The organism is Halapricum hydrolyticum, assembly GCF_025517535.1.
In the GTDB taxonomy this organism is placed as follows: domain Archaea; phylum Halobacteriota; class Halobacteria; order Halobacteriales; family Haloarculaceae; genus Halapricum; species Halapricum hydrolyticum.
The window spans coordinates 501,807-556,734 of record NZ_JAOPKC010000001.1; the positions used below are offsets into that span (position 1 = coordinate 501,807).

The window sequence follows — 54,928 nt, forward strand, 5'->3', positions numbered from 1 at the left end:
GGCGGCCCCTCCAGCGCCGTCCAGAGGGCCTCCGGATGGCCGAACGGCGTCTCCCCGATACGTTCGAACGCCTGCTCGTATACCATCTGCATGTCCTGTGTGCGCCGACAGAGCGTCCCATCGAGATCGAAAAGAACGGTGTCAATATCTGTCATGGTGGGGGCTTGGCGCTGCTGAAAGAAAAGCCGACGCCCGATATCAGATCGAGAATATACCTGTCGGCCTCAGCAGGGGCGACAGCCATCTCAATACACAGCGCGGTGTGGCCTCCTCCCCGTCGTGAACAGAGAGCGAGCGGACCTCCCTCAGGCAGTCGGGCGCAACCCAACGACGACGGGGCTTCCCGAACCAACCGGAAAGGCGAGATTCTCTCGCTGTATGAAGATAGAAAGCTTTTCACAGCTATGAGAACCGCCCTGATCAGGCCGGCAGATGATTGGCGTGGTGAATACAGCGGAGACGTCTTGCACGCCGAACCGTTTTTGCATAATCCCTATACCCGTCCGCCGAGTGGCGAAACCATGGCCGAACTGATCACAACACAGGGCACCCTACGCTCCGACGACCTAGGGCTGATTCTGCCCCACGAGCACGTCTTCGTAGACCTCGGGCCGATCGAGGAAGAGAACTGGCGGGACGCAAAGGCGGCCGACGTGATCGAGCTAATGGGCCCCGAGGTCGAGGCGGCGATGTCCGCCGGCGTCACGTGCCTGGTGGAGTGCACGCCGACGGGCGTGGGTCGGCGTGCTGACATCGACGTCGCCGTCTCGGAGGCGACCGGCCTCCCGCTCGTCCTCCCGACAGGGATTTACCGGGAGCCCCACATCCCGGACTGGGCCCGCGACGCGAGCGAGACCGAGATTCGCGAGTGGATGGTGGAAGAACTGACAGAGGGAATCGAGAACACCGGAGTCCGTGCGGCCTGGATCAAACTCGCGTCGAGCGACGACGGCGTGACCGAGATAGAAGAGAAAATCCTCCGCGCCGCAGCGGCGGCGGGCGCGGAAACCGGCGCGCTCATCGGCAGCCACACCACCGCGGGACGGATCGCCCACGACCAACTCGACGTGATCGAGGACGTCGGTTACGATCCCAGTCGGTTCGTCTGGATTCACACACAGGCAGAGGACGATCCCTCGCTACACCGGGAGGTCGCCGAGCGAGGCGCGTGGATCGAATACGACGCTATCGGTGGCGAGAAGTCAGACGCGTACTACCTGGATCGCATCGAGTCAGCGCTGGATGCAGGACTCGGCGATCACGTTCTCCTCAGCATGGATCGCGGATGGTACGACCCCTCAGCGCCGGGCGGGGGCGAACCAGATCCTTACACGTACCTCCCGGAGACCTTTCTGCCGAAGCTCAGTGACGTCGTGGGCGAGGACGAAACGCGACGACTGACACACGTCAACCCCTTCCAGGCGTTCGCACGCCGGCGAACCCGATAGATCGTCCCCACCCGCTGGCGAGTCAGTTGCCGTCAAACGACTCTGCCCCCGAGTGTGATCTGGGAAGGTCCCGCAACTCCGGATGTCCGCGTCAACTGCTCTGCTCGACTCGCGCCGTCGTCGGGTTCTGCCCGACTGCGTGAGGCTGCGGTCCCGCTCCGTTGGCGGCACGAGGGGTGTCACCGGGGAGTCTCGGGCGCAAGCAGCGATTCGATCCGTTCGAGATCCGCGTCCCCGAAGTCGTCGTGGTCGGAAAGCGACATGAGCGGCGCGGCGAGGACGCTCGCGGTAATCGCCGACGCCGTCTCGGCGAGCACCTGCCGTCGATCGTCGGTCAGGCTATCCATCGCCTCCAGGCGCGAGAGGGCACGCTCTAGTTCCTGCTGTTCGATCTCGCGGCCGCGTCGCCGGATCGCCCGCGCGAGCCGTTCCGGATCGCGAGTCTGTGCCGACGAACCGCGTTCTCTCTCTGAGATGGGCGACCGTTCAAACGCGCCCGTCTGCTCGGTCTCCGGATCGTCGGGTTCGGGGTCGCCGTGTTCTGAATACATCGGTCGTTCACCTCACTGTCGGTCCCGGACGAACACTCGCGTGACGTGGCCGCCACAGCCACACCGGTCGACGTACGTCACGTCGATCCCCCCGATCGCCTCCCGAAGCGCCTCGTAGAGGTATCCGTCCGGGTGACCGTGCTCTCCGTGAGTGACGAGGTTGACGTGTGTTCCCTCGGCCGTGTGGCGGACGGCCTCGATCGCCTGCTCGACGAGGAGTTCGCGGTCGGCGGCGTGTTCGGGCTGTTCGAGATTCGCGGACCACGACCCCGTATGGAGGCGATCCGTGATCGGTTCGGCGTCGGTGCTGGACATATCCAATACTGCATTCTGCTTCCCGAAGCGTACTCTCCCGAACGTGTTCGCCCATTCGCTCGACACCGGCGCGGGTGGGGCCGCTAGGACAGTTCCTCTTCGAGGTAGTTCAGTTGCGCTTCGAGTTCCTTGCGGCGCTGGCGCTGTACGACCGTCGCGTCGAGGATAGATCCGCCGGGTGCGTCGAGCGCGAACTCGGTTTCGGCGGTCACCTCGGTCTCCCCGTCCTGTTCGGAGAGTGCGTACGTCGTCGTCATGGACTCGAAGTTCCCCTCGGTCTGCTCGTAGGCCAGGGCCGCCTCGTCGTCCTCGTACACCTCAAGCGTCAGTGAGATCCGCAACAACCCCAGCGCTTTCGAGATCTCCAGTCGATCGCCTTCGACGTCGACCTCGTCGAATCCCGACGCTCGCATGAACGGCTCGAGATCCGCGAGCACGTCTTCGATCTCTTCGGGCGGTGCCTCGATCGTGCGTGTGACGGTGACGGACTCCATAGCTGTGATTGGACGCTGACAGCGTTTCAAGCTGCGGTTACTGTTTCGGGAGTTTCGCGACGAACGTCCGCTCGTCGCGCTGTTCGACCTCGTAACCCTCCGCGTCGAAGGTCTCGACTTCAGCCCGGAATTCGTAGAACAGCGGTTTCGGCTCGTGGTCGTTGAGGATCGTCAGTACGTCACCGCTGTCGAGCGACTCGAAGGCGTTGTGGATCTTCGGATGGCGCTGTGGCGGCGGAACGTCCCTGAGATCGAGCTCGGTTTCGGCCATGGTCGGTACTCTCTTCGCCAGCAGCGAGTGTCTTCGCGCGAACGTGTTCGGGGACGACGTATCGTCCCGTCCCGTTTCGAACCGGTGGGGACTAGTGTCCCGAACACGTTCGATCGGGTAATGCCACGGGCGAAGCTCACGCTGACAGTGCCACGGGAGGTGTGGCTGGGCGAACTCACCCGACTGTATCCGGACGCGACGTTCAGAGTGCTCGCGGCCCTGAGCGACGACGTCGACGCCGGCGTCGGGCTCGCGGAGGTGATCGCCGAGGACACCGCTGCAGTCCTCTCGAAGATGGCGAGCTACGAGGACGTGACCGACATCGACCGCCTGCAGGAGGAGGACGGCAAGGTACTGATCCGGTTTCGGACGACGATGCCGCTGTTGCTCTTTCCGGCCCGTGATTCGGGGATCCCGCTGGAGATGCCCTTCGAGATCGGCGACGGCGAGGCCGTCTGGGAACTGACGGCTCCGCAGGATCGGCTGTCGGCACTCGGCGAGCAGCTGGACCAGTTCGACATCAGCTACACTGTCGATTACATCCGCCAGCACGTCGCCGAAGAACCGCTGTTGACCGATCGCCAGCGTCGCCTCGTCGTCGAGGCCGTCGACGCCGGGTACTACGACACACCCCGGGAGAGTTCGCTGACCGAGCTGGCCGACCGTCTAGACATCGCGAAATCGACCGCGAGCGAGACCCTCCATCGCGCCGAAGAGCAGATCGTCAAGGAGTACGTCACCCAGCTGGAATCCGAATAGCGGACCCCTTACTTTCCTTCCGTGGCCGACTCCGGACGCGGGACGGTCACGTCTGTCAGTTGCGATTCAATCTCCTCGCGTCGCCGTTCGAACTCGCCGGGGAGGACGAGTCGCTCGCCGAGCGAGTCGAGCGGTTCGTCGCTGGTGTAGCCCGGATCGCTGGTCGCCAGCTCGAAGAGCACGCCGCCGAATTCCCGGAAATACACCGACCGAAACCAGTGGCGGTCGATCTGCCGGGTCGGGTTCAGTCCCGCTTCCCGGACGGCCGCCCGCATCGCCATCTGGTCGTCGTCGGTCGGCGTCTGGAACGCGACGTGATGGACTGTCCCGTGGCCCTGTCGCCCCCGATCGGTCGACCGGACGAGATCCACGTACGTCCCGACGGGTCCGGACCCAGCGAAGCGCCGTCGCTCTCTTTCGGGACCGCCACTTTCAGACGTGACCGGTCCAAGTTCGTCCATCCCCATCGTCCGGAGGAGTTCGGCCGTCGGATCGGGATCGGACAGCCACAGCGTTACCGAGTGAAAGCCCCGAATCGCCGCGTCCTCGGGGACGAAGGCCGTCCACGGGACGGTCGGATCGTCTTCGGGAATCGGGACGGCGACCAGTTCGAGCGCCAGCCCGTCGGGATCGCGAAACGGCAGTACGGTTTCGGCGTGGCGGGCTCCGTCGTTCGCCCTTGCTGTGCTGTCTTCCGGCCTCTCGACGACGCGCTCGAACCGGTCGTCGTAGTCGACGCCGTACTCCTCGAAGCGCGCCTCCCAGTAGTCGAGGCTGCCCTCGGGGACCCGAAACGCCGTTCGAGCGGCCTGTCCGGCACCGGCCTGACCCTGGGGGAGATCGCGCCACGGGAAAAACGTCATGCTCGTGCCGGGCGTGCCCTCGGCGTCGGCGAAGAAGAAGTGGTACGTGCCGGGGTCGTCCTGGTTGATCGACCGCTTGACCAGCCGCAGGCCGAGCGTCTCGACCCAGAAGTCGAGGTTCCCCTGGGGATCGCTGGCGATGCAGGTGACGTGATGGATGCCGGGCGTCGGAGTCGGATCGGTCATCAGCGAGCGTAGGGGTCGGACGAACTTGAATTCGTGCTGACGTGCGTGTCACCGGGGGGTATATTGTAGGAATGGCGGACTGACCCGGTGTCGGGGCGTCGATCACGCCGGGACTATCGTGGTGAGACGGCCTCGCCGTCGGCACTGGAGCGGTAGATCGCCTCCACGAGTCGCTGGATTGTCAGTGCCTGTTTGACCGTGTTTCGCTCCGGCGGCTCGCCGGTCGCGACGGCCTCGAAGAACGCCTGCTGCTCGGCCGCGTGCCCGTCGTAGTCGGCAGTCTCGACAGTCGTCGTGCGGTGGTGATCGACGCCGTGACCGACCGACTCGTACAGCGTCAGTTCGCCGTTCATATCGAGGTACGCCCCGCCGTCGGTCCCGCGGAGTCGGAAGGCCTTCTCGTCGGTGCGGTTGGCGGCCCACGCAACATCCAGCGAGATTGTCGCGTCGTCGGCGGTTCGTAGCTGCGCCGTGACCGAGTCCTCGACGCTGACGGTACCGTCCTCGCCGCCCCAGCCCTCGACGTCGACGTAGTCCTCGCGCTGTCCGAACGTCGATCGCGCGACGCCGCTGACTTCCTCGATATCGGGGAACGAAAGCACCGAGAGCACGAGATCGAGAGCGTGGACGCCGATGTCGATCAGCGCACCGCCGCCGGCGACGTCAGCGTCGGTGAACCACGTCCCCTTGCCGGGAACGCCCCGGCGACGGACGTAGGTCGCGTCGACGTGCTGGATCGACCCGAAGAAGTCGTCGGCGCGGTAGGCCGCCAGCGCTTCGGCACGCGGGTCGAACCGGTTGTGAAAGCCGACCATGCAGATTTCGTCGGCCTCCTGTGCTGCGGTCGCGATCCGCTCGGCGCTCTCGAGCGTGTGTGCGAGTGGCTTCTCGACGAGTACCGAACGACCGGCCCGTAACGCACCGACGGCATACTCCTCGTGGTAGGCGTTCGGCGTCGTCACGATGACCGCATCGACCGCGTCGTAGAAGCTGGTCCGGTCGGTGTAGGTGTCGATTCCGTATTCGGCCTCGAAACGCTGGCGCGCGGACGGGTCGACGTCCAGCCCGGCGACCAGTTCGGCGTCGTTTTCGCGGACGAGTTCGGCGTGATAGGCCCCGATACCGCCGAGGCCGACGATCCCGACGCGTGGTGTGGTACTGCTATTCACCATGTCCTAACCGGACGAACGGACAGCGTCAAAGGTGTGTTGGTCTGCCACCCGCAGTCGATGACAGCTACTCGTAGGTGACGCCTTCGAGGACGATCTTGGTCGCCTCGTAGTCCTCGATGACGGAACCCCAGCCGCCGACGTCGACGGTCCCGTCGTCGGTCTCGATAGTGATCGTGGCCTGTCCGCCCAGATAGAGGAACGGCGCGTCCGTCCCCGCGGCTTCCAGACTCGGGTACGAGACGTCGACGATCTTGCCGTCGAAGGACACCGTCGAACCGGACTCGACTTCGAGACCCTCGACGCTGACAGAGAGCGTCGCGCCGTCCTCCAGCAGCGGCCAGACGTCCCGGATGCACTGACGGATGTTGACGTACGTCCGCGGGAGCGAGTCGTCGGTGTCCTCGACCAGCGGCTCCGTCGACTCCCAGAGTCCAGCCATGAAGAACCAGTGGAAGACGTACGCGTGGGTCCGGTCCTCGACGATGATTCCGTAGCGGTTCGCCGAGAGGACGTGTGGGGCGAAGCAAGTCGAGGTCCGGTCGACGAGCGCGATAAACGGCATCGGAATCGCCCGGTATCGGACCTGTGTCGCGACGCTATCCAGTTCTTCTTTCGGAGGGAGCGATTCGCCTTCTTCCAGGTACAGTGCGAGCCTGATGTGGACGCCGTTCTCGTGGGCCGCTTTGAGCGCCGGACGGAGGCGCTCGTACTGCTCGCGATCGGCGGCGACCTGGACCTGGTTTACTGCCTCCCTGATCTTCGTCTCAGCTTTGTCCAGAACCGTGTCCATCCGCTTGACGAAACTCACGGTATGGGAGTCCATCGTCGGCGCTTCCCAGCGATCTTCGATCTCGTCGGCGGCCTGCTCGAACCGATCCGCACGCTCGCGGAGGTCTTCGAGCACCGAATCCGGACTGTAGGCCCTGGCGTGGAGGCTGTCCTGCTCGTAGGTCTCGATGTAGCCGTGTTTTTCCAGATCCCGGAGGACGTCGTAGATCCGTGGATCCGGGACGTCACTCTTTTCGGCGATGTCGGTGGCCGACGCGGAGCCGAGTTCGAGGATGGTCACGTACGCGTCGGCCTGGTACGGCGAGAGGCCGGCGTCTTCGAGTACCGTCGTCAGCGTGGACGTATCCATTGTTGTCATCGATCCAGTGTCCGTCGTCATCGATCCTTCCCTGGCTGTGGCCACTGCGGGAACTTCGGCTCGGCGATCCGCTCTACTTCCTCGTCGGTCAGCTCGATATCGACGGCGGCGACGTTCTCTTCGAGGTGATCGAGCCGTCGGGGGCCGATTATCGGTGCGGTGACGACGTCCTGTTCGAGCAGCCACGCGAGGCTGACCTGCGCCGGCGTCGCGTCTTTCTGTTCGGCGATGTCCCGAATCTCGTCCAGGACGTCCCAGTTCTCCTCGGTGAAGCGATTCTGGGTGTACTCGTCGGTCGCAGCCCGCAAGTCTTCGCCCGGCTCATCGTCGCGTTCGTACTTGCCGGTGAGGAATCCGCCGGCCAGCGGCGACCACGGAATCACGCCGATGTCTTCCTCGGCACAGATCGGCAGCAGGTTCGCCTCCTCGTGGCGATCGACGGCGTTGTACTCCGGCTGCATCGAGACGAACCGTTCGTAGCCCTCGATGTCGGCGGTGTACAGCGCTTTCGAGAACTGCCAGCCCGCCATCGTCGAGGCCCCGATGTACCGAACCAGGCCTTCGTCGACGAGATACGTCAATGCAGACAGCGTCTCTTCGACGGGCGTTTCCTCGTCCCAGCGGTGGATCTGATAGAGATCGATGTAGTCGACGCCCAGCCGATCCAGACTGGCGTGGGCCTGATCGATGACGTGCTTGCGCGAGAGTCCCTGTCCGTTGGGGCCGTCGTGCATCTCCCCGAAGACCTTCGTCGCGATCACCAGCTCGTCCCGGCGATGGCTGGCGATGGCTTCGCCGACGATTTCCTCGCTTTCACCTGTCGAATAGACGTTCGCGGTGTCCAGAAAGTTGATCCCGAGGTCGATCGCTCTGTCGATGATCTCGAAGCTCTGCTCGCGATCGTCGATCATCCACTCGGCCTCACTGCCGAAGTTCATACAGCCGAGGGCGAGTTGGGACACCTCCAGACCGGTCGATCCGAGCGTCGTGTATGGTACCACGTCACTGTCCATGATCGTATATTTTAATCGACGTTGTAAAAATCTGCTGTGTGTCTGCTAGCTTGAACAATCCGTCGAGAGCTACACGGTGACACGACGACCTTCACGGGGTCTCGATCGAGAAGGGGATCGAAGCGAGACCGTCGCCACTACAGTTGGGTGGGGGTTTCGAAAGGGTGTGGTGGGGGTGGGGGGTGGGGGTGGCCCGTGAGGGCACCCAGGAGAGAGAACGTCGTCACGACGGGGTACCCACGGGCTACCAGGAGTTACAACTCTGATTGTAAAAATCGTTTCGATATCGAGCGGAAGGTGCGAATCCGATATCGGGCGTGTGACTACGGCTGGCGGGTCCAGACGACGGCCTGGCCGTTGTCGAGTGCGACTTCCTGCAGGTCGGGATCGACACCCGGGGCGACCAGGGCGGGCTCCCAGCCCGAACCGGGAATCGCATCGTCGAGCGCCGTCGGTCCGACGGTCGTTTCGGGCCCTTCCATGTTCCCGACGAACAGGATCTGTTCGTCGCCATCGGGCGACCCCCGGAAGCCGTAGTAGACGACGGTCCCGTCGACCGGGTGGACGTAGTCGAACACCTCGTCGCCGTCGACGTCGATGTCCTCCAACAGCCACGGCCGCTCCTGGCGGAACTGCCGGACGCGGTGCATGAACGCAGCACGATCGTCGTCGAGCGTGTCTAGCCAGTGTGAGAGGTTCGCGAACTCGTTGACGTCAGCCATCCAGGCCTCGCCGAAGCGTTCGAGGTCCGCTGCAGTCACTGCCTTCCCCGAAAGTGGGGATCCGAGCGCCTCGATGGTCGCCGCCATGTCCTCCAGCTCCCAGTCGGTGGCCTCGCCGACGTCGTGGAGGACGTGGACGAACTGGTCCAGGTCGTCGCGGTCGTTGACCCCCATCGCCTTCAGACGCCCGAAGAACCGGTCGTCGTCGTACAACTCGGCGGGGACGTGCCAATCGAGGAAGTTGTCCTCTTCGGCGACGACTTTGACGTTCCACTCGTCGTCGGTATCACGCATGAACGACCAGGGCGCGTGGGCGTTCGCATTGAGGAAGTCCATCGGCACGCCCGGCAACAGACAGTGCAACAGCATGTTCGTCGAGGGCTGGTCGTAGGCCTCGTCGATGATCTCGGGGCCGTCCTCACCCAGATAGGGGTTGATCGGATCCTCTTCCCAGCCCTTCGGGAGCGGCTGCTGGGTCCCCCGGCGCAGCGTGTCGTGGTTCGCGACGCCGGTGATCCAGTTGCTGCCGAAGTCCGCGACCTCGAAGACGCGCCACCACTTGCTCGCCCAAAAGGTCAGCAGGGCGGGCTTGTTGTGCGCGAAGGTGATCGGCGACCACTGGAAGCTGTGGGGGTGCTGTTTGATGAGTTCCCGATAGGTCGAAGCCAGTTCCCAGTCCCCGCGGGGCCAGGGCCGACCGTCCTCGTAGATCATCCAGGGTCGGTACTCGGTCCCGGCGACCTCCTGTGTGACCTCGTCCATCTCCGCGAGGAACTCGTCGTCGTGGAACAACTCGTCCGGGCCGGGGTCGTAGTACTTGAAGTCCTGTGCGCCGTCGACGCGGATGCCGTCGGCGCCGAAATCCATCTTCCGGCGCTGCAGATCCAGCACGATTGCCCGGACGACCGGATGCAGGTAGTCCAGTTCGAGCCCGTACATTCCCGGCCCCTCGATGAACGTCTCGTCGAGCAGTTCGTCTGCCCGACCTTCGGCGTGGCCGAGCGCGATGTCGAAGACGATCCGGATCGGCTCGGGCAGGTTGTGACACGCGGCGATGAAATCGACCAGTTCGTGTGGCCGGCCGGTCTCCAGGATCGCGGGGTTCGGGGCCGAGAACGCCCGGATGACGATGTCGTAGCCCCAGTTGATCAGGTCGGGCTGTTCGGCGACGAACTCGACCGTCTCGCCTCCTTCGAGCGCGACGCGATCGCCCTCGACCGACCAGAAGTCGTGGTTCTCGCGGTGCTCGGTGATCGGCTCGACCGGCATCAGCTGGATCGCGTCGTAGCCCAGGTGGATCCGTTCGCCCGCCGTCAGGTCCTCGTCGCTCCGGAGCTTCTCGCCGATCCGTTCGTATCGCCGTGCGAGCCCGCCGAGCGAGCCGCTTTCAGTCGCCGTGCCGGGATGGACTTCGACCATGCTCGTCGCCGGGTCGACTCGCGGGAGCCCGTCGTCTTCGGTCGTGGGGATCGGTTCCTCGTCGGTGCCGAACTGTTCGAAGTATTCCCGATCGTCACGCTCGGCGTCGAGCGTGTCGAGATCGATCAGTTCCGCGGGCCCGAACACGCCGAACGGCACCGAGTACGCCATCGGATCCTGTACGGTGTGCCACTCGCCGTCCTGGCGGTAGACGAGCTGGTAGAGCGATCCGAACTGCTCGCGCGTCCCCGGAGTCATGCCCTCGACGACGGCCCAGTGATACTCGCCCTCCCGGTAGATCGGCAACCGATCGCGGCGGACCTCGATCCGCTGTTGATCGACGCCGTCTTCGAACACCTGCACGTCCTCTGTCGGCGTCAGTACCTCCAGATACACGTCCTCGTGGGGCACGCCCGCCTCGACGATCTCCGGCGTCCAGAACCCGACCTCGGTGACGCCGTCCTCGTAGTGTGCGCCCAGCCGGGCGACGATCTCTTTGGCTGCCTCGAAGTCGTCTTCGTGACGGTCGCGACAGTCTCGGTGCCACTCGCAGAGGGCCTCTGTGGCGTCTTCGAGCAAGGTGACTTCGGTGGTCATGCTGGTACAACTCTTGTTGTACCCGACGTCGGCCACCAGCATAAAAACCGGGGGCGATCTTCCGCTCGTGAGAGGTCACGTCACCACACCCGTTGTAAAGAATTTTGTTCCGGGGGCGACAATAACGTAGTATGAACACGAGCGAGCGGGAGTTGCCGATCGAGGCGTGGCCTCCGGACGACCCCGTCGAGACGCTCCAGTCGTTTCTGGCGGATCGGTACGGAGATCGCCCGGATACGGTTCAGGAGCGAATCGAACGCCAGTTACCCGCGCTCTGGCGGGCCTACACCGAGGTTTACGGTGACGATCGCGAGTCCGTCACGTGGCTGCTCGGGGCGGTCGAGGCGGCGGTCGAGGCGTTCGACGAGCGGCCCGACCGATTGCGTTCGCTGGATCGATCGCGCGCCGATGTCGACGACTGGTTTCAGGACCCCGAGGAGGTCGGCTACATGTGCTATGTCGATTTGTTCGCAGGCGATCTCGAGGGCGTCCGCGAGAAGATCCCCTATCTGAAAGAGCTCGGCGTGACCTATCTCCACCTCATGCCGCTGCTGGAGCCGCGGGAGGGGCGCAACGACGGCGGCTACGCCGTGAAAGACTACCGGTCGGTCGACCCCGACCTGGGCACGATGGAGGACCTGCGTGAACTGGCCGCCGACCTGCAAGACGAGGGGATCAAACTCGCGCTGGACTTCGTGATGAATCACACCGCTCGCGAACACGAGTGGGCACAGGCCGCGATGGACGGCGACGAGCGGTTCGAGGACTTCTATCTGACCTTCGAGGACCGCGAACTTCCCGACCAGTACGAGCAGACGCTCCCGGAGGTGTTCCCGGACTTCGCGCCGGGGAACTTCACCTACGTCGACGATCTGGAGCAGTGGGTCTGGACGAGTTTCTACGACTTCCAGTGGGACCTCGATTACACGAATCCCGACGTGTTCGTCCAGATGTTCCGCGAGATGGCGTTTCTCGCGAACGTCGGGACCGACGTGCTCCGGCTGGACGCCGTCCCGTTCCTCTGGAAGGAACTCGGGACCGATTGCCGGAACCTGGAGGAGGCTCACTGGATCCTGCGGGCCTACCGGGCGCTGATGCGGATCGCCGCGCCGGGCGTGCTATTCAAAGCCGAGGCCATCGTCGCCCCAGAGGAAACGATCAAATACCTCGGCACGGGCGGCTACGAGGGCGAGGAGTGTGACATCGCCTACAACGCGCCGCTGATGGCTCACCTCTGGCACGCGCTGGCCAGCGAGAACACCCGGTTGCTCGAGCAGGCTCTCGAAGAGCTCCCGCCGACGCCCGAGGGGGCCTCCTGGCTCAACTACGTCCGGTGTCACGACGACATCGGCTGGGGCCTGGACGACGAGGACGTCCGCGCGGTCGGCCAGGACCCGACCAGCACGCGCAAGTTCTGTTCGGACTTCTACGCGGGCGATCACCCCGACAGCTACGCCGAGGGGTATCGCTTCCAGGAGGAACCGACCGGCGTCGCCCGGACATCCGGGACAGCGGCGGCGTTGACTGGCCTCCAGAAAGCCCGCGTCGAGGGCGACCCTGAAGACGTCGACGCGGCGATCCAGCGGTACCTGCTCATGCACCAGGCCGCATTCGTCATGCAGGGAATGCCGCTGCTCTATAGCGGCGACGAGGTCGCCCAGCTGAACGACTTCTCGTATCTGAACAACCCGATCAAGGCAGAAGACAACCGCTGGGTGCACCGCTCGCCGATGAACTGGGACGCCGCCGAGCGCCGCACCCTGGAGGGGTCGGTCGAACAGCGCGTCTTCGAGGGAATCAAGCGGCTCTCGGCGGTCCGAGAAGGTCGGCAAGCGTTGCACCACCGTGGCGAAGAGATCGTTCACGACGTGCCGAACGATTCGGTGTTCGTCGTCGAGCGCGCACACGACGGCGAGCACCTGCTCGCGGTCTCGAACTTCTCGGGGGAGTCGAGGGCGGTCGCCTTCGAGGACCTCCCCGAGCCCTGGGACGCCGGGAGCTACCACGAGATTATCCGCGAGGAGACCGCCGTCTACCCCGATGGCCGGATCCTCCTGGAACCGTACGGCTATCGGTGGCTCGAACCGACCGACGCTGCGCCCGGCGAGGCGGTGTCGACGCACGTCGAGATCGATGTCGAGACCGAGTACGGCGAGGAGGTGTTCCTGACCGGCGATCAGGAGGCACTTGGCAACTGGGACGTCGAGTCGGCCGTCCCGCTATCCGGCGAGGACTATCCGACCTGGGAGGGTGAGTTCGACCTCCCCGAGGGGACCTACGTCGAGTTCGAGTGGCTGAAAAAACGCGACGGCGAACCGATCGAGTGGTCCGGGGACCGTTACTTCACGAAAGCCGGCTGGGACACCGCCTGGCTGCTGGAGTGAACCGGTCCACAGCGACGATTTCGAGTCGTCGGTCGCGGACGTGACTGTTCTCAGGGCTGTCCGAGCGGGACGCGCTCACCCTCGCTGTCGCCACGGACCCAGATGTAGTCGTAGCCGTCCAGATAGAACGTCATCGGGCCGTCTTCCTCGAAGTCGTAGTGGCCGGGGCCGAGCAGGTCGGCCGTCGCGCCCCACGGCAGACCGGGGTCGATGGTCACCTCGCGGTACTCCCCGGAGAGGTTGTGCGCCGTGATCAGCACGGTGTCTTCGTACTCGGCCCGGAACACCCAGACGTCGTCGGCTTCGACCGGGACCTGTCCGAACTCGCCCTTCCAGAGTTCCGAACAGAGCGAGCGCGTGTGTGCGAGGGCGGCGACCCGGTTGTACAGCGAATAGGGTTCGCCGAGCTGGTCGGCGACGTTGATCTCCCGGTAGCTGAACTCGCCCTCGTCGATGACAGGGAGGATGAGATCATCGGCGTCGGCCGTCGAGAAGCCGGCGTTGCGGTCGTCGGACCACTGCATCGGCGTCCGGACCGGGTCGCGCTCCTCCAGCGAGAGGTCCTCGCCCATCCCGATCTCGTCGCCGGCCAGGATGACAGGCGACCCCGGCAAGGAGAACATGAGGCTGTGGGCCATCGCGATGCGATCGGGGTTGTTCTCGAAGATGCCGGCGGTCCGGCGCGCGTGGCCGCGCTCGAAGATCCAGGCGTCCTCGTCGTCGGGGTTGAACAGCTCCTTGGCGTGCCAGAAGGCGTCGTCGGGCAGCTTCAGCAGGTTCAGCTCGTCGAAGTTCCGCAGGAAGTTCGCCCACTGGCCGTTCTCGAAGACGTCGTAGGGCAGGATGTCGAACAACCGTTCCAGCGGCCAGGTGTCCTCGATCCCGAGCGCGTACACCAGATGTGCGTTGCCGACGAAGTTGAGCTGGAGGTCGAACTCGTCGCTGTCGCCGAAGTAATCGCCCAGCAGTTCCGGCTGGTCGTCGGCCTCCGCCAGCAAGACCGCGTCTGCTTTCTTCTCGCGGACGGTCTGGTTGAGCCGCCGGAAGAAGGCATGCGGATCGTCGAGTTCGTGGCCGTCTTCGCCCTTCCGGAAGGTCATCGGCGCAACGGCGTCGACCCGGAAGCCGTCGACGCCCTGTTCGAGCCAGAACTCCAGAATGTCCTCGACCTCGGACTGGAGTTGTGGATTGGCGATATCCAGATCGGGCTGGTAGTGATAGAACTGGTGGAAGTAGTGAGCGTCGGCCACCTCGTCGTAGCTCCAGACGCCGTCCTCGTGCTCGGGGAAGATGTTGACCGTCGAGTAGGCCGACTCGGGGTCGTCGGTCCAGCAGTAAAACTCGCGGTATTTCGAGTCGGGGTCCTCGCGGGCGCGCTGGAACCACTCGTGCTGGTCGGAGGTGTGGTTGAAGATCATGTCGATCAGCACGCGGATGTCCCGATCGTGGGCTTCTTCGACGACCGCCCGGAAGTCTTCTAGAGTCCCCAGCCGGTCGTCGACGTCGTAGTGGTCGGCCACGTCGTAGCCGTTATCACGCATCGGGCTCGGATAGAACGGCAACAACCAGATGGCGTCGACACCCAGCCGGTCGAGGTAGTCCAGCCGCTGGCGCAACCCCTCGAAATCGCCCCAGCCGTCACCATCGGCGTCGTAAAATCGCTTGACGTCAAGTTCGTACAGTACAGCGTCCCGGAACCACTCAGGTTGGTCTATCATCGTTCGTCCCTTGGCTAGTAGTTTACAATACCTGTTGTTAAATATTACGGGGCGTGAGGGGAGCGAGACGAGACCACAGGTGGTTTTATCCTCGGCGGCCGAACGGGCGAACGAATGAAGTCTACCGACGAACTCATCGACAGTGCGGGCGAGCTTGCAGACCGTGGCCTCTCGAAGGGGGAAATCGCCGACGAGCTGAACGTTTCCCGGGAGACGGCCAGCTGGCTCGTCGAACAGAGCGGCGAAGGGTCCGTCGAATCCACCGAAGCGGCCAGCCCGACGGACGTCCACGTCGACTGGAGCGCGATCGGCCGGGACAGCAAGCGCCTGACGCACGTCGGGATCGCGATGGCGGATCTGCTGGCTGACGAAGGCGACGAGGTCGATCTGACCGTCGGAATCGGCAAGTCCGGCGGCCCGCTGGCGACGGTCATCAGCCGGGAACTGGACACCGATCTCAGCGTGTACCTGCCCAGCAAGTACCAGTGGAACGACGAGGGCGAGAGCGGGTCAGGTTCGTTCTCGCGGAACTTCGCGTCGATCCGCGATCGGCAGTGTTACGTCGTCGACGACAACATCGACACCGGCCAGACGATGACCGAGACGATCCAGCACATCCGCGATCGTGGCGGCGACGTCGACGCGGCGGTCGTCCTCACCGACAAGCACGGTGAAGACGAGATCCTCGGTGTTCCGGTGTACTCGATGGTCGAGATCGTCCAGATGCAGGACTAGCGAGAGGGGCTCAGAGCCGGTAGATCCGCGCCTCGTACGGCCGGAGCGCGCTATCGAGGCGCGCCTCGGCGTCCTCGTAGTTCCCGATCAACAGCGTCGGGTTCTCGATCGACAGCGACGGCGGCGACCGCTCGCCGTCGCTCCAGTTCAACACGACCAGCAACTGGTCGTCTTCGAGCGTTCGGGTGAACGCGTACAGCGGATCCGGCGTTTCGACGAGGTCGTACTCGCCGTAGACGAGCGTCTGTTCGTCGTGACGCAGGTCGACCAGCTCGCGATAGTACTGCCAGACCGACCGGTCGGCCGAACGAGACGCCTCGACGTTGATCTCGGTGTAGTTATTGTTGACCTTGATCCAGGGGTCGCCGTCTGTGAACCCGGCGTTGTCCTCGCCCGACCACTGCATCGGCGTGCGCGCATTGTCGCGCGAGCGGTAGTTCACCACGTCACGGATCTCCTCGTAGCTGTCGATCTCGCCCTCTTCGAGCATGATCTCGACGGGGCGGCGCGTATCAACGTCGCGGGTCTCCTCCAGCGATTCGAAGTCGGCGTTGGTCATGCCGATCTCCTGACCCTGGTAGACGTACGGCGTGCCCCGAAGGCCGAACAGGAGCGTTCCGAGCATCGTCGCCGACTCGTAGCGATACTGCTCGTCGTCGCCGAACCGGGAGACGACCCGCGGCTGGTCGTGATTCTCCCAGTAGAGACCGTCCCAGCTGGTCTCGTCGAGTCCGGTCTGCCACTCGGTGAAGATCTCCTCGAAGTCCGACACCGACCACTCGCCGACGTCCCACCGTCCCTCCGGACCGAAGTCGATGAACGTGTGATCGAAGTGAAAGACCATGTTGAGGCCGTCGCCGTCGGCGCCGAGATATGCGTTCGCGGTCTCGACGTCGAGGTCGACCATCTCGCCGACGGTCATCACGTCGTAGTGAGCGAACGTCTCCTCGTAGAGGCCGCGCAGGTACTCGTGAATACGGGGGCCGTCGACGAAGTGCTCGTGTCCGGTCGGATATCCCGCGACTTCGCCGTCAGGGTACCCCTCCGGCTTCGAGAGGAGGTTAATCACGTCCATCCGGAACCCGTCGATCCCCCTCTCGAGCCACCAGTTGACCACGTCGTAGATCGCTTCCCGGACGTCGGGATTGCGCCAGTTCAGGTCGGGCTGTTTCTCGTCGAAGAGATGCAGATACCACGCCTCGCGGGTCTCGTCGTAGCTCCAGGCCGGGCCGCCGAAGTACGACTCCCAGTTGTTCGGGGGCTTGTCGGGGTCGCCCTCGACCCAGTGATAGTAGTCCGCGTAGCCGTCTTCCTCGCGGCGTGATTTCTGGAACCACTCGTGTTCGTCGGAGGTGTGGTTGACGACGAGATCCATCACGAGTTTGATGTCGCGGGCGTGCAGCGCTTCGAGCAGCCGCTCCCAGTCGGCCATCGCCCCCATCTCGTCCATGATCGACCGATAGTCGCGGATGTCGTAGCCGTTGTCCGCGTTCGGCGAATCGTAGACCGGGCAGAGCCAGACGACGTCGATCCCCAGTTCGTCGAGATAGTCGACTTTCTCGATAATTCCGGGAATGTCGCCGACGCCGTCGCCGTCGCTGTCGTTGAAACTGCGCGGATAGATCTGGTAGACGACCGCCTCCTTCCACCAGGCGCGCTCGATTCCGGCTGTGTCGTCGACTTCGCTGTCCATAGTTGTCTGTGGTTATTTACAACATTTGTAGTTTACCACATCGTCCGAGACAAGTTCTCGCAAACAATCGAAGGACTATCATCAATGTTAGGAAACGTATATGGGTCGCGTTAAGTTAGAGAATGAGGCGTTCGATCTCTGAGTGTCCATGCCAGATTTCGAACGCCTCAGCGATGCTATCACGTGGATAGATTTGTCGTTTGTGGAGCGCCGACGGACTCCTCGTTCCGATCCTCACCAGGGACCTCCGGCGCGATTACGAGGCGATGAACCGCGCCCTGGCTGAGCGTGTCGAGGGAGAGTCAGTCGTCGAGGTCACACCGTAGGACGGCACGCCCTCGAGGGGCATCCCCCGGAGACTCATTCTAGCCGATACACTCGCGCCTCGTAGGGTCGCAGCGCGAGCGACCCCAGGTCCGTTCCGGGGTCGTCGTAGTTGCAGGCCAGCACCGACTCGACGGAGCCGGCTTCGGAGAGGTCGACCCGGGAGGTGCGGCCGGCCCAGTTGAGCGCGACCAGGAGCGTCTCGTCGTCGAGCGACCGCGCGAACGCCCACACGCGCGGGTGGTCCTCAGCCAGCAGGTCGTAGACGCCGTAGACCAGCGGGTCCTCGCTGTGGCGCAACTCGATCAACTCCTGGTAGTACGCCAGCACCGACTCGGCACGGTCGCGCTGGTCGGCGACGTTGATGTCTTCGCTGTTTGGATTGATCGGGATCCAGGGTTCCCCGTCGGTGAACCCGGCCATGTCGTCGTCGGACCACTGTACCGGCGTGCGAGCGTTGTCCCGCGAGCGATAGCGGACGACGTCTTGCACGTCCGAAAAGCCCTCGGCGCGGCCCTCCTCGAAGGCCATCTCGACGCGGTTCGTGGCGTCGGCGTCGCGCATCTCCTCGCGCGAGGACCACGGGTAGTTGGTCATGCCGATCTCGTCGCCCTGGAAGCAGAACGGCGTCGCCGGGAAGGTCAACAGGAGCGTTCCGAGCATCGTCGCCGACTCGTAACGGTAGCGGTCGTCGTTGCCGAACCGCGAGGCGATCCGTGGCGTGTCGTGGGTCCCCAGGTAGACGGTGTTCCAGGCGTCGGTCACTTCTAGCTGGTGGACCCACTTCGTCAGCGCCTCCCGGATCTCCGAGACTTCCCAGTCGACGACGTCCCACCACCCGTCCTCGCCGTAATCGAGCAGCGTATGGTCGTAGTGATAGACCATGTTCAGTCCGTCACCGGAGGGGCCACAGTACCGCTTGGCCGCTCGCGGCGTGATGTCCATCCCCTCGCCGACGGTCATGACGTCGTATTCGGAGAGTACCTCGTCGTAGAGGTCGCCGATGTACTCGTGGATGCGGGGACCGTCCGAGAAGTGTTCCATGCCGACCCAGCCGCCCTCGGAGTCGCCGTCAGGATACCCTTCGGGCTTGGACATGACGTTGAACACGTCGAAGCGGAACCCGTCGATCCCCTTCTCGAGCCAGAACTCGACGACGTCGTACATCGACTGGCGCACCTCGGGATTGCGCCAGTTCAGGTCGGGCTGTTTCTCGTGAAAGAGGTGCAGATACCACGCCTCGCGGACCTCGTCGTAGGCCCAGGCCGAGCCGCCGAACCCGGAGGTCCAGTTGTTCGGGGGCTCGTCGGGGTCGCCCTCGACCCAGTGATAGAAATCCTCGTAGCCGTCTTCCTCGCGGCGTGATTTCTGGAACCACTCGTGTTCGTCCGAGGTGTGATTCAGGACCATATCGAGGATCAACCGGATGTCCCGGTCGTGCAACTCCTCGAGCAGCCGTTCGAAGTCGTCCATGTCGCCGAACTCGTCGAGGATCGAGCGGTAATCGCGAACGTCGTATCCGTTGTCCGCGTGCGGAGAGTCGTAGGGCGGCGTCAGCCAGACGACGTCGATCCCCAGCTCGTCGAGATAGTCAGCCTTCTCGATAATTCCGGGGATATCGCCGATCCCGTCGCCGTCGCTGTCGTTGAAACTCTGCGGGTAGATCTCGTAGACGACCGCCTCCTTCCACCAGGCCTGTTCTCCATCACCGATCGTTCCAGCACGTGACGCGCACATGTCAGATGCGACTCGCCGGCGGATTATAGTGGTTGCTGTACCGAACTGCCTGCGGCCGCGCGACGACTGCCGAAGCGGCGACAAATGTGTGACAATCACTACCGTTTTCCACGTACAGCCCAAAGCACGCACGACAGTATCGATGACAGCAGACGATCTCAAGCGTCGGTTCTGGGAGTGGCTCGCGGCCGTCCATTCGGACGCTCGGGTGGCAGCGCTGCTTCGGGCACTCTCGATCGTCGGCATCTACGGGGGAATCACTGCGTTCGTCCTCGGCGTCAACCCGATCCTCACGCCACACGTCCTGGAAGCTGTCAAATACAGTGGGAACACGGTCGGTCTCATCGGCATGATCGGACTGCTCGTTCACGTCGCGAGTCTGGGCTATTATCTCGCGACGAAGCCGAAACACCTCGAAAACGGTCTGATACGGTATTGATCGACGGAACTCGGGACGGTTGGCGATCCGGAATGGACTTACAACCATCACTCCAACGGCCGACCGATGCGAGAGACACTCCGCCGACGTATCCCGTTCGTCACTGGCCTGTTGACGGTTGTCTCGCTGGTGGTCGTCGTCGCGGCCGTCAGACAGCTCGTTCCAGAGACGCTGTTGCCGGCGCTTCCAGAGGGACTGCTCCATACGATCCCGCACGTCAACGCCCTCATCAGCGCGCTGGCGATCGGGACGATCACCTACGGCTGGCGGTCGATTCGCGCCGGGCGCGTGCGAGCGCACCGACGAGCGATGCTCGCCAGTTTCGTGCTCTTTGTCTCCTTTCTCGGACTGTATCTCCTCCGGGTCGCGATCGAAGGGCCGACCACGTTCGACGGACCGGAGACGCTGAAACTGTGGGTCTACTACCCGGTGCTCGGGGTTCACATGCTGCTGGCGATCGTCTGTCTGCCGCTGGTATACTACGTTCTCCTGCTCGCGGTCACACACGCCCCGTCCGAACTCGGCGACACGCCACATCCGCGTGTCGGGCGCGTCGCAGCGAGTCTGTGGCTGCTCTCGTTCGCGCTCGGGATCGTCGTCTACCTGCTTTTGTACGTCCTTCCGGTCTAACGGTGTCGCCGCCGAGAGGACACGAAATTACTGAAGTTATATCACTGGGTAGGCCCTGCCATTATACGGAGGATCCAATACAGATGGCATCCGCACACATCGCGGGGGTCGGCATGACCGAATTCGGGGAGTTCCCCGAGCGAACCGGTCGCGACCTCTTTGGCGAAGCGGGGGACACCGCTATCGACGACGCCGGGATCGACCGCGAGGAGATCGACGCGCTGTACGTCGGCAATTTCATGGGCGAACTCTCGGAGAACCAGGGGCACATGGGCCCGTTGATGGCCAAGGCCGTCGGGATCGACGCGCCCGCCACACGGGTCGAAAGCGCCTGTGCCTCCGGCGGGATGGCCGTCCGGCAGGCGGTCAAGGACGTCCGCAACGGTGAGGCGGACGTGGTACTGGTCGGCGGCGTCGAGCGCATGCACAACATGGGAACGACCGGTGCGACCGGCGGCCTGTCGGTGGCGGCGGACGATCTCTGGGAGATCCGCCAGGGGATTACCTTCCCCGGCGCGTACGCGCTGATGGCCCAGCGGTACTTCGCCGTCCACGGCGGCGACCGCGAGGACCTGGCTCACGTCGCCGTCAAGAACCACGCCAACGCCGCGAACAACCCGCTCGCGCAGTATCAGACCGAGATCTCCGTCGAGAAGGTCCTGGACGCCCCGCCGGTCGCGCTGCCGATGGGGCTGTTCGACTCCTCGCCGATCACCGACGGTGCGGCCGCGACGGTGCTGGTCAGCGAGGAGTACGCCGAGGAGCACGGGCTAGAGACGCCAGTCGCGATCACCGGGACCGGCCAGGGGACCGACAACCTCGCGCTGGCCGAACGCGACTCGATGGTCTGGACGCCCGCGACCGAGGACGCCGGACAGGAAGCCTACGAGGACGCCGGCATCTCGAAAGACGACGTGGATTTCCTCGAAGTCCACGACTGCTTCACTATCGCCGAAGTACTCGCCCTGGAGGGACTCGGGTTCTACGACGAAGGCGAGGCGATCACCGCTGCCCGCGAGGGCGAGACGACCGCCGACGGCGACCTGCCGGTGAACCTCTCAGGTGGTCTGAAGGCCAAGGGTCACCCCGTTGGCGCGACCGGCGTCGCACAGGTCACGGAGATAACCAAGCTGTTCCGCGGTGACCACGTCAACAGCGACGCCGTCGAGGACGCGAGCGTCGCGCTGACCCACAACGCCGGCGGGACGGTCGCCTCTGCTGTGGTGCACGTCCTGGAGGTGGCAGAATGAGCGACGACGAAATCCAGAACGACGGCTACGATCAGGCGCTCGAAGCGATCGAAAATGGCAACCCGTACGCGCTCGAATGCCCGGAGGGTCACCAGTCGATGCCGCCGCGCCGGGTCTGTCCCGAGTGCGGTGCAAGTGATCTCGAAGAGGTCGAGATTCCCCTCTCCGGCGAGTTGCTGAGCTACAACGTCACGTACGTCCCGACGCCTGACTTCAAGGACGACGTGCCGTTCGTGCTCGGCATCGCCCAATTCGACAACGTGCGGCTGACGGGCCGCGTCAAGGCCGACGCCGAGGACGTCGAGGTCGGATCAGCGGTCGAGGTCGGACTGGGCGAATCCGAGACGACCGAGCGACCGCTGGTCACGTTCGATCTGGCATAGGCAGGTCATCGAGCACGCGCTTTTTATCCACGCGGTCGAACGGGGGGTATGATAGAACCAGATCTCTCCGGACAGACAGCGCTCGTCACCGGCAGCGCGAAGGGTGTCGGTCGCGGACTCCTGCTCGCACTGGCTGAACGTGGTGCGGACGTGGCCGTCCACTACCGGACGAGCGACGACGCTGCAAGCGAGGTCGCCGACCGGGCAGGGAAAGCCGGGGTGCAGACGACGGTTGTTCAGGGGGACATCACTGAGCCCGAGGACGTGGCCGGGATGTTCGAGCGGGTCGAGGCCGACCTCGGGACGGTCGATATCCTCGTCAACAACGTTGGCACGTTCGCCCCCCAACACTGGGAAGACATCGACTTCTCGACCTGGAACACCGTGCTGGAGACGAACATCAACGGGACGTACCTCTGCTCGAAGGCCGCGCTGGGGCCGATGCGCGAGCAGGGGTACGGCCGGATCGTCAACGTCGGCTACGCCTCCAGCGAGAAGGGGCTGGTCAACACCAAGAACTTTCCGTATTTCGTGGCGAAAAGCGGCGTTCTGATGTTCACGCGGATGCTCGCCGCCGACACGCAAGACGACGGCATCACCGTCAACGCCGTCTCGCCGTACGTCGTCGAGAACTCCGACGAGTTCCCCGCCGAGGCTCCGCGCGGTCGCTGGGCCACCACCGACGACCTCGCGCAAGCGATGCTGTTCTTCCTGGATCCCGACAGCGGGTACATCTCCGGGCAGAACGTCGAGGTCGACGGCGGGTGGTTGCCCGAAACGGTGTGACACTGGTTACGTTGGTGTCGTACAATAGCTATCGCTCACGGACTTGTTCGGCGCAAAACGATGAGGTCGCCCGGCTTGCGCCGACTGACGATTTCCGGCCGTTCAGTAGTGCGATTCTCGGTCGTTGGGGTCTGGTCTCTCTCGTCACTCACGGTCGGTCTCCAGGTGGTCGATGTACTGCTGTCGACGGCGTCGCATCCGCTCCAGGGCCGTCGCCTGGTCGTAGTGTTTCTTGATAATCGTCGGGCTCGTCGCGCACGTCGGCGATCGTGGTGATCGTGTTCGCGAGCGCTTCGGGGATCGGTGTCTCGCGATGCTCACCAGTCTTCGCGCCGTTCCAGATCCGGAGCATCATGCCAGCGTCAGTGTCGACGACGTCGTTCGGAGCAACGCCGATGACTTCCTCACTGCGAAGTCCACAGCGGACGGCCAGCCGAAACGCGACGTCAGTGATCGCGTCGTCGGTCGCGTCGAGGAGCTGGTCAACTTCGTCCTGGGAGAGTCACACCTTCTTTCCGTCCTGGTCGGGGTAGTCGTCGAGGTTCACGTCCGGAATGTTACCCTAACCGGACAAAAAGGTCCCAAATGAGAGAGTGATCGGGGCGATTCGAAGGGAATCCCCAGCGTGATCAGGCCGGATCTGTCCGAGTCTGGGCGGAGAACCGGACGCTGTTTCCGATCTTTGTTTCATCAACTCCGAGAAGAACTGGTGACAGATCACATCTGCACATTTAGGGAACACCAGTTCGATTATGAGGCGAAGGTATCAACTAGACTGTGTTAATTGGATTGGTTTACCATACCAAATACAATTGACCTCTGGTATCGAGTATTGAACTGGGTGTTCAGTTTCGGACTCTCCACCAACATCCCCCTGACAACTCTACCGACGCCCAATAAATGTCTCTCCCCCTCCATTCAAACAGGAGAATCACCGTGGACAGCCAAACATCCCAATTGACTGAGACACAATTATGCGTAAAAAAGAGTATATCCACACTCACGCTCTGCTCGCGGAAGTCACGGGATATTTGATCGAGAACGAGACCATGCCAGTTGATAGGCTTACTGCATACAACGAACTTGAGACATGTCCATCAAGCATTCACGAAACGAAACAGAAACACCACGAAGCGATTATGGCCCTGAGTAGCGCCATCGGACGATGTCTCAAAGAGATACCCACAGATAGCCACGGGCAATCAGTGGATCAATAACATGAGTTACGTGTCGCCACCAGCGACTTCCCCCCTTGCTGTGGTACCTACTTCCCCTGTTTCTACCAATTGAGCGATCGTCCGAGTCTGGGCGCAGAACCGGACACTGTTTCTGATCTTCGTTTCACGAACTTCTGGAAGAACTGGCTGCTAGATTGAGAATGCATCTCTATCAGACAGTGAAAAGACATTTGACGATCTGGACACATTTTCTACCCATGAAACGGCGGGCCCTCCTTTCCACCGCTCTCGGGAGTAGTGTTCTCATGTCTGGGTGTCTGAGTATCGGCGGAGCACGAAGTGGAGAAGGAACGACCGTCGAAATCATTCCGACGAACAGTACTGATCACGAGATCTCTCTCGATGTCGCTGTCTACGCGACGGATGGCTCCCTGCTTCTCGAACACACGTACTCGTTGGATGCGGGTCATGCTGATGAATCGCAAGGTGTCGAAAATCGTGTTGACTATCTCATAGTCTCACTGAATGGCGGAGAACAACTGAGACACGAGTACGATCCCGAAGACGTCGAGATCTGTTCACGTGATGGAGAAGACGTTCAAATCATAGTCGAACCAGGAGGTATCACATTCACCTACTCATGTTAACTCCACGGTCTGTCTCTACCAATTGAGAGATCGTCCGCGATTGGGCGCAGAACCGGACGCTGTTTCCGATCTGCGTTTCACGCACTCCGAGAAGAACTGGCTGCTAGATTGAGAGGAACGCTGTATCACGTCAGTTTGTAACCAGTCTACTTCTGTCACGATATTGCTACATAGGGGGGGGGCGTCGGTCGTGGATGAGAGTCAGTCGCTACTTGATTCTTCCTCCCCGTCACCAATCCCACTAATGGAGTTAGCCCAGTCGTCGATGTTCTCGGCGACGAAGTCCTGGCCACCGAGTCCAACAGCAATACCGATGCCGATCGCGAGTGCCAGCCCCAGTGCACCGAAGAATGCGACGACGAAGGCAGTGAACATCGTCGTCAGTGCCGTGACTTGGAACCCGATCGTTCCCAGAACAATTGTGATTGTGAGATAGTAGATGAGAATTTTAACACCGGTTGCAGCGAGGCCGACGGGTCGGCCTTCGCCACTCTCACGGACGATATCACTGACCCGTTCGGCGAGCCAGATACCGACCAGCAGCACGATCAAACCACCCGCCAGAGCCGGCAGGTACGCCGCGAACCTGTTCAACAGCTCCGAGAGTGCGGGGATTTCGATTACTTCTGCGACCGTTAGCAGCGTCAACAAGTAAATATAATACGTGACTAGCTTGCCGACGATCCGACCGAATTCGCCCTTTTGGTCAGAAAACCGTTCTAATGGAGTCTCTCTGAGATACGGTGCAATCCCGAACGAACCGACGATTTTCGAAACAATATCACCAATGATCCGGCCGACGACAAACCCGATTACCAGGATAACAATTGCTCCAAGGATGACTGGCAGGAAGCCTGCAAGATCACGCAAGAGATCCGATAATTCCGATATCTCTAGGACGTTCACCGCAGCGAACACCGCGACGAAGTAGACGTAGTAGGATACAAGCAGGCCCAACCCGCGTGCGATTCCATCACCGTCCGAAACCTCTTCGATGGCTGTCCCCTCAGCATAGCGCCCGACACCGATCTTCTGGATAACCCGGGTCACGAGGTTCCCCAAAATACGACCGATGATATATCCGACGAGGAGAATGACCAGGGCAGCGATTATCGTTGGCAGGAATTCGATTACATCTGCAATCGTATCATCGATGGTATTATCTATCGTTCCTTGCAGCGGTGCAAATGTGTCTGGCTGATACATTGCAGTTTGTTATCGAATGCCAGTAACGTAGATTTCACCCATGATATATCAGGTCTATCATATGATTCATAATGTTCAGGTTATGCTCTGTCTCTAATAATCGGCAGATCGTCCGAGACTGGACGCAAAACCGGACGCTGTTTTCGATCTTCGTTTCACGAACTTCTGGAAGGACTGGCTGATAGATCGCACATGTGAAATAATACGAGGCAGATCCACTTGTCCCAGCAGGAAACTATTCTAGCCGATTCTCTGTTACTTCCTCTTCGTACCCTTCTCGTATCCACTTGAGGAGGAATTTTGCGACAAAAGCGCCGACTACGAGCAGGACGAAGGCCGGAAACACCAATACTTCGGGACCACCAGGTATGGCCATACTTACTATTTCATAGCCATTTGTTATGAATCCTGTAGGCTATTTTCACATATCCGTCGGCAGCATAGAACATCCCTTCTGTCTCTACCAATCAGGGAATCGTCTGAGACTGAGGACAGAACCGGACGCTATCGAATCCACTTGTCGAGGTTCTCTTTTTTCCCGCTCATATTGTCCGGGGTGCCGTAGGCGTCGACGATGTCAAGAACAGCGTTCGCGATCGTGTAGGCAGATTCGCGCTGGTTGTTGAGAAAGAAGACGCCTTCGTGCCGGGATTCATCGAACCGGGCGAAGTTCTTGACGTCGGCTGTGATGACGATGAGTTCTTCTTGCCGGACGTACGGGAGAATGTCGTCGACGTCGTCTGCATCTGGGTCAAGTGTCCGATCGGAATGCTCTGCCCGATACCCTTCTTTTTCGAGCAATTCAGCGACTCGTGCCTCCAGGTTTGAATCGACGAAAAAGGCCCAGCGCATGGTCAGTTTGGCGGCGATACATCTTCAGGCCGATCGATGTCGGCCTCGATTTCGTCCATCAGTTCGTCCCGCTCGCGCCGCAGCTCCTCGAACTCTCGGGGTTGCTCGTGGTAGTACAGGAGCGCGGCGTACACCTCCGCCACGTCAAGATCATGCCGATCGGCGACGGTCTTCGGCTCCAACCCTCGCCCCTCGACCCGCTCGACGATCGTGAGGACAGGGATCCGACGGCCCTTGATGTGGGGTTCATCAAGTAGGTCGTGAGCGATACGAGCGGTCTGTTGCGACATCTGTTTCATAGTTGGTCTGTGTGCTATTTTAATCTGCGGACTAGTTCGAACTGTCTTCGAACAGGTCGACATCGTCGGACAGCGGGATGATCAGCGCGCTACTCTCGGGATGGAACGCTCGCGAGAGCGACGTCCCTGATTCGATCCCGTAGTGCTCGACGAGCCGGCGCGGGATCGCGACGTAGGCAGTGCCGCCCCGGTTCTGGACGGACGCCGACCCTTCGGGACTCAGCACGTCGGAGTCGATCATTGCGGCCTGCACGCGACGTTGAGCGTCTGCCTGGCTCATCACGCCGATGTAGTGGCTTACACCACTAATATGTCCCAAACGATGGGGTGCCAGCCTGCCAGTCAGTCCCCCAGAGATTGGGGAACCTGCGACCGACGGATAAGAGCGTAGACTGTCCTGTCTGCTGTAATGAGTCCAACAGTAGAGTTCGGGAGCAAAGACGCCGCCGACGCTGCTCGCGAGCAGTGGGGCGAGCATCTTTGTCCCGACGACGACCGTCGACTCAAGACGGTCGCGTTCGTCGAAGACGTCCCCGATCGCGTCATCGAGCGCGCCGAGCTCGAGGCCGCGACTCAGATTCGTCTTCTCAACCCCCTCAAGCAGGCAGAAAGGGCAACAACGCTGGTCTTCCAATCCCGGTCGATACGACCACCCTCTTCCTGGTGGTCGGTCTGATCGCGGCGGGGCCCTCCTGTACCTCTACGTTCAGTCTGGTGACGGTGCCGAGCAGGACAAGATCAGCACCGAGCCGGTCGACCTACCGGACGTGCCGGACGTGCCGGACTGGGTCGACTGGGTGCTCAACAATCTCGACAAGGTCGTGATCGCGCTGATCGTGCTGTGGCTCATCTCGACGCTCGGGCCGGGGCTGGCCGAAACCGCGAAGGCATCGGGGGGTGACGGCTAAGATGTCGGTGGTCCTCGACTGGATCGTGCCGGCGGCGTCAACGGTCACAGCGACGGCAGCGATCGCGACAGCGGGCTACGCGCGGAAGGTCGTGCGTAACGCCGACGTCGGCCCGCTCGCAGGTGAGATAGACGTCAAGTTCAGCGCTGGTCAGCGCGTGGAAGTCGGTGCGTCCGTCCAGTTCCAGCCACGCGGGGGGTTGCTCGTACTCGCGCCCGGTGTCCAGGTGCGAGACGACGATCTCGCCGGTCGACCAGCGCCACCAGAGGCTCGCGACGTGGGCGCACCAGCCGTCGTGATACTGATAGCCGGCACAGTCGCACTCGGCGACGACAGTCTCGCCCTCGATCGCGAACGTCACTCTGTGGGTGTTCTGTGAGTCGCTGAGAACGACAAGACGCTCGGCCCGGTTAGATCGGGCCGCCCTGGTCGGACGTCGCCTGTGCGCGCCGCCACGCTGTCGAGAGCGTCCAGTCTTCGGGCGGCGACAGTGTCGACGGGCCGCCGATCTGGTCGGCGACGTCGTCGATCGGCTGCCAGCTGCGGCTGCGGAGACTCAAGGCCGACACACCCCTGGTCGAGTGCAGGGCAGCGCTGCTGGTTTTCGGTAATATAACCCCCGCAAAAGTCGCACATTCGCCGGCCAGAAGAACCGGCAGATGTTTCTGATTTACTTTTATACAGCATGGGGTCGCCCGGATTTGAACCGGGGGTACGGGCACCCAAGGCCCGAAGGTTACCAAGCTACCCCACGACCCCGTATCTCTCTGTAGTGTGGTGGGGTGGTAAAACGTTTCGTTGCCGTCTCACCGTGACCGTGGCCCGCCACTGAACGAAGAGCGCGACCCGACGAGACGACGCGTTGATACGGATGGCGGGAGCCGCCTTGTGCGCGCCCGGAGATCGGCCCGAAAACACATATCTGTGCCCGGCCTCCGTTCGCGTATGGTCACCCCGATCGAAGTCGGTCTGGTCCTTGTCCTCCTGGCATTGCTCGTCGGCGCCTACAAGATCGTCAAAGCGGTCAAACCGTTCGTCTGGAACGCCGTCGTCGGGCTGATCGTCTTCGTACTGGCGGATCTGCTGTTCGGCTTATCGGTCGCGATCACCCCGCTCACGCTCCTCGTCGTGGCGATCGCCGGCGTACCGGGCGCGTTGCTCGTGATCCTCCTGTCGTATCTGGAGGTGGCCTTCGTCGCCGGACTGTTCGTGTTCTAGAGGCCCCAGATAGCTGCGATCCCGATCGTCGTGACGACCGCGAGCAGGGCCTGTAGCGGCCCGCCGACACGCACGTAATCGGTGAACCGATAGCCACCTGGCCCGTAGACGAAGAGGTTCGTCTGATAACCCACGGGCGTCATGAAGGCCGTCGAGGCCGCGAAGGTCACCGACAGCACGAACGCGAAGGGGTTGACGCCCAGCTGTGTCGCTGCTTCGACGGCGACCGGGATCATCAACACGACGGAGGCGTTGTTCGAGATGACGTTCGTCAAAAGCGCAGTGACGACGTACATGAGCCCGAGGACGGCGATCGGCGGGAGCGACGGTGCGACGGCCACGATACCGTCGGCGATCAGTGCCGCACCGCCCGTCACCTCGAGTGCGACCCCGAGCGGGATCACGCCGGCCAGCAAAATGATGACGTCCCACTGCACGGCGTCGTAGATCTCGGTCGGCTTGAGACAGCCGGTCAGCACCATCCCGAGCGAGCCGGTCAGCGCTGCCGTCGCGATGTCGATCGGCGTGAGTGCGGCCAGCCCGACGACCCCGGCGACGATGCCGACGGCGACCGGGATCTTCGATTCCCGGTAGTCCGGGCGCGTGACCTCCTGGGCGACGATGAAGTTGCGATTGTTGTTCAGCCGGTCGATGCTGTCCGACGTCGCCTGGACCAGCAGCGTGTCTCCGACCCGCAGTTGCGCTCTGTCCATACGCTTGCGGATCAGCGACTCACCGCGGCGCAACGCCAGCACTGTCGCGTCGTAGCGCTGGCGGAAGTTCGAACTCGCGAGGGTTTCGCCCACCAGCGACGAGCCCGGGGCGATAACGATTTCCACGAGGTTCTGACCGCTCTCTGCGGTCTCGAGTTCCGCCTCCGTGACTTCGACTTCCGGGAGCAGGTCGAGACCGTCGACGTCCATCAGTTCGACGAGCGTGTCCCGATCGGTTCGTACGGCGAAGACGTCGCCAGACTGGATGACTTTCGGGCCGAGGGGTTCGAGGAACGCGGCGTCGCCGCGGATCAGTTGCACGATGTCGACGTCGAAATCGGTGTCTTGCAACGCCGATTGGACAGTCTGGCCGACGATCGGGGAGTCCTCGCGGACGACGACTTCGGTCAGGTAGTCGGCCATTTCGAACTCTTCGGTGAGGTCCTCGGCGGGCTTGATCCGCTCCGGCGTGAGCAACCGCCCGACTGTCATGAGATAGATGATCCCCACGGTCATGACGATAAGTCCCAGACTTGTGAACTCGAACATCGAGAACTCGTGGAGGGCGGCGATCCCGAGCTCGCGGCCGAGACGGCCCGTGATCTCGCTGGCGAGGATGTTCGTGGAGGTGCCGATCAGCGTCAGCGTCCCGCCGAACATCGAGGCAAAGGACAGCGGCATCAACAGCTTCGACGGCGATGTCTTGCCCTTCTGTGCGAGATCGATGACCATCGGCAGCAGAATCGCGACAGCGGCCGTGTTGTTGATGAACCCCGAAATCGGGCTGACGAGGCCGATCGTCGCCCCGAGTTGTCTGGTCTCGTCGTCGCGAGTGTAGGCCGCGATCTTCGAGCCGAGGATCTGGATGACGCCGGTCCGGCGGACGCCCGCGCTGAGGATGAACATCGCCAGCACCGTGATCGTCGCCGTGCTCGCGAACCCGGACAGCCCCCGCGAGACGGGCGCGACGTCACTCGCCGGATCGACCAGCACGTACACTGGTCCGCTCAGCAGCCCCCACGTGGTCAGTTGCTCGGTGACTGGCTGTACCAGCAGAAGCGCCACCAGGATCCCGAGAGCTGTGATGTCGACCGGGACGAACTCCGTCGCGAACAGCACCAGCGCTGCCAGGATGATCGCGAAGACGACGACCGCGCCGGCCGAGAGCCCGAACAGTGCCACGCCAGGAGTGTGTGGGGCTTCGTTGAATTACTTTTCGAGAACGCCATTCGGTATCGCCGACGCCGTGCTGTTCGATTGTGCTCCGTAGAAGTTCGAGTGGGACCGCCGTGATTCGAACACGGGTCCGACGCACCCCATGCGCCGAGGATACCGCTACCCTACGGTCCCGCACGTGGATCGAGTACGGTGTCGTAATTAAGGGTGTCGTTTCGGCCGACGTGTGGGCCCCGATCTCAGACCAGGACCCGCTCCAGATCGACGACGAGCCCCGAGTCGGCGTCGGGATCGCCCACGAGCCGTCCGAGGCACACGGCCGCTCCATCGGGCGTATAGCAGGCGACCAGCTGTCCGTCGGGGTCGTGTGGGCAGTCGACCACGCCGGGGGCGTACACGGGGGCTCCGGTCGCGACGCTCTCGGCGGTGCTCGGCGCGATCGTGACCCCGAGGATGTCTGCGAGCGCCCGTTCCGCTGGGTCGACGAGTTCTCGAAGGGGGGCCGGATCGCCGTCCTCGCGCCACCAGGCCAGCGCGTCGGCCAGATCGTGCATCGTCACCAGCGAGCAATCGTCGAACGATCCAGTCGCGGTGCGACGCAGATCCCCCATGTGCGCGCCGGTGCCCAGCGCCAGCCCGATATCGTGACACAGCTTCCGGATATACGTGCCGCTCTCACAGCGCACCCGGAGCAGGGCCTGTCGATCCCGGACTTCGAGGACGTCCAGGTCGTAGATCTCGCGGACGCGCAGCCGCCGGACGACCGCGCTCTTTCGCGGGGGCTTCTGGTAGATCGGCCCCTCGAATTCGTCGACGACGTCACGCAGGTCCGCCGGCGGGTCGGCGTGCAACTCCAGAACTGCAACGTACTCCTTTATTGTGTCGTCGAAAACCTGGGCCATCCGGGTCGCGTCGCCGAGCAAGACCGGCAGACTGCCCGTGACCTTCGGATCGAGCGTGCCGGCGTGGGCCGCCCGGTCGAGATCGGCCATGTCTCGAAGCCAGGCGACGACCTGGTGGGCGGAGGGGCCGGGCGGCTTGTCGAGGTTGACGACGCCGAACTCGAGTAGTTCGGCCGGCGAGCGCTCGGACGGTGGGCCACGAGTCATCTCAGAGATCGTAGTTGACGTCGGTGATCGGCGTCTTGCCCTCGTCACCGGTCTCCTTGTAGGACTGGACGGCGTGTAGCGTCAGGCTGAGCACGCCCTGCGGGCCCCAGCGTGCGGTGTTGATCGACAGGTCGTAGATCGACAGGTCGTCGAAGTCGATGTTGTAGTACTCCTTGTACCGGTGGGCCTCACTCTCGCCCCGCTCGAGAGTTTCCTCACGGGCCTGCTCGAAGGGTTTGTTCTCCCGCTGAGAGATCCGTTCGGCCCGGACTTCAAGGGGTGCGGACAGCCAGATCTTCAGGTCGGCGTAATCGCCGGCCATCCAGCCCGCGAGCCGCGATTCGAGAACCACTTCGTCACGCTCGCGAGCGATATCCCGGAGCCGCCGGTCCAGGTCGCGGTCGATGTCCTCGTCCTCTTCAGCCTGCTTGTTCAGTTCCAGGGGCGTCATGCCCCGCTCCTCGGCGAGATCGCGGAAGATGTCGCCACCGGAGACGTGTTCGTAGTCCAGTGCGTCGGCGAGACTCTCGGCAAGCGTACTCTTGCCGCTCCCGGCCGGTCCGGAGACGGTGATCAACATATCCCTACTCGGAGAGTGTGATTCAAAGAGATTGCGTCTCGGCGACGACACGAGGGGCAGATCACCGACGGCCTCAGGTCGGCGAGGTCTGGATGTTCAGCGACTTGCGCAAGAACTGCGAGAGACTCATCGAACACAGGATGTACCAGAAGATCCATGCCTGCATTGGCCCGATGATACCGGCCTGCCAGCTACTCACCTCGCCGATCAACGGCATGACGATCACTGTCGCACTCCCGCTGCCGATACCGACGCCGAGCACCTGCCAGTAGACCCACAGGAACACCGGAATGGTAAACAGCATGATCCAGGGCATCGACCGGAACTGCTGTTTCATCATGCCGAACTGGTCGCTCATCATGTCCATCTGCTCCTGGCGGATCTCTTCGAGTGCCTCTTCGTCGTCCTGTTCCTTCGCGCGCTCTTCACGCTCGCGGAGTTCCTTCTGTTTCTCCTGGTAGTCGCTCATCCCTTCGAGGTTCGTCAGCCGATCCTGCAGCAGTGTCGACCAGAGACCGGTGAGGACGGCGAGTACCAGGATCACGAGATAAAACGGGAGCACTGCATCGAGCGGGCCGATGACCAGATCGAGGACAGCCCCGATCTGGTCACGGATCGACGGGTTCCAGTAGCCGACGAAAAACGCCAGCGATCCGACCAGCGCGATCTTGTCCCAGCTCGACCAGCCTCCGTCGCTCTCTTCGTCGTCCGGTTCGGCGTCTTCGAGTGCGTCTCTGACGCCGTCTGGGTCGTCGATGACGAACCCGTCGCCGTCGGCGTCGATGAGGATGCCCTTCTCGATGAGACGGCCCCACTGGCCGCTCGTGAGGTCGTCGCTGACATCGCCCCACTTGACGACGCCCTTGTCCTCGGCCGTTTCGAGGACGGTCTCGATGGACGACTCCATGCTGGTGTCCTCCGCGACCAGGGATTCTACCTTCTGTGCCGTTCGTGCCATTGGTGACTCTCTAATGTTCCAGTCTAAATCAGGCTTTGCGTTCGATGGCGGTCTCGACGTCCGTCCAGACCCCTTCGGGGGTCTGCTCGCCGTCGATCTCGACGAAGCCGTCGTGGTCACGGTAGTACTCGATCACGGGAGCTGTGTTCTCTTCGAAGACGTCGAGACGGTTGCGTACCGCCTCTTCGGTGTCGTCTTCGCGCTGGATCAACTCGCCGCCACATTCGTCGCAGACGCCGTCCTCTTCGGGCTGATTGAACTCGACGTGGTAGTTCTCGCCACAGTCGGCACAGACGCGCCGGCCCGTGAGCCGATCGACGAGTTCTTCCTCACCGACCGACAGCGAGAGAACGACGTCCAGGTCGGTCATGTCCTCGAGCTCTTCGGCCTGTTCGAGATTGCGCGGGTAGCCGTCCAGCACGAACCCGTCGGCGGAGGTGAGCGCCTCCTCGACGATAGCGTTGACCACGGCGTCCGGGACCAGTTCGCCCTGATCCATGTACTCGCCGGGGGTGTCGTACTCCGTGTCCATGTCGGAGATGTCCATCTCCTTGTTCGATCGGAGCGCGTCCCCCGTCGTGACGTGTTCGACGTCGAATTCCTCGGCGATGTTACTCGACTGTGTACCCTTGCCAGCGCCCGGTGGCCCGAGCAGCAGCACGCGTGGCTTGCTCATGGGCGTCGATTTCACGTCGGTAGTTAAAGGGTTGTCCAAACGCGTCCGTGGTCGGAGCCGTCCAGACACACCCACGAACGGGACGCGAGTACGTCCGTGGTCGGAACGTCTTAATCGCTCGCCGCCGAAAGCCGACCGATGAGTGACCTCCTCGTCCGCGCTGCCCGCGGTGAGCGGACCGAACGGCCGCCCGTCTGGCTGATGCGCCAGGCCGGCCGACACATCCCCGAGTATCGCGAGATCCGCGAGGACTACTCGTTCGTCGAGGCCGTCACCGATCCCGCGGTCGCAGAACGAATTACGCTGCTGCCCTGGGAGCGATATCGCCCCGACGGGCTCGTGCTGTTCTCGGACATCCTGACGATCCTCGAACCGCTCGGATTCGAATACCATATCGAATCGGGCGTCGGACCGGTGATCGAGAACCCCGTCTCGGGACCGGACGACGTCGATCGCTCCCGCGAACCGATTCCCGAGCGGCTGGATTACGTCGGCGAGCTGCTGGACCGGCTCGAGGACCGGGTCGGCGATCGGACCTCGCTGATTGGCTTCGCCGGTGGCCCGTTCACGCTGGCCTCCTACGCGATCGCCGGCGAGCCCACGCGCAACCATCTCCCGGCGCGCAAGTTCCGCCTCCAGCACCCTGAGGCGTTCGAGCGGCTGCTGGACCTGTTCACCGAGGCGGTCGCCGAGTTCCTGGCGTATCAGGTCGACCGCGGGGCGGACGTCGTGCAGGTGTTCGACACTTATGCCGGCGTCCTCCCGCCGGCCGACTACGAGCGTTACATCGTCCCCCGCCACCGGGAGATCGTCGCGGCCGTCGACGCGCCGACGATCCTGTTCGTCCGGAACATGAACGGACGACTCGGGCAACTGGCCGCGGCCGACCCCGACGTGGTCGGCCTCGACTGGACGGTCGAGATGGGAGCGGCCCGCGACCAGCTCGGCGATCTGGGTGTGCAGGGGAACCTCGATCCGTCCGTGCTGTTCGCCGATCGGGCGACGATACGGGAGCGCACGCGGGAGATCATCGAGGCGGCCGGCCCACAGGGTCACGTGCTGAACCTCGGCCACGGCGTCGATCGAGAGACGCCCGTCGACAGTGTCCGGACGTTCGTTGAGACAGCGAAGAACGTCCGATGGTGACCAGCATACGCCGCCGGAGGCGGCGTTTCACTGCGGCCGACTGAAAGGAGGCCGCAGGTAGTTTTTCCCCACGTTTTGCAAGGAGTGGTAGCCGAGCGAAGCGAGGCTACCTGACGCAGTAAAAAGTGGCGTCGAGACAGCGAAGAACTTCCGGTGGTAACTTGCATACGCCGCCGGAGGCGGCGTTTCACTCGACCGAACACAGTGAGGTCGAGGTGGTTTTTCCCCACGTTTTTGCGAGGAGTGGTTCCCGCAGGGCCGAAGGCCCGAGGAAACCCGACGAAGTAAAAAGTGGTTGTCAGTCCCAGTCCGGATCGGGCGCGTTCAGGCACATCGTGCCCGGCTTGTCCCGGCAGTGGCACTGCCGGAACTGGAAGTAGCCGGGGTCGAAGTCGGCGAGGAACGGCTCGGACAGGTCCGCCAGCACCGACGGGAACCGGTCGTCGTCGTGGGGGATCGGGACCCGGTAGAACTCCAGCCCGACTTCTTCGGCCTCTTCGCGGAGTTCGATGTCGAGTTCCGAGAGCGTCTCGCTCTGCTCGTGCATGAAACTGACCGGCTCGACGACGACCCGCTCGGCGTCGAGACTCTCGATGGCCGCCTCGACGTCGGGTTCGGTCCAGGCGACCTCGCTTCGGTTGTCGTGGTTCTGGAAGCCCAGTTCGTACTCGTCTATCCCCAGCATCGCAGCCATTCCGGCACACCACTCGTCGACGTACCGGTCGTAGCGGCTCCCCTCGTTCAGGTAATACCGGGGCGTCCCGTGGGCCGAGAAAAACAGGACGGCGTCCTCGTCGTGCAGGTCGACCCCTTCGCCGTCGGCGTACTCGCGGATGTTCTCGGCGCGCAGCCGGTTGTAGGTCGGGTGGCGGTGCCAGCCGCTGACCTCGTGCAACTCGCCGTCGAACCCGGCTTCCTCAAGGCCGTCGGCGAGATGATCCAGCGAGAGGTTCGTCGTCGAGGGGCCACAGAGGGGATAGATCGGCAGGCCGAGCACCTCGTCGTGGCCGTCGGCGACGGCCTGCTCGGCGGCCTCGTGGGTGAACGGCTCGGTGTAGAGCATCCCGGTGTAGGTCGCGACGTCGTAGCCGCGGTTTCGGAGCTCGGTCTCCAGGGCGTCGGCCTGGGCGCCGGCCTGGTCGTTCAGCGGCGAGCCGCCGCCGATCTCCTCGTACTCCTCGATGAGCCCCGGCGCGCGACGCTCCGCGAGCTTGCTGGCGCGCTTGCGGGCGGCCCCGGGCGTCAGATCCGGCTCCTCCTCGATGTCCATGTTCGAGTAGAAGATGCGTTCGAGGTAGTCCTCGACGGCCTCGCGGTCGGCCGTCGGCGGTTCGCCGAAGTTCAGCAGGACGACGCCTGTCGACATGCGCGAGCCTTACGGCCGGTCGTAAATAGACCCCCGGGTTGCGGCGATGGCGTGGATCGCTACTGGCTGCGGTCGAACACCGAAATGAACACCGCGAGCACCGGAACGATCTCGAGTCGCCCGACCCACATCAGGAAGGTCATCAGCAGTTTCGAGGCGTCCGAGAAAAACAGGTAGTTCCCGAACGGTCCCAGGCGACCGAAACCCGGGCCGATGTTCCCGATCGTCGCGAGGGACGCGCTGACCGCCTCCAGCGTCGTGAGTTCGATCCCGATCCGGGCCGTATCGAGAGAGATGAACACCGCCGAGAACCCGAACAGCAGGATGTAAAGTAGGGTGAACGCCGCGATCCCGCGTACCGCGTCCTCGTCGACGACACTCCCGCTGAGCCGAACCGGCTTGACGACGTCCGGATTGGCGGTGGTATACAGCTCGCGTCGGATCGCTTTGAACACGACCAGCCACCGGACGACCTTCACGCCGCCGCCGGTCGAACCCGCCGAACCGCCGATGAACATCACGAACAGCAGGAAGACCTGTGCGTGCGTGTCCCACTGAGCGAAATCCGAGGTCGCGTATCCGGTGGAGTTCAAGAGTGAGGCGATCTGGAAGGCGGCCTGCCGGAACGTGTTTTCGGTGGCACCTCCCGTGACGCCACCGATGTCGAGCGGTGGGGCCGCCCCCCGGACGAGCAACAGCGAGAGCAGCGCGGCCGTCACCGCGATCGCACCGGTGTAGGCCCGAAACTCCGCGTTCTCGAGCATAACGTCGAATTCGCCTTTCAGGACGTGCCAGAACAGCGCGAAGTTGACCCCCGCGACGACCAGGAAGGGGATCGCGGCCCACTGGACAGCCGCAGAGAAGTACGCGATACTTTCCGCCTGCGGGGAGAACCCGCCCGTCGGCAGCGTCGTGAACCCGTGCGCGACGGCGTTGTACAGGTCCATATTCGGCGCGAACCCTGACAGATGCAGGCCGTACATCACTGCGATGTACACGAGCGTGAACCCGAAGTAAATCAGCCAGAGGACGCGCGCGGTCTCGGCGATCTTCGGCGTCAGTTTCTGGAGTTCGGGACCCGGCGCTTCCGAGGCCATCAGCTGTGCGCCGTTGACGGCCACCTCGGGGAGGATCGCGATCATCAGGACGATGATCCCCATCCCGCCGAGCCACTGAGTGAGCTGGCGCCAGATGAGCAGGGCGTGAGAGTGCTGTTCAAAGCTGATCTCGCCCATCACGGTCGCCCCGGTCGTCGTGAACCCGCTCATCGACTCGAAGAGCGCGTTGACGGGATCGGCGAGCGTCGAACTCGTCCCGAACCCGGCCAGCAGATACGGAATCGTGCCGACGACAGCGGCCGTGAGCCAGGCGAGCGACACGAACACCAGCGCCTCCCGGGGTCCGATGTCGGGATCGGTATCGACCCGTTCGAGCGCGAACCCGAGCGCCGTGACGAGAACGATAGAGAGCGCAAACACCCAGATGTCTTCCATGTAGACGACCGCGACGAACAGCGGCACGAACATCGTGACCGCGAGGTACTTGAGGCCGGTGCCGAGAAGGCCGACACTCGCCTGCCAGTCAACTCGCCACGACATAGGGGTAGCAAATCCTCTTGGCGGTATCAAAGTATCGGAAAGGTGTCCGATGATGCGTGTCGGGTTCGATCGCTTCCGCTCTCAGATGGCTTCCATCGTCTCTTCGACGATCTCCTGTGCGGCGAAGACCACGATGTGGTCGTTCTCTTCGATGACGGTGTCCCCACGCGGGATCACGTACGTGCCATCACGGGCGATCGCGCCGATCACGACGCCGTCGGGGAGATCTCTGATAGACTGACTGATCGGCCGATCCAGTAGCACGCTGCCGCTATCGACTTCGACTTCGATCACTTCCGCACGGTCGTGTTCGATGATGGCGACGTTCTCGGCGTGTTGCTCGCGGGTGAACCGCGTGATCTCCTCGGCGATGGCTTCGCGGGGATTGACAGCGATGTCTACGCCGACGGCCTCGAAGAGGTCGCTGTAATCGCCGTTTTCGACGACTGCGATAGAACGAGCGGCACCGAGTCGCTTTGAGAGGAGCGCCGAGAGGAGGTTCCGTTCGTCGCTGTCGAGCGTCGCGATGGCGACGTCGACGTCGCCGATGTGTTCGCGCAAGAGGAACTCCTGGTCGGTCGGATCGTTCTCCAGGACAGTCGTCTTCGGGAGAGTCTCGGCCAGATACCTGGCTCGCTCCGGATCGGGCTCGACGAGGCGGTTCGGGGTCCCCTTCTCACCGAGGAGCCTGGCCACCTCGAGCCCGATCTCGTTCCCGCCGACGATCAACACGTCAGAGACGCCGTCGGTGTCCGGCTCGATCCCCCGCGCGAAGTCGCTGATACTCTCCGGAGAACCGATCACGACCACGTCGTCGCCGTCCCGCAGGCAGGTGTCACCGCTCGGAATGACGACTTCCTCGTCTCGGATAATCGCCGCGAACGTCAGCGAATCGAACGTGTCGGCCTCCGCGACCGACATCCCGGTGACCGGCGTCTCGTCGGTGATCCGGAACTCCGCCATCTGGATGAGGCCGTCAGCGAACCGATCGACGTCCTCGGCACCGGGGAGCCCGATCACGCGGACGATGCTCTGGGCGGCGAGCAGGTTCGTCCCGACCATGAGGTCGATCCCGAGCGCACCTTCCGACTGACTCCAGGTGTCCAGAAACTTCGTGTTGCGGATGCGGGCGATCGTGAACGCGTCCGAGATCGTCTTGGCGGTCCCACAGGAAACGATGTTCGTCTCGTCGTCGTCCGTGCAGGCGATGAGGAGGTCGGCGTCGTCGATACCGGCCTCACGAAGCGTCTTCACGGACGCTCCGTCGCCTTCGACAGCCAGGACATCGAGCGAATACGTCAGCGTGTCCACTCGCTCGCTGTCCAGATCGATCACGATGACTTCGTGGTCGCCAGCGAGGCTCGCGGCGACTGTCGAACCGACCTCGCCCGCACCGACGATCACGACGCGCATTGTGGGCCCCCGTATTCAGGCATCGGGTTCGCTGTAGCAGCGGGTCTTACAAGTCGATTTCCCTCTCGAACGACACACCGCGATCTAGAACTGGCCCACCGAACGGTCGTGGATTTTTCCCTTCCCCGTGATATTGGGGGAGCAAACTCGGACCATAGTCGAACGAATTAAGAACGCCCTCAGGTAGAGTACAGATATGAGTACCGTCCGCAAGCTGCGACAGTCGGATTCGGCACACAGGTGATCTATCGTGTCTGACTCACTGTTCAGTCGAGTGATCGTGCCAGTTGCCAGCAAAGACGACGCACGCGCGACGACGCGAGCGCTCGCCTCCCACGTCGACAGCGTTGCCGGGACGGTCGTCGCCGTCCACGTCATCGAGAAGGCCGGCGGCGCGCCGGACAAAGCCTCCGTCGAGCAACGCGAACGCGACACCGAGGAGATGTTCGATATCGTTCGCGCACAGCTTGAGGAATACGACGTGGACCTGGAGACAGAGATCTTGTACGGCACGGACGTCGCGGAGACGATCGTCGAAGCTGCCCACGAGATGGACGCCTCCTCGATCGTCTTCACGCCGCGGGGCGGGAGCCGCTGGATCAGGCTGCTCGCCGGGGACGTCGCGCTGTCGCTGATCTCCGAGAGCGATCTCCCCGTCGTCGTTCTTCCCGACGAACCGGAGGTCGAAGACGGATGAGCGCGGGCGATCAGGAACTCGCACGGGACCTGGGCTTTCTCGAAGCGTATACGATCGGCCTGGGGACGATGATCGGGGCCGGCATCTTCGTGCTCCCGAGCATCGCCGCCAACCAGGCCGGGCCGGCGAGCATGGTGTCGTTTTTCTTCGGCGGGATGGTGTCGCTTCTGGCGGCGCTGTCGCTGTCGGAACTGGCGACGGGCATGCCCAAAGCCGGCGGGAGCTACTACTACGTCAACCGGGCGCTGGGCCCGTTCTTCGGGAGCATCGTCGGCTGGGGAATGTGGGCCGGGCTGACCTTCGCCAGCGCCTTCTACATGATCGGGTTCGGCCAGTACTTCCTGTCGGGACTCGGATCCTACGTTCCGTTCCTTGCGGAGAGCGAACTCGGCATCACCGTCGCCGCGCTCGTGATGGCTGCCATGCTGACGGGGGTCAACTACTACGGTGTCAAGGAGACCGGTTCGTTGCAGAACGTGATCGTCCTCTCGCTCGTCGCGCTCATTCTCGCGTTCCTGGCGCTGGGCGCGCTCAGCGGACCGACGATCGGCGAGTTTAATCCGTCCGGCTGGCCCGCGGTCGCCGCGACCATCGGGACGGTGTACGTCTCGTTCATCGGCTTCGAGGTGATCGCCACCAGCGCCGAGGAGATCAAGAACCCGAGCCGTAACCTCCCACTGGCGATGATCGCCGCCGTCGTGACGCCGACGCTGATGTACGTCGGCGTCATGTGGGTCTCGACCGGGACGCTGTCGATCGGCGCGCTCGACGCCTCGAACATTCCGGTCGCCGACGTCGCCGCAGAATTCCTCCGCGGGTTCGCGTCGGCGATCCCCTTTGTCTCGGTGTCGCCGGGTGCGCTCGGTGCGGCCGGGTCAATCGCCATGATTGTCGGCGCAGTGCTGGCGACGATCTCCTCGGCGAACGCGTCGATTCTCTCGGCCGCACGCGTCAACTTCGCGATGGGGCGTGACAAGATCCTCGTCGAGTGGCTCAACGAGGTCCACGACCGGTTCCGAACGCCGTACCGATCGATCACCGCGACGGGGGTCATCACGCTGGTCCTCATCGCTGTCGGGGCCGGGATCGGGACGCTCGCGGAGGTGGCGAGTTTCATGTACCTCGTCACGTACGCCCTGGTCCACGTCGCCGTCGTAGTGCTCCGGCGAGCCGAGCCGGCCGACTACGATCCCACCTTCCAGATCCCGAGCGTACTGTACCCGTTCGTTCCGATCCTCGGCGCGCTTGCCTGCCTCGCGGTTCTCTTCCAGATGGTCGTCACCTTCGAGCCGATGGTGCTTCTCGGTGAGGGTGTCGTCGGCGTCGAGATCGCGCTGCCGTTCACGCTCTCGGTCGTCGGCATCATCGGTATCGGAATCATCGTCGCCGGGATCGCGTGGTATTACACGTACGCTCGCGACCGCGCACCGAGTCAGAGCCTGGTCGGCGACGCGATCGCTCCGGAGCCAGCCGCAGCCGCGGACAGCGAAGGTCGCTATCGGGTCGTCGTCCCGGTCGCGAACCCCGAAACCGAGCGTGATCTCCTTCGGATGGCAGCCGCGAGCGCCCACGCCCACGAGGACGACAACGCCGAGCTTATTGCGGTAAACGTCATCGAGGTCCCCCAGCAGACGTCGCTCTCCCAGGACGTCGCCTTCGAGGAAGAGCGGGTCGAGCGCCAGCAGGAACTGCTGTCCGCTGCTCGTGACATCGCGGCTGAGCTGGATATCGGCCTGCGAACGCGGGCGATCGTCGGCCGCGACACCGGATCGGTGATCCTCGACGTCATCGAAGAGGAGGACGCCGACCACGTCTTCCTCGGCTGGAAGGGGAGTCGAAGCACGAGAGAGCACGTGCTGGGTTCGACGATCGATCCGGTCGTCGGCAGGGCGTCGTGTGACGCGACGCTGGTGAAGCTTGGGCCGGAGGAGACGCCCGGCGAGGGCGACATCATGGTGCTCGCAGGCGAAGGCCCCCACGCTCCGGTTGCCGCTCGCCGCGCAGCCGAGTTCGTCACCACTGCCGGCGAGGACGCCACGCTCACGCTGTTGAACGTTCAGCAACCGTCAGAGGACGGAGACGAAGACCAGTCGCCCCGGGAGCGCGGTGAGGCGTTGATCGACGACCTGGCCGAGCGGGCGGGCATCGAGTACATGCAGTACGACCGCCAGGTCGTGATCGCGGAAGATATCGAGGAGGCGATACTCGAAGCTGCCATCGACTACGACACGATCTGTGTCGGTGCGACGCGGTCCGGCCCGGTCACGCAGGCGGTGTTCGGATCAGTTCCCGAAGCCGTCGGCGAAGAGGTCGACCGGACGGTCGTCATGGCCCGCGGTCCCGAGGAGTCGACGATGTCGATCCGCGAGGCCATCGCTCGCCGACTCTCGGTGTAGTCGGGAACTCGGATCGAGCCATCCACAAGTCGATAGTTTTTCTATCCGCTCTCCACGACCAACCGATAATGTATCTCATCATCGTCGGCGCAGGCGACATCGGGACGCCCCTGATCGAGATCGCGACTCGATCGGGCAACGAGGTCGTCGTCATCGAACGCGACGACGCGAAGGCCGACCGGGTCGCCAGCGAACACGACTGTCTCGTTCTGAACGCGGACGCGACGGTTCGCGAAACGCTCGAGGACGCGGGAGCCGACCGGGCCGACGCGGTCATCTCCACGACCGACCAGGACGCGACGAACGTCATGGTCTGCCTCCTCGCGAAGGAGTTCGACGTTCCGAGCATCCTGTCGGTCGTTCACAACCCCGAGCACATGAGTCTCTTTCGGCAGATCGGCGTGAACACGATGGAGAACCCCCAGGAACTCATCGCCGAGCACCTCTATCGGTCCGTCGCCCGTCCTGCGATCGTCGACTACATGCGGATCAGCGAGGAGGCCGAGGTGTTCGAGATCACCGTCACTGGGAGCGCACCGATTGCCGGCAGGACACTGCAGGAGGCTGCACAGGAGGGATACCTCACCGGTGACACGCTCGTTGTTGCCATCGAACGTGAAGAATCGGACAAGCCGATCACCCCGCGTGGGGATACCCGCATCGAATCCGGTGACCTGCTGACTGTCTATTCGGCGGTCGGCGCGGATCCGGAGATCACCGACATCTTCGGGCATTACGAGGATACCACGGAATGAACGGGACGAAAGCGACGCTCGGACGTGACATCGGCCGGATGCTCGAAGCGCTCGCCGGACTCATCGTGGTCACGGCGATCGTCGCACTCGTCTGGGGCGAGTTCTACGTCGTGCCCGCGCTCGCGGTCTCGGCGGCGATCCCGTTCGGCGTCGGGTACGCGCTGACGACGCTGTTCGCGGACGCCGAGGATCCCGGCAAGCTCCACGGCATGATGGTCGCGGCCTCGGGCTGGTTCGCGGTCGCGCTGTTCGGCTCGCTCCCCTTCCTGCTCGTCGCCTGGACTGCCGAACTCGATCCGGCACTGCTCTCGGTCCCGTCCTCGGCCCGGACCACGACGCTTGCGGCGTTCACGAAACCGTTGAACGCGTTCTTCGAGAGCATGAGCGGCTTCACCGGGACGGGGCTGACGATGACGGACAACGAGGAGGTCCTGCCCCGAACGCTGCAGTGGTGGCGGTCGTTCATCGAGTGGGTCGGCGGCGTCGGCGTGATCGTCCTGACGACGGCGATCCTCGCCCGGCCCGGCAGCGGGTCGCTGACGCTCTACGAGAGCGAGGCGCGCTCGGAGAAGATCCATCCCTCCATCGTCTCGACGGTCCGAACGATCTGGTGGATCTTCGTTCTCTTCACGTTCGTCTCGATCACGCTGCTGTGGCTGGCCGGGATGCCGATCTGGGGCGCGATCAACCACGGCATGACCGGGCTGGCGACCGGCGGGTTCTCGATCACCGACAACTCCATCGCGACCTACGACAGCGTCGCGATCGACTTCGCGCTGCTCCCGATCATGACGCTCGGCTCGATCGCGTTCCCGATCCACTTTCTCATCCTCCGGGGCGACCTGAAGAACTTCTACACCGACCTCCAGACGCGGTGGGTGCTGGGCGGGTTCACCCTCGGCTCGGCGTTCCTCTGGGCGCTGGTGTACTTCGGCGGCACCTACGGCTCGGCGTTCACGGCGTTGCGCTACGGACTCTTCCAGTTCGTCTCCGCGATGTCCTGCACTGGCTTTCAGACGGCCGTCAGCTCGACGAACGTCGCGCTGGGCAACTGGACGGCCGCCGCACAGTTAACCGTCACCGGCGGGATGGTAGTCGGCGCAGCCGCGGGGTCGACCGTCGGCGGGATCAAGCTCATCCGGCTGGCGACACTGATCAAGGGCATCCAGCACCGCATCTCCGACGTGTTTTATCCCGCATCGGCGGTCCGGCGACTGGAGATCGACGGCCGTCGACTGGACGAGCGCGAGGCCAGACGGGAGTTCGAGGAGGCGGGGATCATCGCCGTCCTCTGGGTCGCGTTCCTCACGGTCGCGATGTTCGTATTGTTGCTCGTCCTGCCGATGGGCGAGTACACCCTCGAAAACGTCATCTTCGAGGTCGCCAGCGCCCAGGGCAACGTGGGCCTGTCCGCGGGGATCACCGGGCCGTCGATGCCCGATCTCGGGAAGGTCATGTTCCTGTTCAACATGTGGATCGGCCGCCTGGAGATCATCCCCGTGCTGGTGCTGCTTCGGGCGATCTTCAAGCGCGGAGGTGTCTACCGATGAACGTCGAACGGATCCCGTTGATCGGGCAGGTACTTGAATCAGGAGCCGACGACCGGGTGTTAGACGGCCTGTTGCTATCGGGACCGGTCGTCGTCGCCCTCATCGTCCTCGCAGGGCGGAATCTGTTGACCGAGGGAATCGCAGTGACGTACCTGCTCGTCTTCGTCGCCTACGTGGCGTATCTGAGCCTGCAACGAACCTAGTCGGTCGCCCGTAACGCTGCTCTTATCGCCGTCCGAACAGACGTCGCCAGAGACTCCGCCCGTTCGATCGCTCCGCGATGACGACCGAGGCGTCGACCTCGTCGAGGATGTCGAGGTGGAGCGTGTTCCGGACCAGGCGCGCGAGGACGCCGCGCTCGCTCGCCCCGAGGAACAGCATCGTGTGATCCTCGGCCTCGCGTTCGATCGTCGCCTCGATGTCGCCGGAGTCGTCGACGACGATGTCGGCGTCCTCCAGCCCGTGATCGATCGCCCAGTTTTCGAGGAACTGTTCGCCGTCTTCGACGTCTTCGGGACCGTCCGCGACGTACAGAAGCGTCACCTCCGTGTCTCCGACCGACTGCAGCGCGGACGCGACTTCCGCGCTCAGCTCCGAGTTGGGGCCGCCGATCGTCGGGAGCAGGAGCTTCGACGTGTCGATTCCCTGATCGTCGACGATCAGGAAGTCACACGGGAGTCGGTTCGTGAGTTCGCCGATCGGCCGTTCGGCGCGAGCGGCGTCCCAGAGGCGGTCCTCGCCCCACCCCATCACGACGAGATCGGCGTCGTCGCGGTCGGCGATCGTGAACAGTTCCTCGAACGAGCGATGGGAGACGACCGTTGAGGTCTCGACGTCGACGTCGTACGCGTCGGCGACGCTGCAGACCTCCGAGAGCAACTGGTCCGACTCCTCGACGAGTTGCCGCCGGGCAGTGTCGTCGTACCGGCTCCGGGTCGGCGTCTGGACGACGTAGACGGCGTGGACCACCGCCTGTTCGTGCGCGCTGGCGATGGCGCTGGCGAACTCGACCAGCGGCTGTTCCGTTCGCGGGTTCGTGATCGGGACGAGGATCCGGTAGGTCCCCTCGTCCTTGCGGGCGTGTTTCGCTGCCGTGTCGATCACGGGGACGTACGACCGCCCGACCAGTCCGCCGAAGGCCCACTCCTTCAGCGAGAGCCGCCGGTTCGCCCCTTCGAAACGGGCGGATTCGAGCCGGTGTTCGGTCGTCTGGAAGTAGTTGACCGCGGTGACGAGCACCACGCCCCCGATCGTGTTTCCGAGCAGCACCGGGATGACGAAGTCCGTCATACCGACGACGACGGCCAGATCGCCGACGAACACCAGATACAGCATCTCGGTGAACGAGACGACGACGTGAAAGAGCCCGCCGAGCGGGATCGACAGGAAGGCGAGATAGACGACGGCGAGCCGGGAGATCGTATCGCGAGAGGCATACTCGACCCAGACGACGCCGGCGACGATCAGGCCGGCGAAGGCGGCCTTCGTGAACAGCACGGCCGGGGCGGCCTCGATCCCCTTGTGCGCGATGTCGTATGCCACCGTCGCCTCGGCGTCCGAGAGGACGCCGCCGTAGGCCAGCGCCGCCGCACCGAGCGCGCCGCCGGTGAAGTTCCCCGTCAGCACGACGATCCAGTTGCGCAACAGCGCCGGGACGCTCGCCAGTCGTTCGAGCGTGAGCGCGACCGGCGGCAGCGTGTTCTCGGTGTACAGCTGGTACCCGCCGATGATGATGTAGATGAACCCCAGCGGGTACAACAGCGCACTCAGGATCGGATCGCCGCCCGTCGAGGCGGTCAACGAGACGTACAGCAGGAACGTGATCGTGATCGCAAAGCCGGCGGCCAGCCCGCTGAAGAACAGCTCCCGGCTGCCCGAGGTGATCTCCTCGTCCGCGGCCGCGATGATCCGCTGGAACACCTCGTCGCTCGAGAACCGATCCCGGATCACGCGACCGGCGGCCGGCGCGCCGCTCCGCGAGCGCTCGACGGCCTCCCGGACGTCCTCTTCGTCGTCGTCAGTCATCGACTGAGGAATGTCACGGGACCGGCAAGGATGTTTCCCTCTCTGGAGGAAAGCCGCGTGGCCGGATCGTCTCGAGACGTCGGTACGCGGGCTACCGGGATCACGCCATTTTTGGTGGTGCTTTCCCTACGTTCGGGTATGCAGGAACTGCGCGCCGCCGCAGTCCGCCCGCGAATCGACAGCCAGCCGCGCCCGCTCGGACCGGGCTGTCGGTGCCGGTAACTTCTCGTTCATCTCGCTGCCAGCAGCAGAGACCATACGAGCGTATTCGAAATCCACCACAGACACCATCCCATCAATGTTCGATCGAATCAAAGAGGACGTCCGAACCGCGCGTGCCAAAGACCCGGCGGCGACAGACTCGCTGGAGGTCTTGCTCACGTATCCCGGGCTGCACGCTATCTGGCTGTATCGCATCGCCCACGCGCTCCACGAGCGCGGGTTCCCGCTGATCGCTCGTCTCCTGTCGCACGTCGGCCGCTTTCTCACCGGCATCGAGATCCATCCCGCCGCAGAGATCGGCGATCGGTTCTTCATCGATCACGGCATGGGAACGGTCATCGGCGAGACCACCGTGATCGGCGACGACGTGCTAATGTATCACGGCGTGACCCTCGGCGGGAAGTCGATGCGCCGAGAGAAACGTCATCCGACCCTGGAAGACGGCGTCACGATCGGTGCGGACGCGACGCTGCTCGGCGACATCACGATCGGCGAGAGCGCCAGCGTCGGCGCCGGCTCGGTCGTCGTCGAGGACGTGCCGCCGAAGACGACTGTCGCCGGCAACCCCGCCCACCCTGTGGGCGACGAGGAAGTCCCGCTGACCAAAGACGTCCTCGCGAACGGCGGTTCGGACGGCGACGCGCTGCTCGGAGCGGACTGCTGTGACGACGACAGCGGACTCGAATAGCGCGCCACACGATGTCTGCCGACGACGCGTACGAGCACCAATGACCCCCGATCCCAACGAGTCCCTTCGAGCCGACGCGAAGCTCGGTCCCGTCGTCGACGCAGTCGGACCGCTCCGCGTCGAGCCGGCCGAGGACTTCTTCGCGCGGTTCGTCGTCTCGATCCTGCGCCAGCAGGTCTCGATGGCGTCAGCAGCGGCGACCAGAGAGCGGCTATTCGACGCCGTCGAGGTCACGCCCGAGGGGATCCTGAACGCCGACGACGAGATCCTCCGGGACGCCGGACTGTCTCGCCAGAAAACCCGATACGTCAACAACGTCGCCAGGGCGTTCCGCGAGGAGGGATACTCCCGAGAGTACTTCCAGGGGATAGACGACGACGCCGTCCGGGCGGAGTTAATCTCGATCACCGGCGTCGGAACGTGGACTGCCGACATGCAACTGCTCTTCTCGCTGGGTCGGCCCGACGTCTTCCCGGTCGGTGATCTCGGGATCCGGAAAGGGATGGTTCAGCTGTTCGAGGACCTCGCTGTCGAGGATCGAGCGGCGATGCGCGACCGCGCCGAGCGATGGGAACCCTACCGGAGCTACGCGAGTCTGTGTCTGTGGCGAACAGTTGAAGGCGACGATATCGACGATTAGTCGACGGGACCAGGAGTCGCTTCGGTCGACTCCCCCGACCGGTCGGGTACGTCTACCTCGCGGATCGGCGTCGCGAACACGTACAGTAGCACGGCCCCGACGAGGAACGAGACCCCGAGTGCAGCGACGGCGGCGATCGGCGTGAAGAGGTCGGCGAACGCGCCGCTGCCGACCCGGAACGGGACGCCAGCGACCGCCCGGACCATCGCGATCGCGGAGATGACCGTCGCGCGGCCGACAGATCCGATGTGATCGTTGATGTAGCGGCTCGATATGGGGAAGATCAGGCTGTTGGAGCCTTTCATCACGAAGAACATCGGGAAGACGGCGACCGGGGCGACCACGGGCACCAGATAGAAGGCAGCGATCCCGACCGGCAACAGCAACATCGCCTTCCGGACGCCGAGCCAGGACTCCACCTCGGCGGCGTAGTCGCTGCCGATCGCCGACACGCCCATGAACGAGGCGTAGAAGAACCCGAGCGTCGCGGCCTCCTCGACGCCATAGGTCGCGAGCACCGCACCGAAGGACTGTTCGAGCGCGTCGCGGACCACCGGCTGGATGTACATGTCGGCGGTCATCAACGCGCCGGAGAACAGCGACAGGTAGACCACGAACCAGCGGAGTTCCCGGGCGGTGATCCGGTCCCGGATCGTCGGCAGGGCGTCGAGCATCGAGAGGCTCTCGCCCTCGGCCTGTCGCTCGTCGTCGGCGGCGTAGGCGGCGTTTTTCGGCAGGCGGAGGACGAGACCGACGTTGAGCACGCTGAGGGCGACGGCGGCGTAGAAGGGATAGTACGGATCGGCGACGTACAGCAGCCCCCCGGCGATCATCGTGACCGCCTGCACGGCCTTCGAGACTGCCCCCGCGCGGCCGCTGATCCTGGTGTACTCGCCCTCGATGTCGTGTTCCTGGAGCGTGTCGTACAGCCAGGCGCTCCCGCTTCCGGAGACGAACGTGTGGCCGAACGAGAGCGTACCAAAGACGAACAGGAACCCCCAGAAGTCAGTCGCGGTCAGATAGCCGGCGTTGGAGATCAGGAACATGACGGCCGCGATGACGAGACTGTTGCGGCGCCCGATCCGGTCGCCGACGTAGCCCGTCGGGATCTCCCCACCGACGACGATGAGCGCCTGTATCGTCGCGATGATACCGATCTCGGTGTAGCTCAACCCGTTCAACAGGAGAAAGAGCGTGTAGATCGGATACGTGAATCCCGGACCGCTGGTCGCGCGGTAGAGGTAGTACTTCAGGACGGTGCGAGAGGCGTCGACCATGGATGTAGGTTGGTATTGATCAGTCTACGATTGAAGGCGTCTCGGTACGTTTCGGTCTGCGGAAAGTGTATGAATTTCGCTTCGATCTGTGGAGTGTGTACGAACGCAGGTCCGGAGAGACGCACTCGCGGTCATCGATCGGCCAGCCACTCCTCGGCGAGCATGCCGTAGCGACGGCTGTCGACGTACTCGCCCTCGTAGAAGGTCTCCTTCCGGTAGGCACCTTCCTGCTCGAAGCCGAGCGATTCGAGGGCGGCCTGGGAGGCGTCGTTGGGCTCGATGACCATCGCCCAGACCTTGTTGAGGCGTCGCTGCCCGAAGGCGTGATCCAGCAGGAGTGCCGTCGCTTCCGTGACGTAGCCGTTGCCCTGGTGGTCCGGTGCGACCCAGTACATGAGCATCCCGGACCCGTGGGGCTGGTTGACCCAGGGAATGCCGACCTCGCCGACGCGGGTCAACCGGTCCTCGTCGCCGGTTCGCATCGCATCGCGGTCGCCCGTACAGATCAGAAACACCATCCCGTCGTCGTCATCGCCGTACACGCGCTCCTCGAAGTGCTCCTCGACCTGCTTGCGGTTCCGCGGCGAGACGTCCGTCAGCGGTCGCCGGATCGACTCCTCGTTGCGGTGTTCTTCGAAGAACTCGTAGTCCGCTTCTTCCCAGGTGTGGAGGCTGACCGACTCGCCACGGAGGAACGCGGGACCGGGCATCAGACACCACTCCATTCCGTTTCGAGCAGTCCGTAGCGCAACACGTCCACGTGTGCACCGTCCTGGAACACGGCCTCGCGGAACCGCCCCTCGCGTGAGAACCCGAGCGAGTCGAGCAAGTCGCGAGAGGCCTCGTTCGTGGCGAGACAGTCAGCCCGGACGCGATGGAGTCGAAGTTCTGCGAAGCCGTATTCGAGCAACAGTGACACCGCTTCCCGTCCGAGACCCTGGCCCTGATGCTCGGGCAGAATCCAGTAGGCGAGGTCGGCCAGGCCGTCCCCCTCTCGGACGTCCGGGAAGGTGACGGCCCCGACTGTCTCGTCGTCGGCCGTCGCGACGAACCAGTAGCCGTCTCCTCCTGAGACGGTGTCCTCGTGGAACTCCTCGAGGGCCTCGCGATTCGTCGCCGAATCGATACAGAGCGGGACGCGAAGATCGGGGTCGTTTCGCGCGCGAGCGAACGCATCCAGATCTTCCTCTTCGACGGGGTGGAGGGAGACGCGTTCGCCCGACGTGAAGGTTGGACCGGGCATGCCTCTCTGTTCCGGATGGGGAGAGAAAGCATTTGTGGCGTCGTGATACAGGTTCTCAAGCACGCACGGGCCAAAGCCCATGACGCTGGCAGTCGTGGGCGGGAGTATGGGACTCGCGAACCGAAGCGACACGTTCGACCTCGACGACGAGACGACCATCCACCGACTCGGCTACGGCGCGATGCGGATCACGGGTGAGGACATCATCGGCCGACCCGACGACGAGGACGAGGCCCGGCGGGTGCTCCATCAGGCGCTCTCGCTCGGTGTGGATTTCATCGACACCGCGGACTCGTACGGCCCGGGCGTCAGCGAACGACTGATCGGCGAAGCGCTCGCCCCGTATCCGGACGAGCTCGTCGTCGCGACCAAGGGCGGATTGCTGCGCAATACGGACGGAGACTGGCTCCCGCAAGGCGACCCGGATTATCTGCGCAACGCCGTCCTCGCGAGCCGGGATCGATTGGGAGTCGACACGATCGACCTCTATCAGTATCACCGGCCGGATCCCGATACGCCGTTCGAGGACTCCGTCCACGCGCTCGCGGAGATGAAAGACGAGGGGCAGATCCGCCACGTCGGGCTGAGCAACGTCTCCGTCGAACAGCTCGAAACTGCGCGCGATATCGTCGACGTGGCGACCGTCCAGAACCAGTACAACGTCGCCGACCGCGAGGACGAGGACGTCCTGCAGGCTTGCGAGGAGTACGACATCGGGTTCATCCCCTGGTTCCCGCTCGGTGCGGGCGAACTCGACGAGAAAGCCGACGCCCTCGATTCGATCGCCGAGGCTCACGACGCCACCCGGTATCAGATCGCGCTGGCGTGGCTGCTCCAGCACTCGCCGGTCACGCTACCGATCCCCGGCACCTCGAGCGTAACCCACCTGAAAGAGAACGTCGCTGCCTCCGAGATCGAATTGAGCGACGACGAACTGGCGCGCCTGCGATAGCGACGAACCAGGCCGTCTCCAACAGTGACGAACTGGCGCGCCTGCGATAGCGACGAGCCAAAGCGTCCCCGATCACGTCGTCCGAGTAGTGATGTGCCGTCCGAGAGGTCATCCGACAGCGGTCACTATCAGACCTCCTTTTCGGGCTCGATGTAGACTTTCTTGACGAACGGCTCGGCCGCCATCAATTGGTCCTCGATGTCCGTGATGTGTTCGTCCATCTCGGCGGTCGCGATCCCGGGCTCGAAGGACACGTCAGTCGTCACGAGTAGACGGCCGGGCCCGAAAAAGACCGTCCGGAAGTCGATGATCTCGGCCACGCCGTCGTGGGCGGCGACGATTTCCCGGAGCCGCCGCTCCTCTTCGAGCGGAAGGCTCTCGCCCAGCAGGAGACGCTTGTTCTCCCAGGCCAGCGCCAGAGCGAAGCCCATCAGCATGATCCCGATCAAAAGCGCCGCAGCGGCGTCGTAGACCGGGTTGCGGGTGACCTCGGTGAGGTAGACGCCGAACAGCGCGAGTCCGGCCCCCGAGAGCGCGACAGTGTCCTCGGTGAACGCTGTCAGCGTCGTCACGTCGCTGGTCTTGTGGAACGCTTCCCGATAGCCGCTCCAGTCGTGGACCTCGATCTGGCGTTTGAGCTCCGCGTTGGCCCTGTACAGGGCGTAGGCCTCGAAGCAGATCGCACCGGCCAAGACGGCGTAGTTGACGTAGACAGCTGGGAAGCTAATCCCCAGCAGTTCCGGTTGCTTCGGGACGCTGTGGGCTCCGCCGTGGACGAGTTTCTCGTAGCCGTGGGTTGCGCTTTCCCAGCCGGCGATACCGAACAGCAGCACCGACACGAGAAAGCTGTAGAAGAACTGGGCTTTCCCGTATCCGAAGGGATGGCGCTGGTCCGCCGATCGCTGGCTGTAGCGGATGCCGATCAGCAAGAACACCTGATTCCCGGTGTCGGAAATCGAGTGATACGTCTCCGAGAGCATCGCGGGACTCCCGGTGAGCGTGAATCCGACGAACTTCAGGACGGCGATCGCCCCGTTCGCCAGCAGCGCCGCGATCACGACCCCCTTGCTGTTGCCAGCCATCCCCCGTGACTGCTCTGCCGACTGGCAAAGAAGTACTGGTCGTGGACGCTGTCAAAACGGTCATAGTTCCCTTCGCAACCGGTTGGAAAGGTTCCGAAGTGTCTCAGAACCCCACTTACCCACACGTAAGTTCCAATTATATACTCATCAATGCGAATAGAGACGTATGGGAGACACGTTAACCTGCCCAGAGTGTGGAGCCGACATCGAATCGATGGACCACCTCGAAACCGCACACGAGGTCGCCGAAATCGAGCCGCAAGATGACGGGTCGTTCAACCTCTACGAGAACAGGGATCTCTTCCTCTGCAAGGGGTGCAAGAGACCTCTGGGCGTGAAAAAGCGGGAGTGAGTACAGGACTGCTGTCCGTCGTCGGCATACTGTAACCACTCCTTTCTAGCCGTGGGTCCCCGAACCGGGCTCGTACTGATCGGGATTACTGTGCCCGATCGGAGGGATACCGACCTCTGACCGGACGGCGGAGTTCGATTTCACAGGCGAAATCTACGGGTTCCTACGATAATCCCTACACGTCCCAGCGACAGGTACTTTCGGGGCACACGACGTCCGCAATGATAACAGGTAGCCGTTCCTGCAGAAGTGTGTACAGCCGGCAGTATGACTGACTTCGAGTGCTACTGGCGTTCGTACGTGTGGAAATCGACCGCCTGCTCCAGCAGTTCGTCCGGAATCCCGGGCACTTCCTCGTCGCGGACAGGTCCCAGGTTGTCGAGTCGCTCGGGTTCGCGGGGGAAGTCTCGCAACTCGAAGTGCACGTCAATCCCCGCCTTCGCTCCCTGACCGAGCGCGACCGGGATCTGGTTGTGCCCCGGCGTGCAGTCGCCCACCGCGTAAACGCCGTCGACCGAGGTCTCGCCGTGGTCGCCGACCTCGATCGTGCCGTCGTCGTTGATCGCACAGCCGAGCTCCCGGGCCAGGCCGTTGTTGTACTCCGCGCCGTACATCGCAAATCCGCCCTTGTACTCGCGAGTCTTTCCGTCGCCGGACTCCGTCCGGCTGCTCGTGGGACGTTGTCCCACGCTATCCTCGAATTCAAGGGCTTGCAGCCACCCGTCCTCGCCGTTCTGGACGCCCGTGACGTCCGCGTGGATCACGTCGATGGGGTGGTTCTCCAGGACGGCGGCGCTCTCGTCGCTCCACTCGGGCTCCTTGCCACGGGTCAGCAGGTCCACCTCGTCGGTGAAGTTCAGCATAATCGCGGCGACGTGGACGGCGCTCTCGCCGTGGCCCATCACGTACACCGGTTCGTCGACGAACATGTGGGCGTCACAGTGCAGGCAGTAGTGCAGTCCCCGGCCGG

At 63.5% G+C, this 54,928-nt stretch carries 60 protein-coding genes and 2 tRNA genes (2 of these 62 only partly in view); 25 read left to right on the forward strand and 37 right to left on the reverse strand.

The features are described 5' to 3' along the window. Positions 1 to 155 carry the 5' portion of an HAD family hydrolase gene (locus OB916_RS02650; RefSeq protein WP_315907724.1) on the reverse strand. The gene continues 520 nt to the left of window position 1, outside the view, so only the first 155 of its 675 coding nucleotides appear in the window; the start codon lies at positions 153 to 155; the stop codon falls past the left edge of the window. Between the two features lie 366 nt (positions 156 to 521). On the opposite strand from OB916_RS02650, the gene OB916_RS02655 reads away from it, so the two are divergent. Further along, positions 522 to 1,448: a phosphotriesterase family protein gene (locus OB916_RS02655; protein ID WP_315907725.1), complete on the forward strand. Its 927-nt coding sequence runs from the start codon at positions 522 to 524 to the stop codon at positions 1,446 to 1,448. A 179-nt stretch (positions 1,449 to 1,627) separates the two neighbouring features. Here the strand turns inward: OB916_RS02655 and OB916_RS02660 are convergent, their stop codons facing one another. From OB916_RS02660 to OB916_RS02675, 4 genes are all read right to left on the reverse strand, one after another. After that, positions 1,628 to 1,999 (reverse strand): hypothetical protein, encoded by a 372-nt coding sequence (locus OB916_RS02660; RefSeq protein WP_315907726.1) that lies wholly within the window; start codon positions 1,997 to 1,999, stop codon positions 1,628 to 1,630. A gap of 12 nt (positions 2,000 to 2,011) precedes the next feature. Then, positions 2,012 to 2,314 carry a CGCGG family putative rSAM-modified RiPP protein gene (locus OB916_RS02665; protein WP_315907727.1) on the reverse strand — a complete coding sequence of 101 codons (303 nt, stop codon included), beginning with the start codon at positions 2,312 to 2,314 and terminating at the stop codon, positions 2,012 to 2,014. 83 nt (positions 2,315 to 2,397) lie between these two features. Then, on the reverse strand, positions 2,398 to 2,808 hold the full coding sequence (locus OB916_RS02670) for an SRPBCC family protein (RefSeq protein WP_315907728.1): 411 nt from the start codon (positions 2,806 to 2,808) through the stop codon (positions 2,398 to 2,400). Between the two features lie 37 nt (positions 2,809 to 2,845). Continuing rightward, positions 2,846 to 3,079, reverse strand: a complete 234-nt coding sequence (locus OB916_RS02675; RefSeq protein WP_315907729.1) for a DUF2249 domain-containing protein — start codon at positions 3,077 to 3,079, stop codon at positions 2,846 to 2,848. 120 nt (positions 3,080 to 3,199) lie between these two features. Here OB916_RS02675 and OB916_RS02680 point away from each other — a divergent pair, with 120 nt between their 5' ends. Continuing rightward, positions 3,200 to 3,838: a helix-turn-helix domain-containing protein gene (locus OB916_RS02680; protein ID WP_315907730.1), complete on the forward strand. Its 639-nt coding sequence runs from the start codon at positions 3,200 to 3,202 to the stop codon at positions 3,836 to 3,838. A gap of 8 nt (positions 3,839 to 3,846) precedes the next feature. On the opposite strand, the gene OB916_RS02685 is transcribed toward OB916_RS02680, so the two are convergent. From OB916_RS02685 to gghA, 5 genes are all read right to left on the reverse strand, one after another. Next, the gene (locus OB916_RS02685) at positions 3,847 to 4,887 is read right to left on the reverse strand and encodes a VOC family protein (RefSeq protein ID WP_315907731.1); all 1,041 of its coding nucleotides are present in this window, start codon (positions 4,885 to 4,887) and stop codon (positions 3,847 to 3,849) included. A 113-nt stretch (positions 4,888 to 5,000) separates the two neighbouring features. Next, entirely contained in the window at positions 5,001 to 6,059 is a 1,059-nt protein-coding gene (locus OB916_RS02690) for a Gfo/Idh/MocA family protein (RefSeq protein WP_315907732.1), read from the reverse strand. A 64-nt stretch (positions 6,060 to 6,123) separates the two neighbouring features. Beyond that, on the reverse strand, positions 6,124 to 7,197 hold the full coding sequence (locus tag OB916_RS02695) for a TrmB family transcriptional regulator (RefSeq protein ID WP_315907733.1): 1,074 nt from the start codon (positions 7,195 to 7,197) through the stop codon (positions 6,124 to 6,126). 26 nt (positions 7,198 to 7,223) lie between these two features. Then, the gene (locus tag OB916_RS02700) at positions 7,224 to 8,219 is read right to left on the reverse strand and encodes an aldo/keto reductase (RefSeq protein WP_315907734.1); all 996 of its coding nucleotides are present in this window, start codon (positions 8,217 to 8,219) and stop codon (positions 7,224 to 7,226) included. Between the two features lie 323 nt (positions 8,220 to 8,542). Then, on the reverse strand, positions 8,543 to 10,957 hold the full coding sequence (gene gghA / locus OB916_RS02705; protein ID WP_315907735.1) for a glucosylglycerol hydrolase: 2,415 nt from the start codon (positions 10,955 to 10,957) through the stop codon (positions 8,543 to 8,545). A 131-nt stretch (positions 10,958 to 11,088) separates the two neighbouring features. Between gghA and OB916_RS02710 the strand changes: the two genes are divergently transcribed. Continuing rightward, entirely contained in the window at positions 11,089 to 13,341 is a 2,253-nt protein-coding gene (locus tag OB916_RS02710) for an alpha-amylase family glycosyl hydrolase (protein WP_315907736.1), read from the forward strand. Positions 13,342 to 13,391: 50 nt separating this feature from the next. Here the strand turns inward: OB916_RS02710 and OB916_RS02715 are convergent, their stop codons facing one another. Continuing rightward, complete coding sequence (locus tag OB916_RS02715) at positions 13,392 to 15,059, reverse strand: alpha-amylase family protein (RefSeq protein ID WP_315907737.1); 1,668 nt, start codon at positions 15,057 to 15,059, stop codon at positions 13,392 to 13,394. A gap of 114 nt (positions 15,060 to 15,173) precedes the next feature. On the opposite strand from OB916_RS02715, the gene gfcR reads away from it, so the two are divergent. Further along, on the forward strand, positions 15,174 to 15,794 hold the full coding sequence (gene gfcR, locus OB916_RS02720) for a transcriptional regulator GfcR (protein WP_315907738.1): 621 nt from the start codon (positions 15,174 to 15,176) through the stop codon (positions 15,792 to 15,794). Between the two features lie 10 nt (positions 15,795 to 15,804). Here the strand turns inward: gfcR and OB916_RS02725 are convergent, their stop codons facing one another. Continuing rightward, a complete protein-coding gene (locus tag OB916_RS02725) occupies positions 15,805 to 17,487 on the reverse strand; it encodes a glycoside hydrolase family 13 protein (RefSeq protein ID WP_315907739.1) in 1,683 nt (560 codons plus the stop codon). A 200-nt stretch (positions 17,488 to 17,687) separates the two neighbouring features. On the opposite strand from OB916_RS02725, the gene OB916_RS02730 reads away from it, so the two are divergent. Beyond that, a complete protein-coding gene (locus OB916_RS02730; RefSeq protein WP_315907740.1) occupies positions 17,688 to 17,813 on the forward strand; it encodes a hypothetical protein in 126 nt (41 codons plus the stop codon). Positions 17,814 to 17,847: 34 nt separating this feature from the next. Here the strand turns inward: OB916_RS02730 and OB916_RS02735 are convergent, their stop codons facing one another. Further along, positions 17,848 to 19,548, reverse strand: coding sequence for a glycoside hydrolase family 13 protein (locus OB916_RS02735; RefSeq protein ID WP_315907741.1), 1,701 nt, complete (start codon positions 19,546 to 19,548; stop codon positions 17,848 to 17,850). 142 nt (positions 19,549 to 19,690) lie between these two features. On the opposite strand from OB916_RS02735, the gene OB916_RS02740 reads away from it, so the two are divergent. From OB916_RS02740 to OB916_RS02760, 5 genes are all read left to right on the forward strand, one after another. Beyond that, positions 19,691 to 19,987, forward strand: coding sequence for a hypothetical protein (locus tag OB916_RS02740; RefSeq protein WP_315907742.1), 297 nt, complete (start codon positions 19,691 to 19,693; stop codon positions 19,985 to 19,987). 66 nt (positions 19,988 to 20,053) lie between these two features. Continuing rightward, entirely contained in the window at positions 20,054 to 20,617 is a 564-nt protein-coding gene (locus OB916_RS02745; protein WP_315907743.1) for a DUF420 domain-containing protein, read from the forward strand. Positions 20,618 to 20,700: 83 nt separating this feature from the next. After that, positions 20,701 to 21,867 (forward strand): thiolase domain-containing protein, encoded by a 1,167-nt coding sequence (locus tag OB916_RS02750; RefSeq protein ID WP_315907744.1) that lies wholly within the window; start codon positions 20,701 to 20,703, stop codon positions 21,865 to 21,867. Beyond that, entirely contained in the window at positions 21,864 to 22,250 is a 387-nt protein-coding gene (locus tag OB916_RS02755; protein WP_315907745.1) for a Zn-ribbon domain-containing OB-fold protein, read from the forward strand. Before OB916_RS02750 ends, OB916_RS02755 begins: the two co-directional genes overlap by 4 nt. A gap of 48 nt (positions 22,251 to 22,298) precedes the next feature. Then, positions 22,299 to 23,036 (forward strand): SDR family NAD(P)-dependent oxidoreductase, encoded by a 738-nt coding sequence (locus OB916_RS02760; protein ID WP_315907746.1) that lies wholly within the window; start codon positions 22,299 to 22,301, stop codon positions 23,034 to 23,036. A gap of 148 nt (positions 23,037 to 23,184) precedes the next feature. Here OB916_RS02760 and OB916_RS16980 read toward each other — a convergent pair whose 3' ends face one another. After that, positions 23,185 to 23,490, reverse strand: coding sequence for a hypothetical protein (locus OB916_RS16980; protein ID WP_390884007.1), 306 nt, complete (start codon positions 23,488 to 23,490; stop codon positions 23,185 to 23,187). Positions 23,491 to 24,010: 520 nt separating this feature from the next. On the opposite strand from OB916_RS16980, the gene OB916_RS02770 reads away from it, so the two are divergent. Both OB916_RS02770 and OB916_RS02775 read left to right on the forward strand, forming a co-directional pair. Further along, a complete protein-coding gene (locus tag OB916_RS02770) occupies positions 24,011 to 24,253 on the forward strand; it encodes a UPF0058 family protein (protein ID WP_315907748.1) in 243 nt (80 codons plus the stop codon). Positions 24,254 to 24,471: 218 nt separating this feature from the next. Next, the gene (locus tag OB916_RS02775; RefSeq protein WP_315907749.1) at positions 24,472 to 24,861 is read left to right on the forward strand and encodes a hypothetical protein; all 390 of its coding nucleotides are present in this window, start codon (positions 24,472 to 24,474) and stop codon (positions 24,859 to 24,861) included. A 201-nt stretch (positions 24,862 to 25,062) separates the two neighbouring features. Here the strand turns inward: OB916_RS02775 and OB916_RS02780 are convergent, their stop codons facing one another. The 4 genes from OB916_RS02780 to OB916_RS02795 form a co-directional block, all read right to left on the reverse strand. Next, positions 25,063 to 26,067 (reverse strand): mechanosensitive ion channel family protein, encoded by a 1,005-nt coding sequence (locus OB916_RS02780; protein WP_315907750.1) that lies wholly within the window; start codon positions 26,065 to 26,067, stop codon positions 25,063 to 25,065. Positions 26,068 to 26,571: 504 nt separating this feature from the next. After that, positions 26,572 to 26,919, reverse strand: coding sequence for a DUF5615 family PIN-like protein (locus OB916_RS02785; RefSeq protein WP_315907751.1), 348 nt, complete (start codon positions 26,917 to 26,919; stop codon positions 26,572 to 26,574). Between the two features lie 2 nt (positions 26,920 to 26,921). Then, positions 26,922 to 27,209, reverse strand: a complete 288-nt coding sequence (locus OB916_RS02790) for a DUF433 domain-containing protein (protein WP_315907752.1) — start codon at positions 27,207 to 27,209, stop codon at positions 26,922 to 26,924. 40 nt (positions 27,210 to 27,249) lie between these two features. Further along, a complete protein-coding gene (locus OB916_RS02795; RefSeq protein WP_315907753.1) occupies positions 27,250 to 27,498 on the reverse strand; it encodes a hypothetical protein in 249 nt (82 codons plus the stop codon). A gap of 129 nt (positions 27,499 to 27,627) precedes the next feature. On the opposite strand from OB916_RS02795, the gene OB916_RS02800 reads away from it, so the two are divergent. Together OB916_RS02800 and OB916_RS02805 are read left to right on the forward strand one after the other, a co-directional pair. Beyond that, positions 27,628 to 27,894: a hypothetical protein gene (locus tag OB916_RS02800; RefSeq protein WP_315907754.1), complete on the forward strand. Its 267-nt coding sequence runs from the start codon at positions 27,628 to 27,630 to the stop codon at positions 27,892 to 27,894. 100 nt (positions 27,895 to 27,994) lie between these two features. Continuing rightward, positions 27,995 to 28,126, forward strand: a complete 132-nt coding sequence (locus tag OB916_RS02805; protein ID WP_315907755.1) for a hypothetical protein — start codon at positions 27,995 to 27,997, stop codon at positions 28,124 to 28,126. A 37-nt stretch (positions 28,127 to 28,163) separates the two neighbouring features. Here the strand turns inward: OB916_RS02805 and OB916_RS02810 are convergent, their stop codons facing one another. The 3 genes from OB916_RS02810 to OB916_RS02820 form a co-directional block, all read right to left on the reverse strand. Then, entirely contained in the window at positions 28,164 to 28,487 is a 324-nt protein-coding gene (locus OB916_RS02810; RefSeq protein ID WP_315907756.1) for a hypothetical protein, read from the reverse strand. A gap of 49 nt (positions 28,488 to 28,536) precedes the next feature. Beyond that, on the reverse strand, positions 28,537 to 28,686 hold the full coding sequence (locus tag OB916_RS02815) for a hypothetical protein (RefSeq protein ID WP_315907757.1): 150 nt from the start codon (positions 28,684 to 28,686) through the stop codon (positions 28,537 to 28,539). A gap of 126 nt (positions 28,687 to 28,812) precedes the next feature. Beyond that, positions 28,813 to 28,885: transfer RNA gene (locus OB916_RS02820), tRNA-Pro, on the reverse strand. 186 nt (positions 28,886 to 29,071) lie between these two features. Between OB916_RS02820 and OB916_RS02825 the strand changes: the two genes are divergently transcribed. Continuing rightward, positions 29,072 to 29,344: a pro-sigmaK processing inhibitor BofA family protein gene (locus tag OB916_RS02825; RefSeq protein WP_315907758.1), complete on the forward strand. Its 273-nt coding sequence runs from the start codon at positions 29,072 to 29,074 to the stop codon at positions 29,342 to 29,344. Here the strand turns inward: OB916_RS02825 and OB916_RS02830 are convergent. From OB916_RS02830 to OB916_RS02855, 6 genes are all read right to left on the reverse strand, one after another. Then, positions 29,341 to 31,233: an SLC13 family permease gene (locus tag OB916_RS02830; RefSeq protein ID WP_390884008.1), complete on the reverse strand. Its 1,893-nt coding sequence runs from the start codon at positions 31,231 to 31,233 to the stop codon at positions 29,341 to 29,343. The two genes, OB916_RS02825 and OB916_RS02830, sit on opposite strands and share 4 nt — an antisense overlap. 103 nt (positions 31,234 to 31,336) lie before the next feature. Then, positions 31,337 to 31,407: transfer RNA gene (locus tag OB916_RS02835), tRNA-Pro, on the reverse strand. Between the two features lie 65 nt (positions 31,408 to 31,472). Further along, positions 31,473 to 32,342, reverse strand: a complete 870-nt coding sequence (locus OB916_RS02840) for an RNA-guided pseudouridylation complex pseudouridine synthase subunit Cbf5 (protein ID WP_315907760.1) — start codon at positions 32,340 to 32,342, stop codon at positions 31,473 to 31,475. A gap of 1 nt (position 32,343) precedes the next feature. Next, positions 32,344 to 32,922, reverse strand: coding sequence for a (d)CMP kinase (gene cmk, locus OB916_RS02845; RefSeq protein WP_315907761.1), 579 nt, complete (start codon positions 32,920 to 32,922; stop codon positions 32,344 to 32,346). A gap of 73 nt (positions 32,923 to 32,995) precedes the next feature. Then, a complete protein-coding gene (locus OB916_RS02850) occupies positions 32,996 to 33,880 on the reverse strand; it encodes a DUF106 domain-containing protein (protein WP_315907762.1) in 885 nt (294 codons plus the stop codon). Between the two features lie 28 nt (positions 33,881 to 33,908). Next, positions 33,909 to 34,556 carry an adenylate kinase gene (locus OB916_RS02855; RefSeq protein ID WP_315907763.1) on the reverse strand — a complete coding sequence of 216 codons (648 nt, stop codon included), beginning with the start codon at positions 34,554 to 34,556 and terminating at the stop codon, positions 33,909 to 33,911. Between the two features lie 138 nt (positions 34,557 to 34,694). Here OB916_RS02855 and hemE point away from each other — a divergent pair, with 138 nt between their 5' ends. Further along, positions 34,695 to 35,702, forward strand: coding sequence for a uroporphyrinogen decarboxylase (gene hemE, locus OB916_RS02860; RefSeq protein ID WP_315907764.1), 1,008 nt, complete (start codon positions 34,695 to 34,697; stop codon positions 35,700 to 35,702). Positions 35,703 to 36,000: 298 nt separating this feature from the next. Here the strand turns inward: hemE and hemH are convergent, their stop codons facing one another. The 3 genes from hemH to trkA form a co-directional block, all read right to left on the reverse strand. Further along, positions 36,001 to 37,068 (reverse strand): ferrochelatase, encoded by a 1,068-nt coding sequence (gene hemH / locus OB916_RS02865; RefSeq protein WP_315907765.1) that lies wholly within the window; start codon positions 37,066 to 37,068, stop codon positions 36,001 to 36,003. Positions 37,069 to 37,127: 59 nt separating this feature from the next. Next, positions 37,128 to 38,666, reverse strand: coding sequence for a TrkH family potassium uptake protein (locus OB916_RS02870; protein WP_315907766.1), 1,539 nt, complete (start codon positions 38,664 to 38,666; stop codon positions 37,128 to 37,130). Positions 38,667 to 38,747: 81 nt separating this feature from the next. Next, positions 38,748 to 40,079, reverse strand: a complete 1,332-nt coding sequence (gene trkA, locus OB916_RS02875; protein ID WP_315907767.1) for a Trk system potassium transporter TrkA — start codon at positions 40,077 to 40,079, stop codon at positions 38,748 to 38,750. A 250-nt stretch (positions 40,080 to 40,329) separates the two neighbouring features. Here trkA and OB916_RS02880 point away from each other — a divergent pair, with 250 nt between their 5' ends. The 5 genes from OB916_RS02880 (at position 40,330) to OB916_RS02900 (ending at position 45,680) form a co-directional block, all read left to right on the forward strand. Beyond that, positions 40,330 to 40,776 carry a universal stress protein gene (locus OB916_RS02880; protein ID WP_315907768.1) on the forward strand — a complete coding sequence of 149 codons (447 nt, stop codon included), beginning with the start codon at positions 40,330 to 40,332 and terminating at the stop codon, positions 40,774 to 40,776. Next, positions 40,773 to 43,172, forward strand: coding sequence for an amino acid permease (locus OB916_RS02885; RefSeq protein ID WP_315907769.1), 2,400 nt, complete (start codon positions 40,773 to 40,775; stop codon positions 43,170 to 43,172). The genes OB916_RS02880 and OB916_RS02885 overlap by 4 nt, the downstream gene beginning before the upstream one ends. A 68-nt stretch (positions 43,173 to 43,240) precedes the next feature. Continuing rightward, positions 43,241 to 43,927, forward strand: a complete 687-nt coding sequence (locus OB916_RS02890) for a potassium channel family protein (RefSeq protein WP_315907770.1) — start codon at positions 43,241 to 43,243, stop codon at positions 43,925 to 43,927. Continuing rightward, a complete protein-coding gene (locus OB916_RS02895; protein ID WP_315907771.1) occupies positions 43,924 to 45,477 on the forward strand; it encodes a TrkH family potassium uptake protein in 1,554 nt (517 codons plus the stop codon). Before OB916_RS02890 ends, OB916_RS02895 begins: the two co-directional genes overlap by 4 nt. After that, positions 45,474 to 45,680, forward strand: a complete 207-nt coding sequence (locus OB916_RS02900) for a hypothetical protein (RefSeq protein ID WP_315907772.1) — start codon at positions 45,474 to 45,476, stop codon at positions 45,678 to 45,680. The genes OB916_RS02895 and OB916_RS02900 overlap by 4 nt, the downstream gene beginning before the upstream one ends. Before the next feature lie 22 nt (positions 45,681 to 45,702). Here OB916_RS02900 and OB916_RS02905 read toward each other — a convergent pair whose 3' ends face one another. Further along, positions 45,703 to 47,502 carry a formate/nitrite transporter family protein gene (locus tag OB916_RS02905; RefSeq protein WP_315907773.1) on the reverse strand — a complete coding sequence of 600 codons (1,800 nt, stop codon included), beginning with the start codon at positions 47,500 to 47,502 and terminating at the stop codon, positions 45,703 to 45,705. 126 nt (positions 47,503 to 47,628) lie between these two features. Continuing rightward, positions 47,629 to 47,760: a hypothetical protein gene (locus OB916_RS02910; protein ID WP_315907774.1), complete on the reverse strand. Its 132-nt coding sequence runs from the start codon at positions 47,758 to 47,760 to the stop codon at positions 47,629 to 47,631. A gap of 40 nt (positions 47,761 to 47,800) precedes the next feature. On the opposite strand from OB916_RS02910, the gene cysE reads away from it, so the two are divergent. Further along, positions 47,801 to 48,412 carry a serine O-acetyltransferase gene (gene cysE / locus OB916_RS02915; protein WP_315907775.1) on the forward strand — a complete coding sequence of 204 codons (612 nt, stop codon included), beginning with the start codon at positions 47,801 to 47,803 and terminating at the stop codon, positions 48,410 to 48,412. A 40-nt stretch (positions 48,413 to 48,452) separates the two neighbouring features. After that, the gene (locus OB916_RS02920) at positions 48,453 to 49,052 is read left to right on the forward strand and encodes a DNA-3-methyladenine glycosylase family protein (protein WP_315907776.1); all 600 of its coding nucleotides are present in this window, start codon (positions 48,453 to 48,455) and stop codon (positions 49,050 to 49,052) included. On the opposite strand, the gene OB916_RS02925 is transcribed toward OB916_RS02920, so the two are convergent. The 3 genes from OB916_RS02925 to OB916_RS02935 form a co-directional block, all read right to left on the reverse strand. Beyond that, positions 49,049 to 50,329, reverse strand: coding sequence for an MFS transporter (locus OB916_RS02925; protein ID WP_315907777.1), 1,281 nt, complete (start codon positions 50,327 to 50,329; stop codon positions 49,049 to 49,051). The genes OB916_RS02920 and OB916_RS02925 overlap by 4 nt on opposite strands. Before the next feature lie 131 nt (positions 50,330 to 50,460). Further along, on the reverse strand, positions 50,461 to 51,039 hold the full coding sequence (locus OB916_RS02930; RefSeq protein ID WP_315907778.1) for a GNAT family N-acetyltransferase: 579 nt from the start codon (positions 51,037 to 51,039) through the stop codon (positions 50,461 to 50,463). Continuing rightward, positions 51,039 to 51,572 carry a GNAT family N-acetyltransferase gene (locus OB916_RS02935; protein ID WP_315907779.1) on the reverse strand — a complete coding sequence of 178 codons (534 nt, stop codon included), beginning with the start codon at positions 51,570 to 51,572 and terminating at the stop codon, positions 51,039 to 51,041. The genes OB916_RS02930 and OB916_RS02935 overlap by 1 nt, the downstream gene beginning before the upstream one ends. Positions 51,573 to 51,678: 106 nt before the next feature. Here OB916_RS02935 and OB916_RS02940 point away from each other — a divergent pair, with 106 nt between their 5' ends. Then, positions 51,679 to 52,524 carry an aldo/keto reductase gene (locus OB916_RS02940; RefSeq protein ID WP_315907780.1) on the forward strand — a complete coding sequence of 282 codons (846 nt, stop codon included), beginning with the start codon at positions 51,679 to 51,681 and terminating at the stop codon, positions 52,522 to 52,524. A gap of 128 nt (positions 52,525 to 52,652) precedes the next feature. On the opposite strand, the gene OB916_RS02945 is transcribed toward OB916_RS02940, so the two are convergent. Then, the gene (locus OB916_RS02945; RefSeq protein WP_315907781.1) at positions 52,653 to 53,606 is read right to left on the reverse strand and encodes a cation diffusion facilitator family transporter; all 954 of its coding nucleotides are present in this window, start codon (positions 53,604 to 53,606) and stop codon (positions 52,653 to 52,655) included. Between the two features lie 166 nt (positions 53,607 to 53,772). On the opposite strand from OB916_RS02945, the gene OB916_RS02950 reads away from it, so the two are divergent. Then, complete coding sequence (locus tag OB916_RS02950) at positions 53,773 to 53,958, forward strand: hypothetical protein (protein ID WP_315907782.1); 186 nt, start codon at positions 53,773 to 53,775, stop codon at positions 53,956 to 53,958. Positions 53,959 to 54,242: 284 nt separating this feature from the next. Here OB916_RS02950 and OB916_RS02955 read toward each other — a convergent pair whose 3' ends face one another. Further along, positions 54,243 to 54,928, reverse strand: partial view of an NAD(P)/FAD-dependent oxidoreductase gene (locus tag OB916_RS02955; protein ID WP_315907783.1) — the 3' portion only. 391 nt of this gene lie beyond the right edge of the window; 686 of the gene's 1,077 nt are visible here — the last part of the coding sequence; its start codon lies off the right edge, out of view — the gene reads right to left on this strand; the stop codon is at positions 54,243 to 54,245.

Coding starts and splice junctions, on each gene's coding strand:
- OB916_RS02945 (WP_315907781.1), bottom strand. CDS start 53,606: ATGGCTGGCAACAGCAAGGGGGTCGTGATCGCGGCGCTGCTGGCGAAC.
- OB916_RS02750 (WP_315907744.1), top strand. CDS start 20,701: ATGGCATCCGCACACATCGCGGGGGTCGGCATGACCGAATTCGGGGAG.
- OB916_RS02910 (WP_315907774.1), bottom strand. CDS start 47,760: ATGGTCTCTGCTGCTGGCAGCGAGATGAACGAGAAGTTACCGGCACCG.
- OB916_RS02920 (WP_315907776.1), top strand. CDS start 48,453: ATGACCCCCGATCCCAACGAGTCCCTTCGAGCCGACGCGAAGCTCGGT.
- OB916_RS02685 (WP_315907731.1), bottom strand. CDS start 4,887: ATGACCGATCCGACTCCGACGCCCGGCATCCATCACGTCACCTGCATC.
- OB916_RS02795 (WP_315907753.1), bottom strand. CDS start 27,498: ATGAGCCAGGCAGACGCTCAACGTCGCGTGCAGGCCGCAATGATCGAC.
- OB916_RS02925 (WP_315907777.1), bottom strand. CDS start 50,329: ATGGTCGACGCCTCTCGCACCGTCCTGAAGTACTACCTCTACCGCGCG.
- OB916_RS02930 (WP_315907778.1), bottom strand. CDS start 51,039: ATGCCCGGTCCCGCGTTCCTCCGTGGCGAGTCGGTCAGCCTCCACACC.
- OB916_RS02940 (WP_315907780.1), top strand. CDS start 51,679: ATGGGACTCGCGAACCGAAGCGACACGTTCGACCTCGACGACGAGACG.
- hemH (WP_315907765.1), bottom strand. CDS start 37,068: ATGTCGACAGGCGTCGTCCTGCTGAACTTCGGCGAACCGCCGACGGCC.
- OB916_RS02885 (WP_315907769.1), top strand. CDS start 40,773: ATGAGCGCGGGCGATCAGGAACTCGCACGGGACCTGGGCTTTCTCGAA.
- OB916_RS02870 (WP_315907766.1), bottom strand. CDS start 38,666: ATGTCGTGGCGAGTTGACTGGCAGGCGAGTGTCGGCCTTCTCGGCACC.
- OB916_RS02760 (WP_315907746.1), top strand. CDS start 22,299: ATGATAGAACCAGATCTCTCCGGACAGACAGCGCTCGTCACCGGCAGC.
- OB916_RS02935 (WP_315907779.1), bottom strand. CDS start 51,572: ATGCCCGGTCCAACCTTCACGTCGGGCGAACGCGTCTCCCTCCACCCC.
- OB916_RS02655 (WP_315907725.1), top strand. CDS start 522: ATGGCCGAACTGATCACAACACAGGGCACCCTACGCTCCGACGACCTA.
- OB916_RS02700 (WP_315907734.1), bottom strand. CDS start 8,219: ATGGACAGTGACGTGGTACCATACACGACGCTCGGATCGACCGGTCTG.
- OB916_RS02770 (WP_315907748.1), top strand. CDS start 24,011: ATGCGTAAAAAAGAGTATATCCACACTCACGCTCTGCTCGCGGAAGTC.
- OB916_RS02840 (WP_315907760.1), bottom strand. CDS start 32,342: ATGACTCGTGGCCCACCGTCCGAGCGCTCGCCGGCCGAACTACTCGAG.
- OB916_RS02675 (WP_315907729.1), bottom strand. CDS start 3,079: ATGGCCGAAACCGAGCTCGATCTCAGGGACGTTCCGCCGCCACAGCGC.
- OB916_RS02825 (WP_315907758.1), top strand. CDS start 29,072: ATGGTCACCCCGATCGAAGTCGGTCTGGTCCTTGTCCTCCTGGCATTG.
- OB916_RS02690 (WP_315907732.1), bottom strand. CDS start 6,059: ATGGTGAATAGCAGTACCACACCACGCGTCGGGATCGTCGGCCTCGGC.
- OB916_RS02895 (WP_315907771.1), top strand. CDS start 43,924: ATGAACGGGACGAAAGCGACGCTCGGACGTGACATCGGCCGGATGCTC.
- OB916_RS02800 (WP_315907754.1), top strand. CDS start 27,628: ATGAGTCCAACAGTAGAGTTCGGGAGCAAAGACGCCGCCGACGCTGCT.
- OB916_RS02710 (WP_315907736.1), top strand. CDS start 11,089: ATGAACACGAGCGAGCGGGAGTTGCCGATCGAGGCGTGGCCTCCGGAC.
- OB916_RS02790 (WP_315907752.1), bottom strand. CDS start 27,209: ATGTCGCAACAGACCGCTCGTATCGCTCACGACCTACTTGATGAACCC.
- OB916_RS02890 (WP_315907770.1), top strand. CDS start 43,241: ATGTATCTCATCATCGTCGGCGCAGGCGACATCGGGACGCCCCTGATC.
- OB916_RS02735 (WP_315907741.1), bottom strand. CDS start 19,548: ATGTGCGCGTCACGTGCTGGAACGATCGGTGATGGAGAACAGGCCTGG.
- OB916_RS02855 (WP_315907763.1), bottom strand. CDS start 34,556: ATGAGCAAGCCACGCGTGCTGCTGCTCGGGCCACCGGGCGCTGGCAAG.
- OB916_RS02740 (WP_315907742.1), top strand. CDS start 19,691: ATGACAGCAGACGATCTCAAGCGTCGGTTCTGGGAGTGGCTCGCGGCC.
- OB916_RS02695 (WP_315907733.1), bottom strand. CDS start 7,197: ATGGATACGTCCACGCTGACGACGGTACTCGAAGACGCCGGCCTCTCG.
- OB916_RS02775 (WP_315907749.1), top strand. CDS start 24,472: ATGAAACGGCGGGCCCTCCTTTCCACCGCTCTCGGGAGTAGTGTTCTC.
- gghA (WP_315907735.1), bottom strand. CDS start 10,957: ATGACCACCGAAGTCACCTTGCTCGAAGACGCCACAGAGGCCCTCTGC.
- OB916_RS02680 (WP_315907730.1), top strand. CDS start 3,200: ATGCCACGGGCGAAGCTCACGCTGACAGTGCCACGGGAGGTGTGGCTG.
- OB916_RS02670 (WP_315907728.1), bottom strand. CDS start 2,808: ATGGAGTCCGTCACCGTCACACGCACGATCGAGGCACCGCCCGAAGAG.
- OB916_RS02755 (WP_315907745.1), top strand. CDS start 21,864: ATGAGCGACGACGAAATCCAGAACGACGGCTACGATCAGGCGCTCGAA.
- hemE (WP_315907764.1), top strand. CDS start 34,695: ATGAGTGACCTCCTCGTCCGCGCTGCCCGCGGTGAGCGGACCGAACGG.
- cysE (WP_315907775.1), top strand. CDS start 47,801: ATGTTCGATCGAATCAAAGAGGACGTCCGAACCGCGCGTGCCAAAGAC.
- OB916_RS02660 (WP_315907726.1), bottom strand. CDS start 1,999: ATGTATTCAGAACACGGCGACCCCGAACCCGACGATCCGGAGACCGAG.
- OB916_RS02900 (WP_315907772.1), top strand. CDS start 45,474: ATGAACGTCGAACGGATCCCGTTGATCGGGCAGGTACTTGAATCAGGA.
- gfcR (WP_315907738.1), top strand. CDS start 15,174: ATGAAGTCTACCGACGAACTCATCGACAGTGCGGGCGAGCTTGCAGAC.
- OB916_RS02785 (WP_315907751.1), bottom strand. CDS start 26,919: ATGCGCTGGGCCTTTTTCGTCGATTCAAACCTGGAGGCACGAGTCGCT.
- OB916_RS02725 (WP_315907739.1), bottom strand. CDS start 17,487: ATGGACAGCGAAGTCGACGACACAGCCGGAATCGAGCGCGCCTGGTGG.
- OB916_RS02745 (WP_315907743.1), top strand. CDS start 20,054: ATGCGAGAGACACTCCGCCGACGTATCCCGTTCGTCACTGGCCTGTTG.
- OB916_RS02665 (WP_315907727.1), bottom strand. CDS start 2,314: ATGTCCAGCACCGACGCCGAACCGATCACGGATCGCCTCCATACGGGG.
- trkA (WP_315907767.1), bottom strand. CDS start 40,079: ATGCGCGTCGTGATCGTCGGTGCGGGCGAGGTCGGTTCGACAGTCGCC.
- OB916_RS02950 (WP_315907782.1), top strand. CDS start 53,773: ATGGGAGACACGTTAACCTGCCCAGAGTGTGGAGCCGACATCGAATCG.
- cmk (WP_315907761.1), bottom strand. CDS start 32,922: ATGTTGATCACCGTCTCCGGACCGGCCGGGAGCGGCAAGAGTACGCTT.
- OB916_RS02905 (WP_315907773.1), bottom strand. CDS start 47,502: ATGACTGACGACGACGAAGAGGACGTCCGGGAGGCCGTCGAGCGCTCG.
- OB916_RS02780 (WP_315907750.1), bottom strand. CDS start 26,067: ATGTATCAGCCAGACACATTTGCACCGCTGCAAGGAACGATAGATAAT.
- OB916_RS02715 (WP_315907737.1), bottom strand. CDS start 15,059: ATGATAGACCAACCTGAGTGGTTCCGGGACGCTGTACTGTACGAACTT.
- OB916_RS02850 (WP_315907762.1), bottom strand. CDS start 33,880: ATGGCACGAACGGCACAGAAGGTAGAATCCCTGGTCGCGGAGGACACC.